57 protein-coding genes (2 of these 57 cut by a window edge) are annotated in these 56,101 nt (G+C 61.2%); 18 read left to right on the forward strand and 39 right to left on the reverse strand.

Annotated elements, in window-relative coordinates; genetic code table 11:
* The 7 genes from fabF to V3W39_RS12180 all read right to left on the reverse strand — a co-directional run.
* On the reverse strand, positions 1–1,128 hold the 5' portion of the coding sequence (gene fabF / locus V3W39_RS12150; RefSeq protein WP_010165889.1) for a beta-ketoacyl-ACP synthase II. It extends 117 nt beyond the left edge of the window; 1,128 of the gene's 1,245 nt are visible here — the first part of the coding sequence; it begins with the start codon at positions 1,126–1,128; the stop codon falls past the left edge of the window.
* A gap of 110 nt (positions 1,129–1,238) precedes the next feature.
* Complete coding sequence (gene acpP / locus V3W39_RS12155) at positions 1,239–1,475, reverse strand: acyl carrier protein (RefSeq protein WP_003175607.1); 237 nt, start codon at positions 1,473–1,475, stop codon at positions 1,239–1,241.
* Between the two features lie 192 nt (positions 1,476–1,667).
* Positions 1,668–2,411, reverse strand: coding sequence for a 3-oxoacyl-ACP reductase FabG (gene fabG, locus V3W39_RS12160; protein WP_004371297.1), 744 nt, complete (start codon positions 2,409–2,411; stop codon positions 1,668–1,670).
* Between the two features lie 27 nt (positions 2,412–2,438).
* Positions 2,439–3,377 carry an ACP S-malonyltransferase gene (fabD, locus tag V3W39_RS12165; RefSeq protein WP_177120738.1) on the reverse strand — a complete coding sequence of 313 codons (939 nt, stop codon included), beginning with the start codon at positions 3,375–3,377 and terminating at the stop codon, positions 2,439–2,441.
* Between the two features lie 126 nt (positions 3,378–3,503).
* A complete protein-coding gene (plsX, locus tag V3W39_RS12170) occupies positions 3,504–4,514 on the reverse strand; it encodes a phosphate acyltransferase PlsX (protein ID WP_177077350.1) in 1,011 nt (336 codons plus the stop codon).
* A 4-nt stretch (positions 4,515–4,518) separates the two neighbouring features.
* The gene (gene rpmF / locus V3W39_RS12175; RefSeq protein WP_004371305.1) at positions 4,519–4,701 is read right to left on the reverse strand and encodes a 50S ribosomal protein L32; all 183 of its coding nucleotides are present in this window, start codon (positions 4,699–4,701) and stop codon (positions 4,519–4,521) included.
* A gap of 13 nt (positions 4,702–4,714) precedes the next feature.
* Positions 4,715–5,242 carry a YceD family protein gene (locus V3W39_RS12180; protein ID WP_076015069.1) on the reverse strand — a complete coding sequence of 176 codons (528 nt, stop codon included), beginning with the start codon at positions 5,240–5,242 and terminating at the stop codon, positions 4,715–4,717.
* A 105-nt stretch (positions 5,243–5,347) separates the two neighbouring features.
* Between V3W39_RS12180 and V3W39_RS12185 the strand changes: the two genes are divergently transcribed.
* A complete protein-coding gene (locus V3W39_RS12185; protein WP_177042961.1) occupies positions 5,348–5,926 on the forward strand; it encodes a Maf family protein in 579 nt (192 codons plus the stop codon).
* A gap of 129 nt (positions 5,927–6,055) precedes the next feature.
* Here V3W39_RS12185 and V3W39_RS12190 read toward each other — a convergent pair whose 3' ends face one another.
* The 3 genes from V3W39_RS12190 to rluC are packed head-to-tail and all read right to left on the reverse strand — an operon-like array spanning position 6,056 to position 8,678.
* The gene (locus V3W39_RS12190; RefSeq protein ID WP_177042960.1) at positions 6,056–7,048 is read right to left on the reverse strand and encodes a S49 family peptidase; all 993 of its coding nucleotides are present in this window, start codon (positions 7,046–7,048) and stop codon (positions 6,056–6,058) included.
* A gap of 21 nt (positions 7,049–7,069) precedes the next feature.
* Entirely contained in the window at positions 7,070–7,732 is a 663-nt protein-coding gene (locus tag V3W39_RS12195; protein ID WP_330212684.1) for an HAD-IA family hydrolase, read from the reverse strand.
* Entirely contained in the window at positions 7,719–8,678 is a 960-nt protein-coding gene (rluC, locus tag V3W39_RS12200) for a 23S rRNA pseudouridine(955/2504/2580) synthase RluC (RefSeq protein WP_004371325.1), read from the reverse strand. The genes V3W39_RS12195 and rluC overlap by 14 nt, the downstream gene beginning before the upstream one ends.
* A gap of 747 nt (positions 8,679–9,425) precedes the next feature.
* Between rluC and rne the strand changes: the two genes are divergently transcribed.
* On the forward strand, positions 9,426–12,671 hold the full coding sequence (gene rne / locus V3W39_RS12205; protein ID WP_330212685.1) for a ribonuclease E: 3,246 nt from the start codon (positions 9,426–9,428) through the stop codon (positions 12,669–12,671).
* A gap of 66 nt (positions 12,672–12,737) precedes the next feature.
* On the opposite strand, the gene V3W39_RS12210 is transcribed toward rne, so the two are convergent.
* From V3W39_RS12210 to V3W39_RS12255, 10 genes are all read right to left on the reverse strand, one after another.
* Positions 12,738–13,325, reverse strand: a complete 588-nt coding sequence (locus V3W39_RS12210) for a nucleotidyltransferase family protein (RefSeq protein ID WP_330212686.1) — start codon at positions 13,323–13,325, stop codon at positions 12,738–12,740.
* Positions 13,322–14,308, reverse strand: coding sequence for an XdhC family protein (locus V3W39_RS12215; RefSeq protein WP_177077356.1), 987 nt, complete (start codon positions 14,306–14,308; stop codon positions 13,322–13,324). Before V3W39_RS12215 ends, V3W39_RS12210 begins: the two co-directional genes overlap by 4 nt.
* Positions 14,309–14,433: 125 nt before the next feature.
* On the reverse strand, positions 14,434–15,453 hold the full coding sequence (gene murB / locus V3W39_RS12220) for a UDP-N-acetylmuramate dehydrogenase (RefSeq protein WP_330212687.1): 1,020 nt from the start codon (positions 15,451–15,453) through the stop codon (positions 14,434–14,436).
* Positions 15,450–15,914, reverse strand: coding sequence for a low molecular weight protein-tyrosine-phosphatase (locus tag V3W39_RS12225; protein ID WP_010165863.1), 465 nt, complete (start codon positions 15,912–15,914; stop codon positions 15,450–15,452). Before V3W39_RS12225 ends, murB begins: the two co-directional genes overlap by 4 nt.
* Positions 15,914–16,678 carry a 3-deoxy-manno-octulosonate cytidylyltransferase gene (gene kdsB, locus V3W39_RS12230; protein WP_177042954.1) on the reverse strand — a complete coding sequence of 255 codons (765 nt, stop codon included), beginning with the start codon at positions 16,676–16,678 and terminating at the stop codon, positions 15,914–15,916. Before kdsB ends, V3W39_RS12225 begins: the two co-directional genes overlap by 1 nt.
* Positions 16,675–16,860 (reverse strand): Trm112 family protein, encoded by a 186-nt coding sequence (locus V3W39_RS12235; RefSeq protein WP_003174668.1) that lies wholly within the window; start codon positions 16,858–16,860, stop codon positions 16,675–16,677. Before V3W39_RS12235 ends, kdsB begins: the two co-directional genes overlap by 4 nt.
* A gap of 24 nt (positions 16,861–16,884) precedes the next feature.
* Entirely contained in the window at positions 16,885–17,895 is a 1,011-nt protein-coding gene (gene lpxK, locus V3W39_RS12240) for a tetraacyldisaccharide 4'-kinase (protein WP_177042953.1), read from the reverse strand.
* The gene (locus V3W39_RS12245; protein WP_177042952.1) at positions 17,895–18,323 is read right to left on the reverse strand and encodes an ExbD/TolR family protein; all 429 of its coding nucleotides are present in this window, start codon (positions 18,321–18,323) and stop codon (positions 17,895–17,897) included. The genes lpxK and V3W39_RS12245 overlap by 1 nt, the downstream gene beginning before the upstream one ends.
* A complete protein-coding gene (locus V3W39_RS12250; protein ID WP_177042951.1) occupies positions 18,320–18,955 on the reverse strand; it encodes a MotA/TolQ/ExbB proton channel family protein in 636 nt (211 codons plus the stop codon). Before V3W39_RS12250 ends, V3W39_RS12245 begins: the two co-directional genes overlap by 4 nt.
* 31 nt (positions 18,956–18,986) lie before the next feature.
* Positions 18,987–21,278, reverse strand: coding sequence for a DNA internalization-related competence protein ComEC/Rec2 (locus V3W39_RS12255; protein ID WP_330212688.1), 2,292 nt, complete (start codon positions 21,276–21,278; stop codon positions 18,987–18,989).
* A 147-nt stretch (positions 21,279–21,425) separates the two neighbouring features.
* Here V3W39_RS12255 and V3W39_RS12260 point away from each other — a divergent pair, with 147 nt between their 5' ends.
* Positions 21,426–21,941 carry a DUF2062 domain-containing protein gene (locus V3W39_RS12260; protein WP_177077363.1) on the forward strand — a complete coding sequence of 172 codons (516 nt, stop codon included), beginning with the start codon at positions 21,426–21,428 and terminating at the stop codon, positions 21,939–21,941.
* A gap of 3 nt (positions 21,942–21,944) precedes the next feature.
* Here the strand turns inward: V3W39_RS12260 and V3W39_RS12265 are convergent, their stop codons facing one another.
* Together V3W39_RS12265 and V3W39_RS12270 are read right to left on the reverse strand one after the other, a co-directional pair.
* Positions 21,945–23,315, reverse strand: a complete 1,371-nt coding sequence (locus V3W39_RS12265) for a sensor histidine kinase (protein ID WP_330212689.1) — start codon at positions 23,313–23,315, stop codon at positions 21,945–21,947.
* Positions 23,302–24,030, reverse strand: coding sequence for a response regulator transcription factor (locus tag V3W39_RS12270; RefSeq protein ID WP_177131026.1), 729 nt, complete (start codon positions 24,028–24,030; stop codon positions 23,302–23,304). The genes V3W39_RS12265 and V3W39_RS12270 overlap by 14 nt, the downstream gene beginning before the upstream one ends.
* A 205-nt stretch (positions 24,031–24,235) precedes the next feature.
* On the opposite strand from V3W39_RS12270, the gene V3W39_RS12275 reads away from it, so the two are divergent.
* From V3W39_RS12275 to V3W39_RS12290, 4 genes are all read left to right on the forward strand, one after another.
* The gene (locus V3W39_RS12275) at positions 24,236–26,989 is read left to right on the forward strand and encodes a response regulator (protein ID WP_330212690.1); all 2,754 of its coding nucleotides are present in this window, start codon (positions 24,236–24,238) and stop codon (positions 26,987–26,989) included.
* Between the two features lie 287 nt (positions 26,990–27,276).
* Positions 27,277–28,266, forward strand: a complete 990-nt coding sequence (locus V3W39_RS12280; protein WP_330212691.1) for a 2-hydroxyacid dehydrogenase — start codon at positions 27,277–27,279, stop codon at positions 28,264–28,266.
* Positions 28,267–28,337: 71 nt separating this feature from the next.
* The gene (locus V3W39_RS12285) at positions 28,338–28,778 is read left to right on the forward strand and encodes a hypothetical protein (protein WP_177042944.1); all 441 of its coding nucleotides are present in this window, start codon (positions 28,338–28,340) and stop codon (positions 28,776–28,778) included.
* Positions 28,775–29,179, forward strand: a complete 405-nt coding sequence (locus V3W39_RS12290; RefSeq protein WP_177042943.1) for an META domain-containing protein — start codon at positions 28,775–28,777, stop codon at positions 29,177–29,179. The genes V3W39_RS12285 and V3W39_RS12290 overlap by 4 nt, the downstream gene beginning before the upstream one ends.
* A gap of 99 nt (positions 29,180–29,278) precedes the next feature.
* On the opposite strand, the gene V3W39_RS12295 is transcribed toward V3W39_RS12290, so the two are convergent.
* Complete coding sequence (locus V3W39_RS12295; protein WP_010165813.1) at positions 29,279–29,740, reverse strand: TlpA disulfide reductase family protein; 462 nt, start codon at positions 29,738–29,740, stop codon at positions 29,279–29,281.
* A gap of 115 nt (positions 29,741–29,855) precedes the next feature.
* Here V3W39_RS12295 and arsC point away from each other — a divergent pair, with 115 nt between their 5' ends.
* From arsC to V3W39_RS12310, 3 genes are read left to right on the forward strand one after another with little or no spacing between them, the layout of a single operon-like run.
* Positions 29,856–30,209: an arsenate reductase (glutaredoxin) gene (gene arsC / locus V3W39_RS12300; protein ID WP_330212692.1), complete on the forward strand. Its 354-nt coding sequence runs from the start codon at positions 29,856–29,858 to the stop codon at positions 30,207–30,209.
* Complete coding sequence (wrbA, locus tag V3W39_RS12305; protein ID WP_017475837.1) at positions 30,206–30,820, forward strand: NAD(P)H:quinone oxidoreductase; 615 nt, start codon at positions 30,206–30,208, stop codon at positions 30,818–30,820. The genes arsC and wrbA overlap by 4 nt, the downstream gene beginning before the upstream one ends.
* Entirely contained in the window at positions 30,804–31,217 is a 414-nt protein-coding gene (locus tag V3W39_RS12310) for a DUF2069 domain-containing protein (protein ID WP_330212693.1), read from the forward strand. Before wrbA ends, V3W39_RS12310 begins: the two co-directional genes overlap by 17 nt.
* Positions 31,218–31,330: 113 nt before the next feature.
* On the opposite strand, the gene V3W39_RS12315 is transcribed toward V3W39_RS12310, so the two are convergent.
* Together V3W39_RS12315 and ttcA are read right to left on the reverse strand one after the other, a co-directional pair.
* Complete coding sequence (locus tag V3W39_RS12315) at positions 31,331–32,002, reverse strand: DNA-3-methyladenine glycosylase I (protein WP_088424607.1); 672 nt, start codon at positions 32,000–32,002, stop codon at positions 31,331–31,333.
* Positions 32,003–32,069: 67 nt separating this feature from the next.
* Positions 32,070–32,894, reverse strand: coding sequence for a tRNA 2-thiocytidine(32) synthetase TtcA (gene ttcA / locus V3W39_RS12320; protein ID WP_177077375.1), 825 nt, complete (start codon positions 32,892–32,894; stop codon positions 32,070–32,072).
* A gap of 386 nt (positions 32,895–33,280) precedes the next feature.
* On the opposite strand from ttcA, the gene V3W39_RS12325 reads away from it, so the two are divergent.
* Positions 33,281–33,883, forward strand: a complete 603-nt coding sequence (locus tag V3W39_RS12325; protein ID WP_177042938.1) for a Yip1 family protein — start codon at positions 33,281–33,283, stop codon at positions 33,881–33,883.
* 129 nt (positions 33,884–34,012) lie between these two features.
* Positions 34,013–34,507 (forward strand): SprT family zinc-dependent metalloprotease, encoded by a 495-nt coding sequence (locus V3W39_RS12330; RefSeq protein WP_026077778.1) that lies wholly within the window; start codon positions 34,013–34,015, stop codon positions 34,505–34,507.
* Positions 34,508–34,630: 123 nt separating this feature from the next.
* Here the strand turns inward: V3W39_RS12330 and V3W39_RS12335 are convergent, their stop codons facing one another.
* Together V3W39_RS12335 and V3W39_RS12340 are read right to left on the reverse strand one after the other, a co-directional pair.
* Entirely contained in the window at positions 34,631–35,812 is a 1,182-nt protein-coding gene (locus V3W39_RS12335; protein ID WP_330212694.1) for a CaiB/BaiF CoA transferase family protein, read from the reverse strand.
* Positions 35,813–35,964: 152 nt separating this feature from the next.
* Positions 35,965–37,299 carry a dicarboxylate/amino acid:cation symporter gene (locus tag V3W39_RS12340; RefSeq protein ID WP_010165794.1) on the reverse strand — a complete coding sequence of 445 codons (1,335 nt, stop codon included), beginning with the start codon at positions 37,297–37,299 and terminating at the stop codon, positions 35,965–35,967.
* Between the two features lie 332 nt (positions 37,300–37,631).
* Here V3W39_RS12340 and V3W39_RS12345 point away from each other — a divergent pair, with 332 nt between their 5' ends.
* The gene (locus tag V3W39_RS12345; protein ID WP_177113694.1) at positions 37,632–38,630 is read left to right on the forward strand and encodes an AraC family transcriptional regulator; all 999 of its coding nucleotides are present in this window, start codon (positions 37,632–37,634) and stop codon (positions 38,628–38,630) included.
* A 173-nt stretch (positions 38,631–38,803) separates the two neighbouring features.
* Here V3W39_RS12345 and V3W39_RS12350 read toward each other — a convergent pair whose 3' ends face one another.
* The 3 genes from V3W39_RS12350 to V3W39_RS12360 are packed head-to-tail and all read right to left on the reverse strand — an operon-like array spanning position 38,804 to position 41,151.
* A complete protein-coding gene (locus tag V3W39_RS12350; RefSeq protein ID WP_177042935.1) occupies positions 38,804–40,150 on the reverse strand; it encodes an ATP-binding protein in 1,347 nt (448 codons plus the stop codon).
* Entirely contained in the window at positions 40,147–40,824 is a 678-nt protein-coding gene (locus V3W39_RS12355) for a response regulator transcription factor (protein ID WP_003214228.1), read from the reverse strand. Before V3W39_RS12355 ends, V3W39_RS12350 begins: the two co-directional genes overlap by 4 nt.
* A gap of 18 nt (positions 40,825–40,842) precedes the next feature.
* Positions 40,843–41,151: a hypothetical protein gene (locus V3W39_RS12360; RefSeq protein ID WP_177042934.1), complete on the reverse strand. Its 309-nt coding sequence runs from the start codon at positions 41,149–41,151 to the stop codon at positions 40,843–40,845.
* A gap of 180 nt (positions 41,152–41,331) precedes the next feature.
* Here V3W39_RS12360 and V3W39_RS12365 point away from each other — a divergent pair, with 180 nt between their 5' ends.
* A complete protein-coding gene (locus tag V3W39_RS12365) occupies positions 41,332–42,048 on the forward strand; it encodes a 4'-phosphopantetheinyl transferase family protein (protein ID WP_177077385.1) in 717 nt (238 codons plus the stop codon).
* Between the two features lie 71 nt (positions 42,049–42,119).
* Here V3W39_RS12365 and V3W39_RS12370 read toward each other — a convergent pair whose 3' ends face one another.
* Both V3W39_RS12370 and V3W39_RS12375 read right to left on the reverse strand, forming a co-directional pair.
* The gene (locus V3W39_RS12370; RefSeq protein WP_177113699.1) at positions 42,120–43,730 is read right to left on the reverse strand and encodes an ATP-binding protein; all 1,611 of its coding nucleotides are present in this window, start codon (positions 43,728–43,730) and stop codon (positions 42,120–42,122) included.
* The gene (locus tag V3W39_RS12375; RefSeq protein WP_177042931.1) at positions 43,727–44,452 is read right to left on the reverse strand and encodes a response regulator; all 726 of its coding nucleotides are present in this window, start codon (positions 44,450–44,452) and stop codon (positions 43,727–43,729) included. Before V3W39_RS12375 ends, V3W39_RS12370 begins: the two co-directional genes overlap by 4 nt.
* A 741-nt stretch (positions 44,453–45,193) precedes the next feature.
* Between V3W39_RS12375 and V3W39_RS12380 the strand changes: the two genes are divergently transcribed.
* Entirely contained in the window at positions 45,194–48,091 is a 2,898-nt protein-coding gene (locus V3W39_RS12380; protein WP_177042930.1) for a ribonucleoside-diphosphate reductase subunit alpha, read from the forward strand.
* 80 nt (positions 48,092–48,171) lie between these two features.
* Here the strand turns inward: V3W39_RS12380 and V3W39_RS12385 are convergent, their stop codons facing one another.
* The 7 genes from V3W39_RS12385 to V3W39_RS12415 all read right to left on the reverse strand — a co-directional run bounded on the left by V3W39_RS12385 (position 48,172) and on the right by V3W39_RS12415 (position 54,399).
* Positions 48,172–49,242 carry a hypothetical protein gene (locus V3W39_RS12385; protein WP_330212695.1) on the reverse strand — a complete coding sequence of 357 codons (1,071 nt, stop codon included), beginning with the start codon at positions 49,240–49,242 and terminating at the stop codon, positions 48,172–48,174.
* A 168-nt stretch (positions 49,243–49,410) separates the two neighbouring features.
* Entirely contained in the window at positions 49,411–50,721 is a 1,311-nt protein-coding gene (gene flgE, locus V3W39_RS12390; protein ID WP_294739171.1) for a flagellar hook protein FlgE, read from the reverse strand.
* Positions 50,722–50,752: 31 nt separating this feature from the next.
* Positions 50,753–51,481, reverse strand: a complete 729-nt coding sequence (gene flgD, locus V3W39_RS12395; RefSeq protein WP_259196022.1) for a flagellar hook assembly protein FlgD — start codon at positions 51,479–51,481, stop codon at positions 50,753–50,755.
* 16 nt (positions 51,482–51,497) lie between these two features.
* Entirely contained in the window at positions 51,498–51,950 is a 453-nt protein-coding gene (gene flgC, locus V3W39_RS12400; protein WP_177042926.1) for a flagellar basal body rod protein FlgC, read from the reverse strand.
* 3 nt (positions 51,951–51,953) lie between these two features.
* A complete protein-coding gene (flgB, locus tag V3W39_RS12405; RefSeq protein ID WP_003214246.1) occupies positions 51,954–52,361 on the reverse strand; it encodes a flagellar basal body rod protein FlgB in 408 nt (135 codons plus the stop codon).
* 234 nt (positions 52,362–52,595) lie between these two features.
* Positions 52,596–53,423 (reverse strand): protein-glutamate O-methyltransferase CheR, encoded by an 828-nt coding sequence (gene cheR / locus V3W39_RS12410; RefSeq protein WP_177008427.1) that lies wholly within the window; start codon positions 53,421–53,423, stop codon positions 52,596–52,598.
* Between the two features lie 43 nt (positions 53,424–53,466).
* Complete coding sequence (locus V3W39_RS12415) at positions 53,467–54,399, reverse strand: chemotaxis protein CheV (protein WP_003214250.1); 933 nt, start codon at positions 54,397–54,399, stop codon at positions 53,467–53,469.
* Between the two features lie 81 nt (positions 54,400–54,480).
* Here V3W39_RS12415 and flgA point away from each other — a divergent pair, with 81 nt between their 5' ends.
* The 3 genes from flgA to V3W39_RS12430 all read left to right on the forward strand — a co-directional run.
* A complete protein-coding gene (gene flgA, locus V3W39_RS12420; RefSeq protein WP_330212696.1) occupies positions 54,481–55,245 on the forward strand; it encodes a flagellar basal body P-ring formation chaperone FlgA in 765 nt (254 codons plus the stop codon).
* 142 nt (positions 55,246–55,387) lie between these two features.
* Positions 55,388–55,711 (forward strand): flagellar biosynthesis anti-sigma factor FlgM, encoded by a 324-nt coding sequence (flgM, locus tag V3W39_RS12425; protein ID WP_177042924.1) that lies wholly within the window; start codon positions 55,388–55,390, stop codon positions 55,709–55,711.
* Positions 55,712–55,759: 48 nt separating this feature from the next.
* Positions 55,760–56,101: the 5' portion of a flagella synthesis protein FlgN gene (locus V3W39_RS12430; protein WP_177042923.1), read on the forward strand. Its footprint extends 126 nt past the window's final position; only the first 342 of its 468 coding nucleotides appear in the window; its start codon is at positions 55,760–55,762; its stop codon lies beyond the right edge, outside the window.

The raw sequence follows: 56,101 nt of genomic DNA on the forward strand, positions 1-56,101 counted from the left end.
GCAGCCTGCATCCGGCTCATCGAGGTTGATGGTCGGCGGAGCGACCTGATCCTTGATGGCCAGCACGCTGAAGATCGCCTCGACCGCGCCCGCCGCGCCCAACAGGTGGCCGGTCATGGACTTGGTGGAGCTGACCGCCAGCTTGTAGGCGTGCTCGCCGAACACCGACTTGATGGCCTCGGCTTCCGCCAGGTCACCTGTCGGCGTAGAAGTGCCGTGGGCGTTGATGTACTGCACCTGGTCGATGTTGACCTTGGCATCACGCAACGCGTTGGTAATGCAACGTGCCGCACCGGCGCCGTCCGACGGCGGCGAGGTCATGTGGTAGGCATCACCGCTCATGCCGAAACCAATCAGCTCGGCGTAGATGGTGGCGCCACGGGCTTTCGCGTGTTCCAGCTCTTCGAGTACCAGCGCACCGGCACCGTCGGCCAGCACAAAGCCGTCACGGCCCTTGTCCCAGGGACGGCTGGCACGGGTCGGCTCGTCATTGCGGGTCGACAGTGCGCGGGACGCGCCGAAGCCGCCCATGCCCAGTCCACAGGCGGCCATCTCGGCGCCGCCGGCGATCATCACGTCGGCTTCGTCATAGGCGATGTTGCGCGCCGCCATGCCGATGCAGTGAGTACCCGTGGTGCACGCCGTGGAAATGGCGTAGTTAGGCCCCTGGGCACCCAAGTGGATGGACAGGAAACCGGAAATCATATTGATGATCGAACCAGGCACGAAGAATGGTGAAATTCGACGAGGGCCGGAATCGTGCAACGTGCGGCTGGTTTCTTCGATATTGGTCAGACCGCCAATACCCGAACCCATGGCCACGCCGATGCGCTCACGGTTGGCGTCGGTAACTTCCAGGCCGGCATTACGCACCGCCTGAAAACCGGCTGCCAGGCCGTATTGAATGAACAGGTCGAGTTTGCGGGACTCTTTGACCGAGAGATATTCCTCGACATTGAAGTCCTTTACCGAGCCGCCAAAACGGGTGGAATAGGCAGAAAGGTCCGTGTGTTCGATCAGACCAATACCACTGCGGCCAGCCAGAATGCCCTGCCAACTGCTCGGCACATCCGTACCCAGTGGCGACAACATACCCATACCGGTGACTACGACGCGTCTACGCGACACAGCACTCTCCTTTTTCTAATGACGACACTTTGCATCAGGCTTAAAGGAAAAAACCGCACGCCATAGGGCAGTGCGGTTTTTCCATCACAGCAAGCGACGATTACAAACTATTACGCCTGGTGGCTAGTAACGTAGTCGATAGCAGCTTGAACGGTAGTGATTTTTTCAGCTTCTTCGTCCGGGATTTCGGTCTCGAATTCCTCTTCCAGAGCCATCACCAGCTCAACGGTGTCAAGGGAGTCGGCACCCAGGTCTTCAACGAAGGAAGCAGTGTTTACCACTTCTTCTTCTTTAACGCCCAGTTGCTCAGCAACGATTTTCTTGACGCGCTCTTCGATGGTGCTCATACCTTGTTTTCACTCCTAATGGACAAATTCAGGCAGCTGGCCAGTGGGTAAGTGTATAGAAAGGCTTTTCAGCTTTTCAACTGAAAGCTTCACCCTCGTACCCTATCGGCCATCTGCCTATAAATAGATTGCAGCTTTATAACGGATTTTAGACAGCTCGTATGACATTTTTTTGAAGCGATCCGTCACAATTTAACTCATGTACATCCCGCCGTTCACCGGGATTGTAGCCCCAGTCACGTATGCCGCACCGTCGGATGCCAGGAAAGCGACCACATTCGCGATCTCTTGAGCCTGGCCCAGACGGCCCAGCGGAATCTGCGTCAGCAACGCTTCACGCTGCGCTTCAGGCAGTTCGCGGGTCATATCGGTGTCGATGAACCCTGGGGCCACCGAGTTGACCGTAATCGACCGCGAGCCCACTTCACGCGCCAGTGCACGGCTGAAACCTTCCAGACCGGCCTTGGCGGCTGCGTAGTTTACTTGGCCTGCGTTGCCCATGGCACCCACTACGGAGCCAATATTGATAATTCGACCCCAACGAGCCTTGGTCATGCCGCGCAAAACACCCTTGGACAGGCGAAACAGACTGTTCAGGTTGGTATCCACGACGTCATGCCACTCGTCGTCTTTCATGCGCATCATCAGGTTATCGCGGGTAATACCGGCGTTGTTCACCAGAATAGCCGGTGCACCGAATTGCGCTGTGATTTCAGCCAACACGGCGGCCACGGACTCATCGCTGGTCACGTTAAGCTCAAGACCGGTGCCCTGAACGCCGTTTTCCTTCAACGTCGCAGCAATGCGCTCAGCGCCGGCGGCGGAGGTGGCGGTACCGATGACCACAGCGCCCAGACGGCCCAGCTCCAGGGCGATCGCCTGGCCAATGCCACGGCTAGCGCCGGTAACCAGTGCAACTTTACCTTGCAGACTCATGCAGGCTTCTCCTAGGTTCGGAAATTATCAGGCCAGGGCTGCGCGAGCGGCAGCGAAGGCATCCGGGGTATTGAGGTTGGAAGTCGCCACGCCTTCGGCGCAACGCTTGTTCAGGCCGGCCAGGACTTTGCCCGGGCCGCACTCTACCAATTGAGTGGCGCCATTGGCGGCCAGGGTCTGCACCGACTCAACCCAGCGAACCGGCTTGTACAGCTGCTCCAGCAGGTCGCGCTTGAGGGTTTCCAGGTCGGGAGCCACGGCGGCGCTGACGTTCTGCACCAGCGGAATCTGCGGCGCCTGCCAGTTGATGGCGGCGACGGACTCGGCGAAACGCTCGGCAGCCGGGCGCATCAGTTCGCAGTGGGACGGCACGCTGACCGGCAGCGGCAATGCACGCTTGGCGCCACGGGCCTTGCAGCCTTCGATGGCGCGCTCTACAGCGGCCTTGGCACCGGCGATCACCACCTGACCAGGGGAGTTGAAGTTCACGGCGCTGACCACTTCACCCTGGGCCGCTTCGGCACAGGCAGCAATCACGTCAGCATCTTCCAGGCCAAGAATAGCAGCCATGCCGCCCTGCCCGGCCGGAACCGCTTCCTGCATCAACTGGCCACGACGCTCGACCAGCCTGACCGCTTCACCGAGGGTCAGGCTGCCAGCGGCCACCAGGGCGCTGTATTCGCCCAGGCTATGACCGGCGACGTAGGCCGGACGCGCACCGCCTTCAGCCAGCCACAGGCGCCACAGGGCGATGGAGGCGGTCAGGATGGCCGGTTGGGTCTTGTCGGTTTGGTTGAGCAGCTCTTCCGGCCCTTGCTGGGTCAGTGCCCACAGGTCGTAACCCAAGGCATCGGAAGCTTCCTTGAAAGTTTCCAGTACAAGCGGATGTTCCGCGCCCAGCTCGGCCAACATGCCGAGGGACTGCGAACCCTGCCCTGGAAAGACGAATGCGAGGGATGTAGACATGTAACAAGCCCCTAATGATCTGGTCGTCAAAAAATGGCGCCCCACAATTGGGAGCACAAGAAACTGACAGATTGGATGGTCAATTGAACTGGCCGGTCACATTTAAGCATTTCCGGCCCGATTCGCCTAAGGCAACAGATCCTCAAGGCGCCCGTGCAAGCGTTGCGGCAGGTTTTCCTGGATCTCGATCAAGGCGCGCTGGATGGCGCTTTGAAAACCCTGCACCCCTGCCGAGCCGTGACTTTTCACCACAATACCCTGCAACCCCAGGAAACTCGCGCCATTATGCCGCGCCGGTGCCAGGTCAGCCTGCAAGCGCCGCATCAAGGGCAACGCCAAAGCGCCCACCAGCCGCGAAGCCAGGTTGCGCTTGAACAAGGCCTCGATGCGCCCGGCAATCATGGTCGCCAGGCCTTCGCTGGATTTGAGCAGGATATTGCCCACAAACCCGTCGCACACCACGACGTCCGCTTCGCCGCGGTACAAACCGTCACCCTCGACAAAACCGATGTAGTTCAAGCCGCGCGCGCTTTGCAACAACGTCGCTGCCAGCTTGACCTGCTGGTTGCCCTTGATGTCTTCGGTGCCGATATTCAGCAAGGCCACCCGTGGCCGGGCCACACCGAGCGCTTCGGCTGCCACCGAGCCCATCAGGGCAAAGTGCAGCAGGTGCTCGGCACTGCAATCGACGTTCGCCCCCAGGTCCAGCAACTGGCAGTAGCCCTGCTGGGTCGGGATCGCCGCAACCATCGCCGGCCGATCAATTCCCGGCAGGGTTTTCAGCACATGCCGGGACAACGCCATCAACGCCCCGGTGTTGCCGGCACTGACACAGGCCTGGGCCTTGCCGTCGCGCACCAGCTCCAGGGCCACCCGCATCGAAGAATCGGGCTTGCCGCGCAAGGCCTGGGCAGGCTTTTCATCCATGGTGATGGCTTCGCTGGCCGGAGTAATCGTCAGGCGCGCGCGATCCACCGCCGGATGGCTGGCAATCAGTTCTTCAAGTAAGGAGGGTTGACCGACGAGGGTCAGGTGCAGCGAGGGCGTGGCAGACAGGCAAGCAATGCAGGCCTGAACAATGCTGCGGGGACCGAAGTCCCCGCCCATTGCGTCAATCGCGATGACTTGAGCAGACAAGTGATTACTCGTCAGCGCCCTTGTCGATCACTTTACGGCCACGGTATACGCCTTCTGGCGATACGTGGTGACGCAGGTGAACTTCACCGGTGGTTTTTTCTACAGACAGAGTGCTTGCCGTCAGGGCGTCGTGGGAACGACGCATGTCACGGGCAGAGCGGGATTTTTTGTTCTGCTGAACAGCCATAATTGATTAACTCCTAAACGTTTGGGTCACGCTTTAACTGCGCCAATACACTGAACGGGTTGGACCGCGTTACCTCGTCCTCGCTCGGTTCGGGCTCATCGAGACCCGCCGGCTGCTGGCATTCTTCCGGATGATGAGCAGGCACAATGGGCAAGGCGAGCAAAAGCTCCTCCTCGATCAGTGACTGCAGATCCAAAGGATCTTCGCCCAGTTCCAGCACGTCATAACCTTTCGGCAACGACTGGGTATTCGCACCCTCTTTCACCACAGCATAACTGCATTCGCTGTGGATCGGCAGGGTGACCAGCTCAAGACAACGCTGGCAAACCATTTTGACTTCGGTGTCGATAAAGCTGTGGATTACCACAGACTTACGTTCATCTCGTTCAAAAATGAATTTAGCCTGCACCGTACCGACAGTGTCGGAAAGCGGGTCGCAGAGTCTCTCCAAATCGGCCAGCAGCACTTCACCTTGAAGGGTAGTGCCACGATCAGCCAATTTGCGCGGGTCAACGTGAGGTGGAATCGGGTCATTCAACATAGGCGCAGCATTATAGGGATGCACCCGCCCATGTCAAAGGAAATTCAGCCCTGTCCGTCGCGGGGCCTCCCCGCTAGAATCCGCGACTGCCTTGAGGAGACGCCCATGCTGCCTTTATTACTCGCTTCCAGCTCGGTTTATCGCCGGGAATTGCTGAATCGTCTGCACCTGCCGTTTATCTGCAGCTCGCCGGATATCGACGAAAGCCGCCGCCCGGACGAGTCCGCCGTGGAACTGGTCAAGCGCCTCGCCGAAGAAAAAGCTCGCGCCCTGGCCGGCAGTCATCCGGGGCACCTGATTATCGGCTCGGACCAGGTCGCCGCGCTCGACGGCCAGATCATCGGCAAGCCCCACACCTTCGAGAAGGCCCGTGAGCAACTGCTGGCGGCGAGTGGCAAGCGCGTCAGCTTCCTCACCGGGCTGGCACTGCTGAACAGTGACACCGGGCACTGCCAGGTCGACTGCATCCCCTTCACCGTACACATGCGCACACTGGACGCAGCGCGCATCGAGCGCTACCTGCGCATCGAGCAGCCCTACGACTGCGCTGGCAGCTTCAAGGCCGAAGGCCTGGGGGTGAGCCTGTTTCAAAGCACCGAAGGCCCGGACGCTACCAGCCTGGTCGGCCTGCCATTGATTCGACTGGTGGACATGCTGCTGGCCGAAGGCGTGCAGATTCCCTGAGAACACCACAAAACAAATGTGGGAGCTGGCTTGCCTGAGATGCAGACACCTCGGTCCATCAGTCGCACCGAGGTGATGCTATCGCAGGCAAGCCAGCTCCCACATTTTGAACCGTGCTGCGTTGAGGTCTCAGCGCAGGGTCGGCCCCTGGAAGCCCATGTACAGCGCCAGCTTTTCAGCCACGCTGGCACCCAGCTTCTTGGAGAAACGGTCAAATGGCGATTCCTGAACCGTGAAGTCCACCAGTTCTTTCTCGCCAATCACATCCCGCGCCACCGAACTGGCACTGCCCAGGCCATCGATCAAGCCCAGCGGCAGCGCCTGCTCGCCAGACCAGACCAGACCGGAGAACAACTCCGGATGCTCTTTATCCTTGAGCCGGTCACCGCGCCCTTGCTTGACGCTGGCAATGAACTGCCGATGAGTGGTATCCAGCACGCCCTGCCAGAACTGGGTTTCATCCGCCTTTTGCGGCTGGAACGGATCCAGGAACGACTTGTGCTCGCCGGACGTATAGGTACGGCGTTCAACCCCCAACTTCTCCATGGTGCCGACAAAGCCGTAACCGGCCGCCGTCACACCAATGGAACCCACCAGGCTGGCCTTGTCGGCGTAGATCTGGTCGGCCGCGCTGGCGATGTAATAGGCACCCGAGGCACCCAGGTCGGAAATCACTGCATACAGCTTGATGTCCGGGTGCAAGGCGCGCAGGCGGCGAATCTCGTCATACACATAACCCGACTGCACCGGACTGCCACCCGGGCTGTTGATGCGCAGGATAACGGCCTTGACCTTGGAGTCTTCGAAAGCGGCCCGCAAACTGCTGACAATATTGTCGGCACTGGCGGACTCCTTGTCGGCAATCACCCCGCGCACTTCGATCAACGCCGTGTAGTTACCGCTACGGGTGGCGCTCTTTTCCATGTCCATCAGCGGACTGAACAACGCCAGCATGCCCAGCAGGTAAATAAAGGTCAGAAGCTTGAAAAAGATCCCCCAACGCCGGGAGCGACGCTGTTCCTGCACACTGGCCAGCAGGGTCTTCTCCAGCAACTTCCAGCTTCTGTCATCGCCATTGTTATCGGCATTGGCCTTCTCAGGCGCTTTCCACTCGTCGGTCATGCCATCTACCCCAGCAAAGACTTAATGGGCCCGGCTCAGCCAGGCCTGCAATTCAGAAAAACGGTCAATCGTCAGTCTCGGCTCGTACGCCTGCAATGCCTCGGCAGACTGGGCGCCGTAGCTGACCGCCACGGAGTCCATGCCAGCATTACGCGCCATCATCAGGTCGAACGACGCATCCCCCACCATCAGCGCCTGCCGAGGCGACACGCCACATTGAGCAAGGATCTGTTCGAGCATCAGAGGATGGGGTTTGCTGGCGGTTTCATCCGCTGCACGGGTCGCGTCGAAATAATCTTCCCAACCATGCGCCTTGAGCACCCGATCCAGGCCGCGACGGGCCTTGCCGGTGGCCACTGCCAGGTGATAGCCGTCGGCGCGAAACGCTTCCATGGCCTGGGCTACGCCTTCAAACAGCGGTGAAGGCTGGGCATCCAGAGCCATGTAGTGATCGGCATAGTGCTGACGAAAGGCTATCAGCTCGTCGTCGCCGATCTCCGGATACAGGGTGCGGATCGCTTCCGGCAGGCCCAGGCCGATAATGCCCTTGACCGCCAGGTCGTCGCACAACGCGTAACCGGAACGGGTCGACGCAGCGTGCATCGACTCGACAATCCGACCAATGGAATTACACAACGTGCCGTCCCAATCAAAGATCAGCAGCTTGTAGTCAAGGTGCGACACTCAGGCGCTCCACGGTCTTGGCCCACATCTCATCGACAGGCGCTTGCAGCTTCAATTCGCCGCCATCGGGCAGCGGCACGGTGAGCATGTAGGCGTGCAGGAACAGGCGCTTGCCACCCAGATCGCGAATTTCCTTGGAGAAATCCTCGTCGCCGTATTTGGTGTCGCCAGCAATGCAGTGGCCCGCGTGCAGGGTGTGCACCCGAATCTGGTGGGTACGGCCGGTGACCGGCTTGGCCTCGACCATGGTGGCGAAGTCACCAAAGCGGCGCAGTACCTTGAACAGGGTCAGCGCCTCCTTGCCCTCCTCGTCTACCTCGACCATGCGTTCGCCGGAACGCAGGTTGCTCTTCTGCAACGGCGCGCGGACGCTCTTGATCGAGGTTGCCCAGTTGCCGCGCACCAGCGCCATGTAGCGCTTGTCCACGCCATCGCCGCGCAGGGCGGCATGCAGGTGGCGCAACATGCTGCGCTTCTTGGCGATCATCAGCAGGCCGGAGGTGTCGCGGTCCAGACGGTGGACCAGCTCCAGCTCCTTGGCATCCGGGCGCAACTGACGAAAGGCTTCGATCACCCCGTAGTTGAGGCCACTGCCGCCGTGAACGGCGATGCCGCAAGGCTTGTTGATCACGATCAGCGCCTTGTCTTCAAAGACAATCGACGCTTCAAGGCGTTGCAACAGGCCCTGGGCCAGAGGGACCGGTTCATCCCGCTCAGGCACCCGCACCGGCGGCACACGGACGATGTCGCCCGCCTGCAGCTTGTACTCGGGCTTGATCCGGCCCTTGTTCACGCGCACTTCGCCTTTACGCAAAATGCGGTAAATCAAGGTCTTGGGCACGCCTTTGAGCCTGGCAAGAAGAAAGTTGTCGATGCGTTGGCCGGCATATTCCGGCGAGACCTCAAGCAGCTGGACGCTGGGGGTCTGGGGGGCGGTAGTCGTCATGGCGGCGATGATAACAATTTTTTATGGAATTGAAGCACTTAATCATTGCTGCTATAGTCGCGAACGCCGCCAAAAGCGGCCTGGACAGAGGACTAGCGGCAAACTGCCGGCCCTGACCATCGCAATTCATCAGGACGCGAGGCCGTCCTACGGGGCTTTCGCCACCCTGGAAGGCTCGAGATTGTAACAAGCGCAGGTGACATGAGGCCTGAAGCGAGTGCAAGAAGCAGAGTGATTACTCGCCTTTTGCGCCGATATTTACGGCCAGTTCACAAAGTGCAGTCAGTCTTGAGCCAGACCACGGCGAATGCTTCGGAAACAACGCCTGTTACGAGCTGAGTGAGAGCACAGTCGCCCACACCCGGTCTTGTTTAGCCATGAGCGTGTTCTCCCCATTGGAGAACACGGTAAATGCCAACCCGCTGCGGATTCTGCGCGCGGCAGCACCCGAATTATCAGGGATACGTGTAGGGTGGAGATGCACAACCGTCGGACCGTGTAGCACTAGGCTTATATTTAGACGCTTCATCTCGTCCACAGTCGCCGGTTGATTCCTCCTCCTGACTGAGTGCTTAAGTCACCACAGCAAGCAGGAAGCGTACGTCGCGATATCGCCCATTTTGGCGGGTATTGCTGGACACTGGAGTGGCCAACCACTCTTGACGCACCTGACACCGACCGTGAGAAGTCGTGTGTGCCGAACGCCGTTTCCGGCAGCCCGGAAACCGACGGTACGACATGAAAAGAATGCTGATTAACGCAACTCAACCCGAAGAGTTGCGTGTTGCACTGGTAGATGGCCAACGCCTCTACGACCTGGACATCGAGTCCGGTGCACGCGAGCAAAAGAAGGCCAACATCTATAAAGGCCGGATTACTCGCATCGAACCAAGCCTTGAGGCTGCCTTTGTCGATTTCGGCTCCGAGCGCCATGGCTTCCTGCCCCTCAAAGAAATCTCCCGCGAATACTTCAAGAAAGCTCCTGAAGGCCGCGTGAACATCAAGGACGTCCTGAGCGAAGGCCAGGAAGTCATCGTCCAGGTGGAAAAAGAAGAACGTGGCAACAAGGGCGCCGCCCTGACCACCTTCATCAGCCTGGCTGGCCGCTACCTGGTCCTGATGCCGAACAACCCGCGTGCCGGCGGCATCTCCCGTCGCATCGAAGGCGAAGAGCGCAACGAACTGCGTGAAGCGCTGAACGGTTTGATCGCTCCGGCCGACATGGGCCTGATCGTGCGCACTGCCGGCCTTGGCCGCAGCAGCGAAGAAATGCAGTGGGACCTCGACTACCTGCTGCAACTCTGGACCGCTATCAAAGAAGCTTCGCTGGATCGTTCCGCGCCGTTCCTGATCTACCAGGAAAGCAACGTGATCATCCGCGCCATCCGCGATTACCTGCGCCAGGACATCGGCGAAGTGCTGATCGACAGCGTTGAAGCCCAGGACGAAGCCCTGACCTTCATCCGCCAGGTGATGCCGCAGTACGCCAGCAAGATCAAGCTGTACGAAGACAGCGTTCCGCTGTTCAACCGTTTCCAGATCGAAAGCCAGATCGAGACCGCTTTCCAGCGCGTGGTCGAACTGCCTTCCGGCGGCTCCATCGTGATCGACCCGACCGAAGCCCTGGTGTCCATCGACATCAACTCGGCGCGTGCCACGAAGGGTAGCGACATCGAAGAAACCGCCCTGCAGACCAACCTGGAAGCGGCTGAAGAAATCGCCCGCCAGCTGCGCCTGCGTGACATCGGCGGCCTGATCGTGATCGACTTCATCGACATGACCCCGGCCAAGAACCAGCGCGCCGTGGAAGAGAAAGTCCGCGAATGCCTGGAAGCTGACCGTGCCCGCGTACAGGTCGGCCGTATCTCGCGCTTCGGCCTGCTGGAAATGTCCCGTCAGCGCCTGCGTCCATCCCTGGGCGAAAGCAGCGGCATCGTCTGCCCGCGTTGCAACGGCACCGGCATCATCCGTGACGTTGAATCGCTGTCCCTGGCGATCCTGCGCCTGATCGAAGAAGAAGCCCTGAAAGACCGCACTGCCGAAGTGCGCGCCCAGGTGCCGATCCCGGTCGCTGCGTTCCTGCTCAACGAAAAACGCAACTCGATCACCAAGATCGAACTGCGCACTCGTGCCCGCATCGTCATCCTGCCGAACGATCACCTCGAGACGCCGCACTTCGAAGTGCAGCGCCTGCGTGATGACAGCCCGGAAGCCCACGTCAACCAGTCCAGCTACGAAATCGCTGCTGCCGCTGCCGAAGTGGAAGAAGTCCAGCCAGCGGCTGCGACCCGCACCCTGGTTCGCCAGGAAGCTGCCGTCAAGACCGCACCAGCCCGTGCCAACGCACCGGTTCCGGTTGAAGCTGCCGCTCCGGTTGCCGCGCCAGTTACCCTGCCTGAACCAAGCCTGTTCAAAGGCCTGGTGAAGTCGCTGGTCAGCCTGTTCGCCACCAAGGAAGAGCCGGTTGCGCCGGTTGTGGTCGAGAAGCCTGTGACTGAACGCCCTGCGCGCAATGAAGAGCGTCGCAACGGTCGCCAGCAGAGCCGCAATCGCAACGGTCGCCGTGACGAAGAGCGCAAGCCTCGTGAAGAACGTGCACCTCGCGAAGATCGCGCCCCACGTGAAGAGCGCCAACCGCGCGAAGCCCGTGAAGAAACCCCAGCCGTAGCCCGTGAAGAGCGCGCACCGCGCGAAGAACGTGCACCGCGCACTCCACGCGCCCCTCGTGAAGACCGCAAGCCACGTGGCGAGCGCGAAGAACGCGTGCGTGAACTGCGTGAGCCGCTGGATGCCACTCCGGCCGTAGCCGCCGCTGCTGCAACCGTTGCCACCGCTGAAGAACGTCCAGCTCGCCAGCCCCGTGAAGAACGTGCGCCACGCCCTCCTCGTGAAGAGCGTCAACCACGTGCCGAGCAAGCGGCTCCAGCCGGTGAAGAAGAAGAGCTGCTGTCCAACGAAGACCAGCAACAGGAAGACGGCCAGGACAACGCCGAAGGCGATCGTCCACGCCGCCGCTCCCGTGGTCAGCGTCGTCGCAGCAACCGTCGTGAGCGTCAACGTGATGCCAACGGCAATGAAATCGAAGGCTCGGAAGAGACCGGCGAAGCTACCGCTACTGGCGAACCGACTGGCGCCGAACTGGCTGCCGGCCTGGCCGTTACCGCCGCTGTTGCCAGCTCGGTCATCAGCGCACCTGCTGAAGCCCAAGCCAACGAGCAAGCTGAAGCCGCCACCGCCGCCATCCAGGAAAACACCGTTGTAGAGACGCCAGTCGTCGAAGCACCGGTAGTTGAAGCAACGACTCCGGTCGAAGCGCCAGCTGTTCCGGAAGTGGAAGTGGAAGTAGCGCCGGTTCGTCACGTTCGTGAAGTTCGCGAGCCTCAGCCTGTAGCTGAAGTGGTTGCCGAGCCTGAGGCTGTTGTTGAACAACAGCCAGTGGTTGAAGCCGCTGTTGAAGCACCGGTTGCCGAGCCAACCCCTGAAGTGCGTGAAGTTCGCGAAGAACAGACCGCGTTCCAGTGGACCGCCGAGCCAGCCGCAGTGGTTGAAGCAGTCGAAGCACCAGCACCGGCTCCAGTCGTCGAAGAAGCTCCAGCGCCAGTCGCTGAAGTGGTTGTCGCCGCGGAACCTGTTGCCGTGGTTGCCGAGCCTGAGCCAGTGGTTGAAGTGCCAGTGGTTGCCGAAGTCGCCGCTCCGGTGGTTGAAGCCACTCCAGTCAGCGCCCTGACCGAAAACGGCCGTGCGCCGAATGACCCGCGTGAAGTGCGTCGTCGTCGCAAGGAAGCTGAAGCAGCCGCCGCTGCTGCCAAGGCCGCTGCCGAAGCAGCTCCAGCCGTTGCTGAAGTGGTCGAAGCAGCCCCTGCTCCGGTCACCGAAGCCGTGGTTGAGCACACTGCCCCTGTCATCGACGAGAACGTGCGTTCCGTTGAAGAAGTGGTAGAGCACCAGCCTAAAGCCCTGGAAGAAGAGCACGAGCCTAAACCCCTCGTCTGATTCCATCGGCTACTAAAAAGCCCCGCCTGAGTGATCAGGCGGGGCTTTTTTATGTCTGCCTATCAGCTAGCGGTAGTTCAGCAAAGCCGGCACGTCCACATCCCACAACACACCGGGATCATCGACTGCCACTTCCTGTAGCGAGGCATGGGCAAACAGTGGCTTTGCTCCGCGATCACCGGTCAGTGCCATTAATGCCGGGCCGAACGAACGGCCAAATCCTACAGGATGACCATACTGGCCTGCGTGCACCGGGACACTGATACCGTCCTCTCCAACGCCTGCCATCACCTGCCCGATACTCGCAGGCAGGATAAACGGCATATCCCCCAGCACCACCAGCCAACCGGCAGACGGCCCACTGGCAGCCACTGCGGCGGCGATGCTGTCGCCCATGCCCGGCGAGCGCAACAGCAGCACTTCGCAACCGTGCACCTTTGCCAACCGGATGACTTCCGCGCGATCCGGCGACGTCACCAACCAACGTTTTGCAACGGCAGATGGCAAACTCACCAGCACCTGTTCGATTACCGGCCGCGTGACGCCGTCCCGGCCCACACAGGGCGCCAGCAACTTGTCCTGATCGGCACCCGCCTCAACCCGAAAACGACTGCCCTGCCCCGCCGCCAGGATGATCGCGGTGATGCCCGTCAACTGACGGCTGCCTGCAACGGCTTTTTTTGCAACAGATCAATCCCGTTCTTGATGGCGACGATTTCCGCCATCAACGACAAGGCGATCTCCGCCGGTGTATGGCTGCCGATATGCAGGCCGATAGGCCCATGCAGCCGCGCAATGGCGTCCACACTCAACCCGAGCGCCGCGAGATTTTCCCGGCGCTTCTGGCTGTTGACCCGCGAACCCAGGGCACCAATGTAGAACGCCCTGGAATTGAGGGCCGTCAACAACGCCATGTCATCCAGGCGCGGGTCATGGGTGAGCGCGACAATGGCGGTGCGTTCATCGGTCTGGATATTCAGCACCGCTTCATCCGGCATGCCCGGCACAAAACGCCCGTGCTGTTCTTCCCAGCCATAGACAAACTCCTGGCGCGGGTCGCAGATCAGCACTTCGAAATCCAGCAACCGCGCCATTTCCGCCACATACCGCGACAGCTGGCCCGCACCGATCAACAGCAGGCGCCAGCGCGGGCCATAAATTGCCCGTAATCGCTCGCCGTCAAAGCTGACCACATCGGTCTTGCTCGCACCGCTCAGCACCACCTCACCGGTGGCCAAGTCCAACTCGCGGGCGACAATCTCGTGCGCCTCACAGCGCGCCAGCAGTTCAGCGACCCAACCCGGATCGCCCACCCGCTCTTCGGTCAGGCGCAGGGTGCCACCGCAAGGCAGGCCAAAACGCGCGGCCTCGTCGCGGGTGACGCCATAGGTCACCAACTGCACAGGCGGCCCGTCGTCAGGCAGCCGGCCATCCTGCAAACGGGCGATCAAGTCATCCTCGATGCACCCGCCTGACACCGAGCCAATCACCACCCCGTCACCGCGCAGGGCCAGCATGGCCCCCGGCGGACGTGGCGCGCTGCCCCAGGTCTGGACCACGCTGTACAGCACCACCCGCTGCCCGGCGCGGCGCCATTCCAGTACGCTGCGCAATACATTCAGATCGACGCTGTCCATCAGGCGTTCGCCTCCTGCCAATCTTCCGTGAGCGGATAAAAATATGAGTAGTCAGCTAAGTTAACTCAGCGCAAATAAAAAAGCCCTGCAATGCAGGGCTTGGTGCGTCAAAAAACAAGCTTAGTTCAATAGCGATTGGGCTCCATTTCCAGCACCACCTGGAAACGCTTTTCGATGTCCTGCTGGATACGCAGCGCCAGGCCGGCAATGTCCTGGCCGGTGGCCGCGCCGTAGTTCACCAGCACCAGTGCCTGCAAGCGATGCACGCCGGCATCACCGTCGCGAAAGCCCTTCCAGCCGGCCTTGTCGATCAGCCAGCCAGCGGCCAGTTTCATCTGCCCGTCGGCCTGGGGGTAAGCCACCATGTCCGGATATTGAAGCTGCAACTCGGCGGCCAGCGCCTGGGACACCAGCGGGTTCTTGAAGAAGCTGCCGGCATTGCCGAGCACCGCCGGGTCCGGCAGTTTCTCGCTGCGAATACTGCAAATGGCGCGGCTGACGTCGCTCGGGCTGGCCTGCGTAATGCCTTGTCCGGTCAGGCGCTGTTGCACCGGCCCGTACTCCAGCTTCAGGTGCGCGGCGCGACTCAAGGCAAAACGCACCCGCAGGATCAGCCAGCGGCCGGTTTCGTGCTTGAACAGGCTGTCGCGGTAGGCAAAGTTGCACTCGGCCAGGCTGAAATCCCGCAGCTCGCCGGTGTGGCGATCGAGGGCGGTCAGGCCGGCGAACACGTCCTTGATCTCCACACCATAGGCGCCGATGTTCTGCATGGGAGCGGCGCCAACGGTGCCGGGGATCAGGCTGAGATTTTCCAGGCCGGAAAAACCCTGGGCCAAGGTCCACAGCACAAACGGATGCCAGGCTTCGCCAGCTTCGGCCTCAACCACCACCTGGATGCCATCATCCTGCACGACCCGGATGCCCTGGCTGGCCATGCGCAGCACCAGCGCGTCGATATCCTGGGTCAGCAACAGATTGCTGCCGCCGCCAATCACCAGCAATGGCAGTTGATGCCCGGCGGCATAGGCCAAGGCTTCACGCACGTCGCTATCGTTATGGGCCTCGGCAAACAGCCGGGCGCGCACGTCGATGCCAAAGCTGTTGAACGGTTTGAGCGAAACCTGGGCTTGCACCTGCAACGTCATAACCGGCCCTTCAATTCAATCACCAACAAGTCACACGCGCGCTCGATCAGGTCGAGGACGGTTTCGAAGCCTTGGTCGCCTTCGTAGTAAGGGTCCGGTACTTCATCCACCACCGAGTCGTAACGGCGCAGGAACAGATCCAGGTCCGCCTTGCCTTGGGCCGGCTGCATCGCCTTGAGGTTACGCAGGTTGCTCTGGTCCATGGCCAGGATCAGGTCGTAGCGGGAAAAGTCGGCCCGGGAGACCTGCTGGGCCCGCTGGGCCGACAAGTCGTAGCCACGCTGCAGCGCTGCCCGCTGACTGCGCTTGTCCGGCGGATTGCCCACGTGCCATTCACCGGTGCCGGCGGAGGCCACTTCAACCTGATCAGCCAGGCCGGCTTCCCGCAGTTTGTGGCGCAACACGCCTTCTGCCGTCGGTGAACGGCAGATGTTGCCCAGGCAGACGAACAGAACCTGCATCAGGCCCCCAGCAGGCGACGAACGCGCTCGAGGTCTTCAGGGGTGTCGACACCGGCCGGTGGCGCTTCCAGGGCATCGCCCACGTGGATGCGCACGCCGTGCCACAGAGCCCGCAGTTGTTCCAGGGATTCGGTATTTTCCAGCCAGCACGGGCCCCAGCTGACGAAGTCATGCAGGAAACCGGCGCGGTAGGCGTAGATGCCGATGTGGCGGCGGTAAGGCACGCCCGCCGGCAGCACGTCAGGCTGCTTGGCAAACGCATCCCGCGCCCATGGCAAGGTGGAGCGGCTGAAGGTCAGCGCCAGGCCATTGATGTCACTGACCACTTTCACCACGTTGGGGTTGAACAGGGTCTCGATGTCTTCAATCGGCTCGGCCAGGGTCGCCATGCGGGCTTCGCCATGGGCTGCCAGGTTGGCGGCCACCTGGTCGATCACGCAGGGCGGAATCAACGGCTCGTCGCCTTGCACGTTGACCACGATGGCGTCCGCCGCCAGCCCCAGCTTGGTGGCCACTTCGGCCAAGCGGTCGGTGCCGGAATTGTGGTCTTCACGGGTCAGCACCGCTTCGGCACCAAAGCCTTTGCAGGCCTCGATGATGCGCGGATCGTCGGTCGCGACCACCACCCGTTCGGCGCTGCTTTTGCAGGCCTGTTCCCACACCAGCTGGATCATCGGCTTATCGCCGATCAGTTGCAGTGGTTTGCCGGGCAGGCGGGTGGAGGCGTAGCGGGACGGGATGACAACAGTGAAGGCGGTGGTCATTTATCCAGGCGCTCGTCGGTGGTCAGGGTACGGGCTTCGCTTTCGAGCATTACCGGAATCCCATCACGGATCGGGTACGCCAGGCCGGCGCCCTTGCTGATCAGCTCGGTTTTGTCGGCGCTGAGCTTGAGCGGGCCTTTGCAGATCGGGCAAGCGAGGATATCGAGCAGTTTGGTGTCCATGAGTGTGTCCTGGAAAGCAGCGTTTTAAGGCAAAAGGCGAGCGGGCAGCAAGCGCATCAACTGCGTGTCGAACCAGGCGACAAACGCCGGTGACGGTGCCGCGTCCACCGCAAGGTACCACCAGTCGGGCCTGGCAAAGGCGCGGCACTTCACCGCGTCCTTTTCCGTCATGACCAACGGCAGTGCCGGTGTGAAATTCAAGACCTCGGCGCTATACGGCGCGTGGTCGGCAAAAGCATGGGGTATTGGGCGCCAGTGTAGCGTTTCAAGGGTGTTGAAGAAACGTTGCGGGTTACCGATGCCGGCCACCGCGTGCACCTGCTGCCCCGCCGGGAAGTGATCGACGGGTTTGCGTTCGCCGGTGTGCAGGTTGACCAGCGTGGTGGGCAGCAGGCGAAAGGCAAAACCGTCGTCACGGTCAGAACCCGCGCCGTTGTAAAGCAGCGCATCGACGCTCTGCAAACGCTCGACCGGCTCGCGCAACGGGCCCGCCGGCAGGCAGCGACGGTTACCGAGCCCACGAGCGGCATCAATCAATACCAGTTCCAGGTCACGGGCCAGGCGGTAATGTTGCAGGCCGTCGTCGGAGAGAATCAGGTCGAGGGTTTCGCTGGCCAGCAGCGCCTTTACCGCGCGGCTGCGGTCGGGGTCGATCATCAGCGGCACGCCGCTGCGCTGCACGATCAGCAGCGGTTCATCCCCCGCCTGCGCGGCGGTGTGACTGGCTTCGACCCGCCATGGAAACGCTGGCGGCTTGGCGCCATAGCCGCGGCTCACCACACCGACGCGCAAGCCGCTGCGCTGGCAATGGTCGATCAGCCAGAGAATCAACGGGGTCTTGCCGGTGCCGCCGACGGTGATATTGCCCACCACCACGACCGGCACCGGCGACTGATAGATCTCGCCCTCGCCCGCCAGGAACCGTGCGCGTTTGCGCTGTACCACCCGGCGATAGAGGGATTCCAGCGGCTGCAACAACGCCAGCGCCGGATGGCCTTCGTACCAGGCCTTGAGCAAACGATCGGTGATGGCCATCAGGGTTGGCTCGCCGCCTCGACGGTGGTCATGCGCAAATGGCTGAAGCCGAGCTTGCCGGCAGCGTCCATTGCCGTGATTACGGCCTGATGCTTGGTATTGCCATCGGCGCTGATGGAAAGTGGCAGGTTGGTATCACCGCCCGACTCTTTTTGCAGCGCATCCATCAGGCTGGCCAGGTCATTTTTCTCCAGCAACTGGTTATTCACCGAGAACACGCCATCGGCGCTGATGGCGATGTCCAGTTGCTTGGCCTGCTGGTCTTCCGCCGGGGAGCCGCTGACGGCTTCCGGCAGGTCGACCCGCAGTTGGGTTTCCCGGGTAAAGGTGGTGGTGACGACAAAAAACAGCAGCAGGATAAACACCACGTCGATCAACGACGCCAGGTTGATATCGACGTTTTCCCGTTGCTTGCGGCGAAATTTCACGCGTTGCCCTCAACGAAGTCCACGTCACGGTCGCCCTGCACCACTTCCACCAGCTTGATGGCCTCCTGCTCCATGCCCACCACCAGCTCATCGATGCGCCGTTGCAGGAAACGGTGGAAGAACACCGAAGGAATACCGACCATCAGGCCCGCCGCCGTGGTGATCAAGGCCTTGGAAATACCACCGGCCAGCACTGCAGCGTTGGTGGTCATGCCCGAGCCCATGAAGGAGCTGAAAATATCGATCATGCCCAGCACGGTGCCGAGCAGCCCGAGCAATGGCGCCATGGCCGCAATGGTGCCCAGGGCATTGATATAGCGCTCCAGCTCATGGATGACCCGGGCGGCAGCCTCTTCAATGCACTCCTTCATGATCTCGCGACCATGCTTGGAGTTGGCAAGGCCGGCGGCGAGGATTTCACCCAGGGGCGAGTTGGCGCGCAGTTCCTTGAGCTTGGCCTTGTCGAGCTGCTTGTTCTTGATCCAGCCCCAGACCTGGCCCAGCAGGTGGTCAGGTGTTACACGGCTGGCACGCAGGGTCCACAGGCGTTCGGCGATGATGCCGAGTGCGGCGATGGAACTCAAAATGATCGGCAACATCATCCAGCCGCCGGATTTGACCAATTCCCACACAGTGAATGTCCCCTCGAAAAAGTGCGCCACTTTACCATAAGGGTCCGGTGGAAGGGCTGGCCTGCCCCAGAGCATCCTGTCGCAGGGGCCGGTCTTTGGTAACGCTGTTTTGCGGCGGGCGCTCGCGCCAGAAACGCCGCTGGCTGCGCGCGGCCACCGGCGGCTGGAAGCTGCCCAGTTGCAGGCGCAGCGCGCCCTGTTCGGCACTGTCATAAATCGCGCTGCCCACGGCCTGGTAACGCTCCAGCACTTGCGGATGCGGATGGCCAAACCCATTGCTGCGGCCACGGGAAATCAATACGGCCTTGGGCGCCAGGCGCAGCAGGAATGGCCATGAAGACGAGCTGCGACTGCCATGATGCGGCGCTTGCAGCCAATCGACCGGGGCGCCCAAGGGCGTGGCGAGCAACGCTCGCTCGGCCTCGCGGTCAATATCCCCGGTCAGCAACAACCGTTCGCCATTGGCCTGCACGAGCAATACGCAGGACATCTGGTTACCGTCCGTCGCATCAGGCCATTGCCATAGCTCGAACGTCACGCCGTCCCACGCCCACTGCTCGCCGCTGACACAGGGTTGAGTACCGAGCGAGACTGGCAGCCGCTCTGTTTCACCGCCTATCACTCGCTTGATCGGCATTCCTTGGGCGACAGCCAATGCACCACCGGCATGATCAGCGTCGGCATGGCTGAGCAGCATCACGTCCAGCTCCGCTACCCCCAGCTTGCGCAACGCGGGCAACACGACACGAGCGCCCAGGTCGAACTCGCCGGAACGCGGCCCGGCGTCATACAGCAGCACATGGTTGCGGGTACGCAGGATGATCGACAACCCTTGGCCAACATCCAGTTGCACCACCTCGACCCGCCCATGGGGCACCAACTCCCGAGGTGGAAACACCGCCAGCAGCAACATCGGCCAGCCCAGCAGCCGAAACGGGATGCCCTTGGGCATCAATAACAGCACCGCGCCCAACGCACTCACCAGCCAATAGCCTGCCGGTACTTGCGCCGGGACCCAGGCCGGCACGTACTGCGCCAGCAGCGCCAGGGCCTTGAACAGCCAGCCCAGCGTGCCACCCGCCAGCCACAACAACCCCTCACCTATATAAGGCAGCGGCAATAACGCCGTACCCAGCAACGCCAGGGGCAATACCACCAGGCTGATCCACGGCACCGCCACCAGGTTGGCCAGCGGCCCGCTCAGGCTGATGGGCAGGCCGAGCACCAGCAGCAACGGAAACAGGCCGATGGCAATCAACCATTGGGCCCGGGTCCAGGCCTGCCAGGCACTCCAGGGCCCCAGCCGACCACTGAACGCCAAAATCAGCACGGCCACCGCCGCAAACGACAGCCAGAATCCCGGTTGCAGGCTGGCCAGCGGTTCGAGGATCAGTACGGCATTCAGCGCCAGCAACAGCGGCCACCAGATGCCCAGGTGACGAAAGCGCAGGCGCCACAGCAGGACCAATCCCACCATTACGCAGGCCCGCTGCACCGGCACCTCGAAACCCGCCAGCAGGCCGTAGCCCAGCGCCGCAGCGAATGCCAAGCCACAGGCCCAGGGCAACCACGGCAAGGGTTTCGGCCAACATCCATAGCGCGCCAGACCGGCCACCAGGCCATAGATCAACCCTGCGAGCAGGCCAATGTGCTGGCCGGAAATCACCAATAAATGCACGGTGCCGGTCGCTTGCAGAACCTGCCAATCCTCAGCGGCCAACCCGGAGCCATCCCCGAGCACCAACGCCGCCAGGCCCGCCTCGCGCCCTTGGGCATCCACCGCCAACAACCGCTGGCGAATCCCGTCACGCCAGGCTTGCCGCGCAGGCGCCAGCCGCTGGCCATCCTTGACCGAGCCGGTGGCGCCGATCCGCTGGGCCAGCAACCAGGCCTCATAGTCAAAACCCTCGGCATTCAGCAAACCGGCGGGACGCTTGAGCGTAACCGCCAACCGCCAGCGCTCACCACTTTGAACCGGCGGGCCGCCACGCCAGGACACACGGATGTGCTTGGGCAGCAGCGCCTTGCGTGACCGGCTGTCGGTCAGTTCAAAGCGCACGCCGTCGCCCGTCTGCTGCGGTAACCCGGTAACACGCCCTTCCACCCAGCGGGTCTGGCCATCCAGACTCGGGGCTAAACGATCATCCAGTGCCCACTGTGCACTGAGGCACGCCCAGCTCAATCCGAGCAGGAAAAACGCCAGCGGATACGTACGAAAAGGCAACAACATCAGGGCCAGCACCGGCATCAACAGCAGCCAGCCGCTGGACGGCAACACGGGTAAAAAGCGCAAGGCGAGCAGCCCCAGCGCGAGTGCGAACATCCCTGTTCTCATGGATCTTTCCTTGAAAGTGACCCATTGAGTCTTAGCCGGCCTGTAAATGCGGCCTATTATTATTTGTCACAAAGTCTGAATTTCCCGTTCATGGAATGCGGGCATACTTGCCCCTCGAACTGACCTGGACCCCTTATGCCACGGCGCTTATTCAAACGGTACATGCCCGATCCGACCAGCATTCGGGAACACAAGTCCTTACGCTTTCTCGGCAAATTGCTGCATGACCCGAACCTCTGGCACCTCAATCGGCACTCGGTCGCCCGCGCCATGGCGGTGGGCCTGTTCGCGGCGTTTATCCCTATTCCCTTGCAGATGCTGCTGGCCGCGGTCCTCGCCATCAGCGTGCGCGGCAACATGCCGATTGCCGTCAGCCTGGTGTGGCTGACCAACCCGATCACCATGCCGCCGGTGTTCTTCTGCACCTACATGACGGGCGCCTGGCTGATGAACGTGCCGCCCCGCAGCATGCCCGACGAGTTGACCTGGGAGTGGATCAGCGGGCAGCTGTCGACGCTGTGGCAACCCTTCCTGCTGGGCTCGGTGGTATTGGGGCTGGTGATGGCGGCGCTGGGGTATTGCCTGACCATGGGTTACTGGCGCTGGTGGGTTGCCCGCCAGTGGAAAAAACGCAAACAGCGCAGGAGGTAAGGGTTAGCGAGCCAGCAAGCGCATATGCACGCGCAACCCCTGGCCGCTGTTTTCCGCCCACAGGCTGCCGTCCTGGCGCTGCACGGCGTTGCGCGCAATGCTCAACCCCAGGCCGAAGCCGCCGTCGCCAGGGCGTGAACCGTCCAGCCGGGTGAACGGCGCAAAGATCCGCTCCAGTTCCAATTCATCGATCCCGCCGCCCTGGTCTTCCAGCCACAAGTGCCAATGATCACCCTCGCGTTGCCCGCCCAATTGCACCGTCCCGTTTTGCGGAGAATGGCGGATGGCATTGCGCAGGATGTTTTCCAGCGCCTGGGCCAGCAGGTTCAGATTGCCGCGCACCCAGCAGTCCGCCTCAAGTTCGCACTGTAAACGTGACGGCGGCCAACCACTTTCAAAACAGGCGTTTTCCCGGAGCATGTCCCACAGCGCCTGCACCTGTATGTCCTCCTTGGGCAGCGGCGCACGTTCGGTGTCGAGCCAGGCCAGTTGCAAGGTGTCTTCCACCAGGCGTTGCATGCCGTCGACTTCCCTGCCCAGGCGTTCGCGCATCTGGGTCAGGTCCTGCTCGCTGTCGCAGGCGACGCGCAAGCGGCTCAGCGGCGTGCGCAACTCATGGGACAAATCCCGCAGCATTTGCTGTTGCAGGGCCACGGTGCCTTGCAAGCGTTCAGACATCTGGTCAAACGCGCGGCCCAATTCCCCCAGCTCATCCTGGCGGCTGGTGGTGTCGCGGGACAGCCGGGTGCTCAACTGGTCGGCACGCCAGGCATTGGCCTGCTCCCGCAGATGGTTCAGGGGCATGATCAGCAACCGGTAAAGGCCGATGCACAACAGCAGGGTGAACAGGCCGGGAATCACGCCATTGGTCACAATCCGCCAGAACAATTGGTTTTGCCCGGGCATAAAGCGCCGTGGCAATTCAATCACCAGGGATCCCGCACCCGGGTCACCCGAAAACGGGATTTTCAACCACGGCAGGCCTTTGGCATGCCGGCTGACGGGCCAGTCCAGGCCACGCAGGAAGGTCAGGCGCTGGCTCTCCTTGTCTGTCAGCGGGTAGCTGCTCAGGGATTGCAGATCGTTACCGATAACGCCCAGCCACGTGCGCTCGTGCTTGCCCATGGTGCTCAACCACGCATCTACACCGGCGTTGCCGCCTTTGTTCCAGGCCAGTTCCGCGCCGGCCGCATAACCGCTCAAAGTGGCGCGGGCCTCACTGGACAGAAAGGCATTCTGCTCTTCCATGTACCGGCCCCAGGACCAACTGAGCCAGATCATCAGCAGGCAGAAGGCTATCAGCAGGCAGGCCAGTTTCCAGAATAACGAATGCTTGCCCGGCAGCCGTTTGAGGGTGGCCTTAAAGCCCGTCATCGTGACCGCTCAACACATAGCCCTTGCCCCACACCGTGCGCACTTCCCGCTCGCTGTAGCCTATGGCCTTGAGCTTGCGACGAATCTGGCTGATGTGCATGTCCAGGCTGCGATCATGGGGCGCATAGCCGCGCTGAAAGACATGCTGGTAAAGGAAGGCTTTGCTTAGGACTTCCTCGCCGTTGCGGTGCAGGGTTTCCAGCAGGCGATATTCGCTGCGAGTCAGCCCGGCCCAGTGCTCCCGATGAAAGACGTCGCACAATTCATCATCGAACCGCAGGCCGAGGGCATCGTCGCGCACCGTCGCCAGGGCCGGCAACGGCCGCCGATCCAGGGCAACCCGGCGCAGTATGGCTTCGATGCGCACCCGCAGCTCGGCCATGCTGAATGGCTTGGGCAGGTAATCATCCGCTCCCAGGCGAAAGCCGCTGATGCGGTCGGCTTCGGCGCCCAGTGCCGACATCAGGATCACCGGGATCGAATGGCTCTGGCGCAAATGTGTGAGCACCGACAAGCCGTCCATGCCCGGCAACAGGATGTCCATCAACACCACGTCGAAGCTTTGATCGCGGGCCATTTGCAGACCCTGCTGGCCGTCCTGGCACCAGGTCACCTGGAAGCCACAGCGGCCCAACTGCTCATGGACATAGGCGCCAAGCACAGGATCATCTTCAATCGCCAGGATACTGGGTAAGCCAAGTGCTACGGGATTCATTAGCGTCTGCAAGTCATTCTCAATGACTGATTATTCAAGATTGCCCCCCCATGAGCAACCGCCGCCGGGCGTCCGATGGTCCAAGGTTTGCCTCAGGTCATTAATTTGCAAGATTCCAGACCGCGCAAATGGCTACACTGCGCAGGTGGCGCGGGCCGGATGCCTGCGTGGAATTTCGACAACAGTGTGGTAGCAGGAGAGTGGCGTGCTTAGAAGAATGGGGATAAAAGGCCGCGTACTGTTGCTGACCTTATTGCCTACCAGCCTGATGGCGTTGCTGCTGGGCGGCTATTTCACCTGGATGCAACTGTCGGAACTGCAGTCGCAGTTGCTGCAACGGGGCGAGATGATCGCCGAGCAACTGGCACCGCTGGTCGCACCAGCAATGGGCACCAAAAACACCGACCTGCTGGAACGCATCGCCACCCAGTCCCTGGAACAAACCGACGTGCGCGCCGTGTCGTTCCTCGGCCCCGACCGCACGCCCCTGGCCCACGCCGGCCCGACCATGCTCAACCAGCCGCCCATCGGCAACAGTTCGCACCTGTTGCAGCGCACCGGCAATGACGCAACCCGCTATCTGCTGCCGGTGTTCGGCCGCCATCGCAACCTCGCCGGTGAGCTGATCCCGGATGAGTCCGACCGCCTGCTGGGCTGGGTCGAGCTGGAGCTTTCCCACAATGGCATGTTGCTGCGCGGCTATCGCAGCCTGTTCGCCAGCCTGCTGCTGATTGCCATCGGCCTGATCTGCACCGCAGCCCTGGCGTTGCGCATCAGCCGTACGATCAACTCGCCGATTGGCCTGATCAAGCAGGCCGTGGCGCAGCTCAAGGACGGCAATCTGGAAACCCGCTTGCCGCCACTGGGCAGCCAGGAACTCGATCACCTCGCCTCGGGCATCAACCGCATGGCCGAGACCCTGCAAAATGCCCAGGAAGAATTGCAACACAGCATCGACCAGGCCACCGAAGACGTGCGGCAGAACCTGGAAACCATCGAGATCCAGAACATCGAGCTGGACCTGGCCCGCAAGGAAGCGCTGGAAGCCAGCCGCATCAAGTCGGAGTTTTTGGCCAACATGAGCCATGAAATCCGCACACCGCTGAACGGCATCCTCGGTTTCACCCACTTGTTGCAGAAAAGCGAGCTGTCGCCCCGCCAGCTGGATTACCTGGGCACCATCGAAAAGTCCGCCGACAACCTGTTGGGCATCATCAACGAAATCCTCGACTTCTCGAAAATCGAAGCCGGCAAGCTGGTGCTCGACAGCATCCCGTTCAACCTGCGGGACCTGTTGCAAGACACCCTGACCATCCTCGCCCCGGCCGCCCACGCCAAACAGCTGGAGCTGGTGAGCCTGGTCTACCGCGACACGCCGCTGTCGCTGGTGGGTGACCCGCTGCGGCTCAAGCAGATCCTCACGAACCTGGTGAGCAACGCGATCAAGTTCACCCGCGAAGGCACCATCGTTGCCCGCGCGATGCTTGAAGACGAACAGGAAGACAGCGTGCAACTGCGCATCAGCGTGCAGGACACCGGCATCGGCCTGTCGAACCAGGACGTGCGCGCGCTGTTCCAGGCATTCAGCCAGGCGGACAATTCGCTGTCACGCCAACCCGGCGGCACCGGCCTGGGCCTGGTGATTTCCAAGCGCCTGATCGAACAGATGGGCGGTGAGATTGGCGTCGACAGCACACCGGGGGAAGGCTCGGAATTCTGGATCAGCCTGAATCTGCCGAAAACCCGCGACGACGTCGAAGACCTGCCCTGCGCGCCACTGCTGGGCCGGCGCGTGGCGGTGCTGGAAAACCACGAGCTGGCGCGCCAGGCCCTGCAACATCAGTTGGAAGACTGCGGCCTGGAAGTCACCCCGTTCAACAGCCTGGAGAGCCTGACCAACGGCATCACCAGCGCCCACCAGACCGAACAGGCGATTGACCTGGCGGTACTGGGCATCACCGCCAACGACATTCCACCGGAGCGTTTGAACCAACACCTGTGGGACCTCGAGCACCTGGGCTGCAAGGTGCTGGTGCTGTGCCCCACCACCGAACAGCTGCTGTTCAACCCGTCGGTGCCCAACCCCAACAGTCAGTTGCAGGCCAAACCCGCCTGCACCCGCAAGCTGCGCCGCGCCCTGGCCGACCTGATCAGCCCGCGCCCGCTGCGCAGCGAACCCGGCGAGCCGCTGTCGAGTCGCGCACCACGGGTACTGTGTGTCGACGACAACCCGGCCAACCTGCTGCTGGTGCAAACCCTGCTGGAAGACATGGGCGCCAAGGTCCAGGCGGTGGAAAGCGGTTACTCGGCCATCGAAGCGGTGAAGCAGGAAGCCTTCGACCTGGTGCTGATGGACGTGCAAATGCCCGGCATGGACGGTCGCCAGAGCACCGAGGCGATCCGCACATGGGAAAGCGAACGCCATGGCACACCGCTGCCCATCGTCGCGCTGACTGCCCATGCGATGGCCAACGAAAAACGCGCCCTGCTGCAAAGCGGCATGGATGACTACCTGACCAAGCCCATCAGCGAACGGCAACTGGCCCAGGTGGTGTTGAAATGGACCGGGCTGGCCCTGCGCAACCAAGGCCCAGAGCGCGGCGCCGAAAGTTTCGGGCAGGCCACGCAACTGCCGGTACTGGACCATGAAGAAGGCTTGCGACTGGCTGCCGGCAAGGCGGATCTGGCAGCGGACATGCTGGCGATGCTCCTGGCTTCGCTGGAGGCTGACCGGGAAGCGATCCGCGTGGCCCGTGACGCCAACGACCGTAACGCCCTGATCGAGCGGGTTCATCGCCTGCACGGCGCCACCCGGTATTGCGGCGTGCCGCAACTGCGCGCGGCCTGCCAACGGGCCGAAACCCTGCTCAAACAGGACGATGCCAAGGCCATGCCGGCCCTGGATGAACTGGACATGGCGATAGCGCGGCTGGCCAGTGAGGCGCGGGTGAGCGCGTAAACTTTCGGGGCAATGTGGAGAGGGAGCTTGTCTTTGGCTAGGGAGCTTGCTGTGGCGAGGGAGCTTGCTGTGGCGAGGGAGCTTGCTCCCGCTGGGCTGCGCAGCGGCCCCAAAATCATGGGAGCGCTTCGCACTCCAGCGGGAGCAAGCTCCCTCGCCACAGCAAGCTCCCTCGCCACAGCAAGCTCCCTCGCCACAGCAAGCTCCCTCACCACAACAAGCTCACTCACCACAGACAAGCCCCCTCGCCACAAAAGCAGCTTTCAATCATCAAGAAGGAATATTTGATGCGCATCATCCTCTTCAGCAGCCAAACCTACGACCGCGACAGTTTTCTCGCCCAACCGTTGCCCGCAGGCATGCAACTGCAATTCCAACCGGCCCGGCTGAACCTCGACACCGTGGCCCTGGCCGAACACCACGAAGTGGTCTGCGCCTTTATCAATGACGACCTCAGCGCCCCGGTGCTGGAGCAACTGGCCAACGGTGGCACCCGCCTGATCGCCCTGCGCTCGGCCGGTTACAACCATGTCGACCTGGCCGCCGCCAAGCGCCTGGGCCTGACCATCGTGCGGGTGCCGGCCTACTCGCCCCATGCAGTGGCCGAACATGCAGTCGCGCTGATCCTGGCCCTCAACCGCCGCCTGCACCGCGCCTACAACCGCACCCGCGACGGCGACTTCAGCCTGCATGGCCTGACCGGTTTTGACCTGGTGGGCAAGACCGTCGGCGTGGTGGGTACCGGGCAGATTGGCGCCACATTCGCCAAGATCATGGCCGGGTTCGGCTGCCAGTTGCTGGCGTACGACCCCTACCCCAACCCGCAGGTCGAAGCCCTTGGCGCGCACTATGTGAGCCTGGCGCAGTTGCTCGGCGAGTCACAGATCATCAGCCTGCATTGCCCGCTGACGGCAGACAGCAAACATCTGATCAACGCCCAGAGCCTGGCCCATATGCAACCCGGCGCGATGCTGATCAATACCGGGCGCGGCGGCCTGGTGGACACCCCGGCGCTGATCGACGCACTCAAGGACGGCCAACTCGGCTACCTGGGGCTGGATGTGTATGAAGAAGAGGCCCAGCTATTTTTCGAAGACCGCTCGGACCTGCCCCTGCAAGACGACGTGCTGGCGCGCCTGCTGACCTTCCCCAACGTGATCATCACCGCGCACCAGGCCTTCCTGACGCGCGAGGCGCTGGGGGCGATTGCCGGCACCACCCTGGCCAACATCACGGCGTGGGCTGATGGGCGGGCGCAAAACCTCGTCGAAGGATGATCAGCGGTCACATAGCCGCGCCATGATGGGTGGCGGCCCGTGATAGGATGCCGCGCCTATTTGGAGGATCCATGGCCGAACACGATTTCCGCTTCAGCTTGCTGAGCCCGCAACACACCCTGATCGAATGCCGCGCCCTGGTGCCGGGCCGTTATCAAGTCACCGGCAACGGTGGCTCGATCAAGAACGGCGACGTTCTGATCGTCACCCTGCGCGGCAGTAAAACCCTGTCGATGCGCCTGACCGTCGAAGGCGATGCGCGCTACTCCATCCGCCCGGCAGGCCAGTGGGTCGCCATGGCCCAGGGGCCAAAGTTCGGCGAACTGGAGATTCACACCTGGAAGGTCAACTGCGACAGCTGCGACAACGTGCTGGAGTTTGAATTCGCGGTGGAAACCAAGCTGAGCAAAGAGCCGCTGCAACCGGCCGCCACGGCGCGGGTCAGCGAGCTGGGCTGGGCCACCCTGGGCGACAAGCACCGCTGCCCGAAATGCCAGAAGGCCGCGCAATGAAAGCCGTGCTGATGCTGGCCGTGCTGGGTGCAGGCCTTGCGGGCTGCGCCAGCGACGAGGTCAAGCTCAAGCAGGATCACAGCTACGTGGTGGAGTGGATCGGTGAACGGCCGCTGATGGATTACGCGCACCTGACCGTGACCCTCGGCGCCGATGGCCGGGCCTACGGCAATGGTGGCTGCAACCATTGGTTCGCGCCCTACACCCTGGACGGCGACAAGCTGACCTTCGGCAAGGTCGGCAGCACCCGCAAACTCTGCGCCGAAGCGCTGATGGAGCAGGAGCACCGTTTCTTCCAGGCCCTGCAAGGGGTGCAACGCTGGGACATCTCGCCGATCGAGCAGACGCGTTTCTGGCCGGCGGATGGCCTGCCATTGCGGTTGTGGCTGGAAGAAGGCTGATTCCGCTCTTCTGTGGGAGCTGGCTTGCCTGCGATGGCATCGCCTCGGTCTGGCTGACAGACCGAGTTGCCTGCATCGTTGGCAAGCCAGCTCCTACATTTAACCGCGCAACGCCTTGAGCTTGGCCAACACACCCTCGGCCGTCTGCTCACCCATCAGTTGCTCGCGCACCTTGCCCTTGTCATCGATGATGTAGGTCACCGGCAACGCTTCGCTGCGGGGAATATCGAAGATTTCATCCGGGTTCTGCGCCAATACGGTGAACTTGATGCCCAGCTTCTCGCTGGCGCTCTTGAGTTCTTCACCCTGGGCGTTGTCGAAGTTCACGCCAAATACGCCCACCGACTGGCCCTTGAGCTGTTCGGCCAAGGCATTCAGCTCCGGGATTTCGGTACGGCACGGGCCACACCACTCGGCCCAGTAGTTGACCACCAGCCATTGCTTGTCCAGGCGTTCGGCGGCCACTTTCTGACCGTATTGGTCAACGCCATAGTCATTGCCACAGCCGCTGAGCAGCAGTGTGCCGATGATTGCCAATGCGCCTAACAGTCGCCTCGTCATGGGGTAATCCTTCGTAAAAATGAACATTGGCTGCGGCCGATCGCCTCTCATGGTTTAAGGACGTGACGCAGCGCGGGTAGAATACCCGCCACCTTACGCAAGATGCGACCCGCACATGACCGATCTGACGCTTTATCACAACCCGCGCTGCTCGAAATCCCGCGGTGCGCTCGAACTGCTGGAGGCCCGTGGCCTGACACCAACCGTGGTGCGCTACCTGGAAACCCCGCTCGACGCCGCGCAATTGCAGGCCTTGCTGGGCAAGCTTGGGATCAGCGCGCGGCAACTGCTGCGTACCGGCGAAGACGAATACAAAACCCTCAACCTGGCCGACGCGAGCCTCAGCGAAGCGCAGTTGATTGCCGCCATCACCGCTCATCCGAAACTGATGGAACGCCCGATCCTCGAAACCGCCGACAAGGCCGTGATTGGCCGTCCTCCGGAAAATGTCCTGGAGCTGGTTTCGTGAGTGCGCCGTATGTGCTGGTGTTGTATTACAGCCGCAACGGCTCGGTCAGCGAAATGGCCCGGCAGATTGCCCGGGGCGTCGAGCAAGCCGGGCTGGAGGCGCGGTTGCGCACCGTGCCGGCCATCTCCAGCGAATGCGAAGCCGTAGCGCCGGACATTCCGGTGGACGGCCCGCTGTACTGCAGCCTCGACGACCTGAAGAACTGCGCCGGCCTGGCCCTGGGCAGCCCGACCCGTTTCGGCAACATGGCCGCGCCGCTCAAGTACTTCCTCGACGGCACCAGCAACCTGTGGCTGACCGGCGCCCTGGTGGGCAAGCCGGCGGGTGTGTTCACTTCCACCGCCAGCCTGCACGGCGGCCAGGAAACCACGCTGATGTCGATGCTGCTGCCGCTGCTGCACCACGGCATGCTGATCACCGGCCTGCCCTACAGCGAACAGGCGCTGCTCGACACCAAAGGCGGCGGTACGCCGTATGGCGCCAGCCACCATTCCGGTGCCGACGGCAAGCGCGCGCTGGATCAGCACGAGATCGCCCTGTGCCGCGCCCTCGGCCTGCGCCTGGCGAAGACCGCCGCGCTACTGGAGAACGGCCGTGGCCAGGAAGCCTAAGGTACTGCCGTCCCAGGCGTGGCTGGAGCCACGGGTCAAGGCGATGCGGGCGTTGAGCCTGCTGGCATTCCTGGGTCTGGTGGGGTTGTTGTGTGTTTACTATCTGGTGTTTGCCGACCTGCATGGCGCACGGCCGTGGGTGATTCTGCTGATCGAGCTGGTGCCGCTGCTATTGCTGGCACCGGGGATGATTTTGGGCAGCGCGCGTGGACATTCGTGGATGTGCTTTGTGGTGAATCTTTACTTCATCAAGGGCGCGCTGGCCGCGTATGACCCGAACCGGCAATGGTTTGGGATGCTGGAGATGCTGGCGAGCCTGGCGGTGTTCTGCACCGCGTTGATGTATGTGCGGTACCGGCATCAGTTGAATCGGCGGTTGGCGGGGGAAGGCCTGTAGCGTCTGACAGTCAGTCATCGCGGGCAAGCCCGGCTCCCACAGTGATCATTGTCATCCATGACAACTCGGTCAAATGTGGGAGCTGGCTTGCCTGCGATAGCGTCAACGCGATCTCAATGGTTGACGGTGTAGGCCAACATCATCGACAGCTGGCACATCGGCCGCCCGCTCTCGGCATGCCACTGGTTGAACGCACCCTGCACCGTGGCCAGGTCCCGAAGACTGGTGGGCACCTTGTCGACAATCTTCTGCGCGTTCAGCGCCGCCACTACGTCATAGCTCGGCACGAACGTGTCCTTGCCCACCATCCGCAAAAAACGCGGCGCCGACAGCCCGCCCAACTGGTGGCCGTGCTTGCTCAGGTACTTCCACAGGCCGACGATATCGGTCACCGGCCAGTCGGCGATCAACGCACCGAAACTGCCCTTTTCCTTCTCGATATCCAGAATCATCTGCGCATTGCGCGGCACGCTCTTGAGCTTGCCCAAATGGCGGATGATGCGCGTGTCCTGCATCAGCCGCTCCAGGTGCTCGGCGCCCATCAGCACGACTTTTTCCGGGTCAAACCCAAAGAATACCTGCTCGAACGCCGGCCACTTGGCGTCCACCACGCTGTGCTTGAGCCCGGCGCGAAACACCCGCAGCGAGAGGGTCGACAGGTAGCGGTCATCACTGATCTTGCGCAATTGCGCCGGGGTCAGGGGCACAGGCAGATGGGCTTCCAGCTCGGCCGCCGAACCAAAACGGTTCAGACAATATTCGTGCAGCCACTTGTAATCGCGCATGCCCTCTCCTAAGGATTGAAATGAAAACGGCGCCCAGGAGCGCCGTCTGTCAGAGCGGTGAAAACGCTCAGAGGTTCACTACGCTGACGAAGCGCGATGCGGCACTTTCGTCGATACGCAGGCTGGTGAAGTCGAACAGGTTACGGTCGGCCAACTGCGACGGCTGCACGTTCTGCAAGCTGCGGAAGATGCTGTCGACGCGGCCCGGGGTCTTGCGGTCCCACTCCTGGAGCATGTCCTTGACCACCTGGCGTTGCAGGTTTTCCTGGGAGCCGCAGAGGTTGCACGGGATGATCGGGAATTGCTTGAGGTCGGAGTACGCCTGGATGTCTTTCTCATGGCAGTACGCCAGAGGGCGAATCACCACGTTGCGCCCGTCGTCGGCCCGCAGCTTGGGCGGCATGGCCTTGAGGCTGCCGTTGAAGAACATATTGAGAAAGAAGGTTTCGACGATGTCATCGCGGTGATGACCCAGGGCCATCTTGGTCGCACCGATTTCGTCGGCAAAGGTGTAGAGCGTGCCACGGCGCAGGCGCGAGCACAGCGAGCAGGTGGTCTTGCCTTCCGGGACCAGTTCCTTGACCACCGAATAGGTGTCTTTCTCGACGATGTGGTACTCGATCCCCAATTCCTTGAGGTAGGCCGGCAGCACATGCTCGGGAAACCCCGGCTGCTTCTGGTCCATGTTCACGGCGACGATGTCGAACTTGATCGGCGCGACCTTTTGCAGGTGCATCAGCACGTCGAGCAGGGTGTAGCTGTCTTTGCCGCCGGACAGGCAGACCATGACCTTGTCGCCCTCTTCGATCATGTTGAAATCGGCGACTGCCTCACCAGCCTGGCGACGCAGGCGTTTTTGCAGTTTGTTCTGGTTGACCGTAAGAGTGCCCATGGCGCTTGGATCCGCGAAAGGTGTGTGACGAAAAGCCGGGTATTTTACGCAAAAAATCCACTATGAGCGACGCCGTTCCAGTGGGGAGCCGGACTGGGTGGGAGCCGGGCTTGCCCGCGATGGGATCAACTCGGTTTGTCTGAAGCACCGAGGTGCCTGCATCGCAGGCAAGCCAGCTCCCACAGTTGCCGGGGTTACCCCTGACAGACCTCCGCGCGATTAAGCCCAATGTTTACAGCGCAATTTGCTCTAAAGCCTTACAGTTTTTCCGGTCATCAGTTCCTATACTGCGACATAAGGTCGCACATATATCCAGACCTTTCAGGCCAATTGGCCCGTGGGCGCTCCACTGGGGGGCGATGGTAATAACGACAGGAGTGACTGGCATGATCCATCACGTCGTGGGACTTTTCACCCACCCCGATCAGGAATGGCGGGAAATTCGTGGCGATAAAGAAGAAAGCATCGGCCACATGTACCTCACCCACACGCTGATTCTGGCGGCGATCCCCGCGGTATCAGCGTTTATCGGTACCACTCAGGTGGGCTGGGTCATTGGCAGCCGTGCGCCGGTGATGCTGACGGTGGAAAGCGCGCTGTGGATGACCATCATGTCCTACGCAGCCATGCTCGGCGGCGTGGCGGTGATGGGCGCGTTTATCCACTGGATGGCGCGCACCTATGACGCCAACCCCAGCATGGCCCGTTGCGTGGCGTTTGCCACCTACACCGCGACGCCCCTGTTTATCGGCGGGCTGGCGGCGCTATACCCACATATGTGGCTGGGCATGGTGGTTGGCACTGCGGCCATTTGCTACACCGTGTACCTGCTGTACGTCGGGCTGCCGACCTTCATGAACATCCACCCGGACGAGGGCTTCCTGTTTTCGAGTTCGGTACTGGCGGTAGGCCTGGTGGTACTGGTGGCGATCATGGCCTTTACCGTGATCGTCTGGGGGCTGGGCGTAGGCCCGATCTACACCAACTGACGCGGTTCAACCCGCAGGAAAAGCCACCGCAAGGTGGCTTTGTGCGTTATGCATGACCATTCGGCGCCTGACAGATTCGGATACACCGTTGTTTGCGGCATACTGGACATCTCTGGAGATATGTACAGCATGCCCGAGCAACTCAATACCCGCGTCGAAGATTGTTTCCTGCAAGCCGAATCCTTTTTCAAACGAAGCTTCAAGCGCCCCCAGGTCAGCCTCAAGCTGCGGGGCCAGAAGGCCGGTGTCGCGCATTTGCACGAGAACCTGCTGCGCTTCAACCCGCAGCTGTACCGTGAAAACAGCCAGCACTTCCTTAAACAGACGGTCGCCCATGAAGTGGCGCACCTGATTGCCCACCAATTGTTCGGCGAGCGCATCCAGCCCCATGGCGAGGAATGGCAGTTGATCATGCGCGGGGTGTACGAACTGCCGCCGGATCGCTGCCACACCTATGAAATCCAGCGGCGGCGCGTGACGCGGTATATCTACCGCTGCCCGTGTGCCGACAGCGACTTTCCGTTTTCGCCCCAGCGTCACGGGTTGGTGAGCCAGGGGCGACGGTATTTGTGCCGCCGGTGTCGGCAGACTTTGGTGTTTACCGGGGAAACCCGGGTGGAGTGAGTTTTGTGGTGCCTGTAAGGGCCTCATCGCAGGCAAGCCAGCTCCCACATTAGACCGGGTTCCACCTTTGGAATGCAGTCAAATGTGGGAGCTGGCTTGCCTGCGATGGCGTCAGCCCAAGCACTACTGAATCACTTTGGCACGCCGCAGATCGTCTATCCGCTGAACACTGAATCCCAACTCAGCCAGCACTTCATCGCTGTGAGCGCCCACCGCCGCGCCAATGTGCCTGGCCGCCGGCAAACCCTCGGAAAACTTCAGCGGGCAGGCCATTTGCGCCTGGCTGGAACCATCGCCCCGCGGCACCTGGCTGACCAACTCCCGGGCTTTCAACTGTGGGTGCTCGACGGCCTCGCTCAAACTCAACACCGGCTCGACACACGCATCAATCCCGGCAAACAACGCACACAGCTCGTCAAAGCTGCGTTTCTCGAACTCGACCTGCAACGCCAGCTTGAGGGCTTTCTGCTGCTCAGGCTTGGGCGACAACCCCTGCGCCGCCAACTCTGGGCGCCCAAGCGCTGTACACAACTGCTGCATAAAGGCCGGTTCCAGGCTGCCCACCGACAACCAGCGCCCCTCACGCGAGCGGTAATAGTCATAGAAGCTGCCGCCATTGAGCACCTGGTTCTCCCACGCCGGTTCCACACCGCAGGCCAGGTAACCCGCACCCGCCATGGCATTCAGGCTGAAGGCGCAATCGGTCATGCTCACGTCCAGGTACTGCCCCACTCCACTCTGCTGCCGGGCGATCACCGCCGCCAGCAAGCCGATCACCGCGTGCAACGAGCCGCCGCCCACGTCTGCCAGCTGCACGCCAAGGGGCAACGGCCCGCTGTCCTGGCGCCCGGTGTAGCTGGCGATACCGGCCAGGGCCAGGTAGTTGATGTCATGGCCGGCGCGGTCCTTGTAGGGGCCGGTCTGGCCGTAGCCGGTGATGGAGACATAGATCAGCTTCGGGTTGATCGCCTTCAACGCTTCGTAGCCCAGGCCCAGGCGCTCCATGACCCCGGGGCGAAACTGCTCCAGGACGATGTCGTAGTCCGCCACCAGTTGTCGCACGATCGCCACGGCCTCGGCCTGCTTGAGGTCCAGGGCCAGGCTGCGCTTGTTGCGGTTCAGGTAGGCATGGCTGGCGGACACGCCCTGATCGTGTGGCGGCAATACCCGCAGCAGGTCCATGCGGGTGGGGGATTCGATGCGCAGCACCTCGGCGCCCATGTCGGCCAGCAGCAACGAGGCGAACGGCCCCGGCAGCAAGGTGGAGAAATCCAGTACTTTGAGGGACGCCAAGGGACCTGACATGAAGACTCCGATTCCGGTTCGATAGCTCACAGAGTAGGCAAACCTGAGCCCAAGCGGCAATCACATAAACCATCATCGGAAGTGACCGTTGTGGTTTTGCACAGGCATAAAAAAACCCATCCGAAGATGGGTTTTTCACAAACGGTGCAGCCTTACTTGACGGCGGTTGGGGTCGGGCCTTCGGCCACGCCCAGGTCGTCTTCTTCACGGGTCTCGGAGATACCGCGACCACCGGAAGCCAGTTCGACTTGCAGCTTGTCTTCGTCCAGTTCCTTCACCCACTTGGCCACAACCAGGGTCGCAACGGCGTTGCCGACCAGGTTGGTCAGTGCGCGGGCTTCGGACATGAAGCGGTCGATACCCAGGATCAGCGCCAGGCCGGCAACCGGCAGGTGGCCAACAGCCGACAGCGTCGCGGCCAGTACGATGAAGCCCGAACCGGTGACGCCAGCCGCGCCCTTGGAGGACAGCAGCAGAACCAGCAACAGGGTGATCTGGTGGGTGATGTCCATGTGGGTGTCAGTCGCCTGGGCGATGAACACGGCAGCCATGGTCAGGTAGATCGAAGTACCGTCCAGGTTGAAGGAGTAGCCAGTCGGGATAACCAGGCCCACTACCGACTTCTTGGCGCCCAGGCGTTCCATCTTGATCAGCATGCGTGGCAGTGCGGATTCGGACGAGGAAGTACCCAGTACGATCAACAGTTCTTCACGGATGTAGCGGATCAGTTTCAGGACGCTGAAGCCGTGAGCGCGGCAGATGCCACCCAGCACGATCAACACGAACAGGATGCAGGTGATGTAGAAGCAGATCATCAGCTGACCCAGCTGCACCAGCGAACCTACGCCGTAGGCACCGATGGTGAACGCCATGGCGCCCAGGGCACCCAGTGGCGCGAGCTTCATGATCATGTTGATGATGTTGAACATCACGTGGGCGAAGCGATCGATGAAGTCCAGCACCGGCTTGCCGTAGGCACCCAGGCGATGCAGGGCGAAACCGAAGATCACCGAGAACATCAGCACTTGCAGGATGTCACCGGTGGCGAATGCGCCGACGATGGTGTTCGGGATCACGTTCAGCAGGAAGCCAACGATGCTCTGGTCGGCACCGGCAGTCACGTAGGCAGCGACTTTAGAGGCGTCCAGGGTAGCCACGTCGATGTGCATGCCGGCGCCCGGTTGCACAACGTTGACCACGACCAGGCCGATCAGCAGGGCGATGGTGGAAACGATTTCGAAGTACAGCAGCGCGTAGCCGCCGGTTTTGCCGACCGATTTCATGCTTTGCATGCCAGCGATGCCGCTGACAACGGTGCAGAAGATGATCGGGGCGATGACCATTTTGATCAGCTTGATAAAGCCGTCACCCAGTGGCTTGAGGGCCACGCCGGTCTGCGGGTAGAAGTGACCGAGCAAAATACCGATAACGATTGCAACGATCACCTGGAAATACAGGGATTTGTACAGTGGCTGACGAGTCGTCATTGCAAAGTTCCTCAATCGTCCCGTGTGGCAAATATCCGCCATTGCCCACGACACTTGAATTGCGAACCCTCCTGCACTGGAGGGATTTGTTTTTTGCGAGCTGCGCACGGCAGATCTGCGTCTCCTATCGCAAGCGTCGTGCCACTTTCCTTGAAAACCGCTGAAGGCCTTTAGACATCAGCGCTCGGGGTATTTTCAGCTTCAGGCTCCACCTGCAGGCAGTGGCGGATTTCCGCCTGGCTGCCCAATCCCGTCCTACAATTTGGCGGATATCCGCCTTGTTGCACTCACCCGGTGTGGCTAACATCCGCCACTCAATGGACGAGGCCTCTATGCGTGAACGTACCATCGCCAGTCACTACGCCCGGGCCGCGCTCGGCGGTGCACGCCGGGCCGGCTATGACTATTCGGGCCTGCTGCAGCAAGTGGGCATTACCCCGGAACTGCTGAGCGAACCCCGCGCCCGCATCGCCCCGGAGCAATTCACGCGTTTGCTGCAGATGCTGTGGCTGGCGCTGGATGACGAATACCTGGGTTTCGCCGAAGGCCCGAGCAAGCGCGGCACCTTCGCCATGATGTGCCACGCGCTGATCCATTGCCGCACCCTGGAGAAGGCTCTGGAACGCGGCTTATTATTTTATAGCCTATTCCCGCAGGGTCCGCGCTGGCGCCTGACGCGTGAAGGGGAAATGGCCCGCTTGAGCCTGGATGATTCGCAGCTCTGGGACCCGGATCACTTCCTCAGCGAATGCCTGCTGGTGATCTGGCATCGCCTCGGCAGTTGGCTGATTGGCCAGCGCATCCGCCTGGACCAGGCCACGTTCAGCTACCCGATGCCGCCCCACGCCACCGAATACGACCTGCTGTTCCCCTGCCCGCAGATATTTGCAGCGCCCACCAGCAGCCTGGTGTTTCCCAGCCGCTACCTGAGCCTGCCGCTGTTGCAGGACGAGCGCACCCTCAAGCACTTCCTTGAGCGTTCACCGGCCGACCTGCTGTCGCGGCCGGATGAAGGCGACAGCTTGAGCAGCCAATTGCGGCGTCTATTGAGCCGCGACCGCACGCCCTGGCCCGACCTGGAAGCTGTCGCCCAGCACCTGCATATCAGCCCGCAGACCTTGCGTCGGCACTTGCGGGAGGAAGGCACCAGCTTTCAGGCACTCAAGGATGAGTTGCGCCGGGACATTGCGATTTATCATTTGGGACGGGCGGATTTGTCGTTGCAGGAAATCGCCGAGCAGTTGGGGTTTTCCGAACCGTCGGCGTTTCATCGGGCGTTCAAGAAGTGGACCGGGCTGACGCCGGGGGCCTATAGAGCACAGGAAAACTGAAGGCGAATGCAAAATGTGTGGCGAGGGAGCTTGCTCCCGTTGGTCTGCGCAGCAGACCCAAAGCAGCCAACGGTGTATTCCTGTGAGAACTGGGTGGTAGGTTTGAGGGCCGCTTCGCGCCCCAACGGGAGCAAGCTCCCTCGCCACAGGAAGCTCACTGAGCCTGGATGCATTCAAGCAGCCGGAAAGTGAATCTTGAACGCCGCGCCCCCCAAGGGAGAATCCCCAAGGGTCAGCCGTGCGCTGTAGCTTTCAATGATGTCCTTGACCACCGCCAGGCCAATCCCCTGCCCCGGATGCTGGCGGTCGAGCCGCTCGCCCCTTTGCAGGATTCGCGCACGCTGGTCCGGTGGCACGCCGGGGCCGTCGTCTTCGATGCACAGCTCGGTGCCTTCCAGGCTTTCCTGCAAGCTGATGCGCACTTCGCTCAGGCACAGGCGGTAGGCGTTTTCCAGCAGGTTGCCGAGCAGTTCCAGCAAGGCGCCCTTCTCGATCGGCACGTCGCATTCTTCCGGCAAATCAAAAGCCACCTTCACGCCTTTGTCGCGGTAGACCTTGTCCAGGGTGTCGCACAGGCTTTGCAGCACCGGCTCCAGCCGCACCTGGTGGCGCACCAGGCCGCTTTTACGCAGGCTGGCACGTTGCAACTGGTAGCTGATCTGCTGACTCATGCGCTCGATCTGCGATTGCAGCACCCAGGCCTGGTCCCGGTCTTCGGGGCGCTGAGCCATGTCTTCGCTCACGCCCTGCAGCACCGCCAACGGGGTTTTCAGGCTGTGGGCCAGGTCGTCCAGGGAGTCGCGGTAACGGGTGCGTTGCTCACGCTCGCTGTGGAGCAAGCGGTTGAGGGAACCGGTCAGGCGCAGCAGTTCGCGGGGGTGTTGCTCGCTGAGGCTTTCCCGGGTGCCGCCTTCGATCTCATCCAGTTCCTGGCTCAGCCGGCGCAGCGCTTGCAGGCCCCAGGTCAGGCCCAGCCACAACAGGGTGAGCAGCACCAGCAGGGCGGCGCCGAAACCCAGGTAGAGGTTTTCCCGCAGGCCTTCGAGGGTCAGTTGGTATTCGCGCACCGGTTGCAGGGCCACGATACTGAACGCCGCGCTCTTGCCGCCCAGCAGCTTGACCTCGACGTCATAGACAAAAAACTCCTGGCCGTTGGCCTCGCGAATCCGTGCGAACTCGTTGCCGCGCCCGTCATAGCGCGGTTTGTAGTTGATGTTTTCTTCCTGGGTGGCACGAGAACGCCAGACCAGATGGCCTTCGCGGTCATAGATGTAGCCCAGCAGGCGGCTGTCGGTGAGGTTGAAGCGCTCATCCGGCAGTTGTGCGGGCATCAGCAGGCGATTGTTTTCAACCCGGGCAGCCGAAATCAGCGTCGTGACATCCGACGCCAGGCGCTGCTCGATGGAGTCCTGCAGGGCCAGGCTGAAGGCGCCCTGCATGGCCGGCAACAAGGCCAGCATAAACAGCACGGCCAGGGTGGTGGCCGCGAGCATCAACCGTACACGTAACGAGCGAATCAACGGCAGCGCTCATTAAACAGGTAGCCCAGGCCACGCACGGTGTCGATCGGCTTGAACCCGGCCGGGCCTTCCAGCTTGCGGCGCAGGCGGCCCACCAGCACTTCGATGACGTTCGGATCACGCTCGTCGTCATCGGGGTAGAGCTGTTCCATCAGGCGGTCCTTGGCGACCACTTGCTGATGGTGACGCATCAGGTATTCGAGGATGCGGTATTCGTACGCCGTGAGCGCCAGAGGTTGTTCGTCGAGGGACGCCTGCTTGCGATTGAGGTCCAGCAGCAACGGCCCGGCGACGATGGTCGACTGGGTAAACCCGCTGGAGCGGCGCAGCAATGCGTTCATCCGTGCTTCCAGCTCTTCGAACTGGAACGGCTTGACCACGTAGTCGTCGGCACCGGCGGCCAGGCCTTCGACCTTGTCCTGCCAGTTGCCGCGGGCGGTCAGGATCAGGATCGGAAACGTTTTGGCCTGGGCGCGCAGTTGGCGGATCAGGTCCAGGCCGCCCATGCCGGGCAGGCCGAGGTCGATGATCGCCAGGTCGTGGTTGAATTGCCCGGTCTGGTACAGCGCCTCTTCGGCGTTGGCAACGGCCTCGACCACGTGACCGCTGTCGGTAAGGCGGGTCAACAGGTGATGACGCAGCAACGCCTCATCTTCGACAACCAGCAATTTCATAAAGCTCTCCAAGGCAAATCAACTTTCCGACTGGGGTATATCATAGCGGCCTTGCAGGTCTTGCTGGCGCAGTTTACTGCCGTTGAAGTGACCTGACAGGTTTTGATTGCCCACGCGATAGTCCGAATGCGGGGTGTACTGGCCCAGGGACTGGCCCCAAGGCGCAGCCTGTTCGCCGGCATCTTCGAAGCTCACCCGCTGAAGCAGGCTGTAGGGCTTTTTGCTCTTCTCTTTGGAGAAACCCGCGAAACTCGCGTCAGAGGCCTGCACGCCAGCAGTGGCACTGAGCATGGTTAACGCCAACATCAGCTTCTTGATCGCAGTCATGGTGCTACCTCACACGCTTTGGCTTTGGGTACAGGGCCAGACTACGCAGCCCCCCCTGAACTCCCCCTGAACACTCTCTGAACCTGGGCTGAACCGAGGCCGGCTACTGTGTAAAGAGTTATTTACGTATCCCCGGGCGCAGGCTATCCAGCGGGCCTCCAACTCGGCAAAATACCCGGCATGAATTCCCTACCCGCTTGCTGCACCCCACTTGATGCCCATTGGCCGCTGCCCATTGCCCTCCCTGGTACGGTATTGCTGAGCACCCGGTTTGACCCGGCCCTGCTGGCCATCGGCGACTTCCAGCGCAGCGCCGTGCCACCGCCCGCGAGCATCCAGCGTTCGGTGGCCAAGCGGCAGGCGGAGTTTCTTGCCGGTCGCGTGTGTGCCCGTGCCGCGCTGCAACAGCTCGATGGGCTGGATTGCGTGCCGGCGATTGGCGAGGACCGCGCGCCGGTCTGGCCGGCCCACATCAGTGGGTCGATCACCCACAGTACCGGCCATGCGGCGGCCATCGTCGCCCACAAGGCCCAATGGCGCGGGCTGGGCATGGACCTGGAAAACTTGCTGAGCCTGGAGCGGGCGGAACGCCTGGCCGGGGAAATCCTGACACCGGATGAATTGCAGCGCATGGCCGCCGGGCCGCGGGAGCAGATTGCGCAGGTGGTGACGTTGACGTTTTCAGCGAAAGAGAGCTTGTTCAAGGCGCTTTACCCGATCGTGCAGAAGCGCTTTTATTTTGAACATGCCGAGTTGCTGGAATGGTCGGATACCGGCCATGCGCGGCTGCGGTTGCTGACGGACTTGTCCGCCGAGTGGTGCCATGGCAAGGAGCTGGAGGCGCAGTTTGCGGTGGATGGGGGGCAGTTGTTGAGTTTGGTGGCCGTCAGCGCCTGATTTTGGGGCTGCTGCGCAGCCCAACGGGAGCAAGCTCCCTCGCCACAAAAAAGCATGTTTGACACAGGGCTTCAGGCTTTCTCTTGGTCTCGCGGCCAACTCAGGCTGAAACACGCGCCACCCAGGTTGTTGCTCTTGCTGATCAACGCCCGACCGCCGTGCCAATAGATGATCCGCCGCACAATCGACAATCCCAACCCGTGCCCGCCCGACGCACGGGTGCGGCTGTCGTCCAGGCGCAGGAACGGTGTGAAGATCCGCTCCCAGGCACTTTCCGGCACGCCCGGCCCGTCGTCTTCCACGTCGATGCGGCAACGCACCTGACCCACCTGGTAACTGATCAGCACCTGCCCCTGGGCATGGCGCATGGCGTTGCTCACCAGGTTTTGCAGCGCACGGTGCAGGTAGCGCGGCTCAGCGTCCACCCAGGCATCGTCCCAATGGGCCGATGACAGGCAGATGCCCCGCGCCACGTTGATCTCCGGGCGCAACGGCGACAGCTCGTCAATCACCTGATCGAGCAAAGCGCTAAGGTCGACCCGCTGAAAATTCAGCGCCGGCGAACCCTGCTCCAGCCGCGCGTAGGTGAGCATTTCGTCCACCAGGCCATCGAGGTCCTGGATGTCACTGTCCATGCCTTCCATGTACTTGCGCCGCGCTTCAGGGGTGGCCGCGTCACCGATCATCTCCAGGCCGAACCGCAGGCGCGCCACCGGCGTGCGCAGCTCGTGGGACACCGCACGCACCAGTTCGCGCTGGATTGCCAGCAGGCGTTGCAGGTGTTCGGCCATGCCATTAAACGCTGCGGCCAGGCGGCCGACCGAATCGGCGCCCCGGGCCGGCACGCGCACTTCCAGGCTGCCTTTGGCGATGCGTGTGGCGGCGGCTTCCAGGCCGCTCAAGCGCCGCTCCAATTGGCGCACCAATAAATAGACGATCAAGCCAATCAGGGTCAGGCTGATCAGCGCGATCAGGATCAGCCATTGCGCCGGGTACGGGTTCATCTGGTACAGCGGGCCGATTTCCAGGACCCACGGCGTACCGACCATCCCGGCAAACACCCGGATCGAATCACCGCCCTTGCCCAGGGCCATCACCGTATCGCCCTCCGACACGCGCCGGCGCTGGTCGTCATCCATGTCCGCCTGATCGAGCATCATCAGGTGCATCTCGAAACCAAAGCCCTTGGCCTCTTTCAAGTCCGCGAGTTTTTGCGGTTGCTCGGCCACCGGGAAGCGCACCAGTTCATCGGCCAGCAGGTAAATAGTCGCACGGGCCAGTTGTTCGCTGATTTGCTGCACTTCGCCGGTGAGCAACAGTTGCTCCTGGTCGCTGACCAGCCGCAGCACCCTGGCCGCGTGAGGCCCGGTTTGCTCCACCAATACTTGCCCGCGTTGCAGGCGGGTGCGCTGGCTCAGGTCCAGGTGCGCCTCGGCCACCGTCTGCAATTCCAGCGGGATGCCCAGCAAGCGCTCCCACACCGCCAGGGCGCGGCGGCGCTCGATGGCGCTCATGGGTTGCAGGTTGTCGCCCATCAGCGCGAAAGTGCCGTGGGCCAGGCGCTCGCGGTACTGGCCGCTGCGCACTTCATTGAGCAGGTGCAAGGCCAGCACGCCGAGCAACGCCACCAGAATCAGCGCCGCGCACATGCCGCCGTAGATGCGCAGGAAGATCGAGTTCACGGGCGCAGGTCAGCGGCAGCTTCGGGGACGAACAGGTAGCCTTTGCTGCGAATGGTCTTGATCAGGCGCGGGTGGATCGGGTCGTCGCCGATTTTCGGGCGGATCCGCGAGATGCGCACGTCGATGGAGCGGTCCTGGCCGTCATAGCCAATGCCACGCAAGGCGGTAAAGATTTCTTCCCGGGACAGGATCCGCCCGGCATTCGCCACCAGCAGCCACAGCAGGTCGAACTCGGCGCTGGTCAGTTCGATGCCGCCTTCGTGCAGCCAGGCTTCACGCAGGGCGTTGTCCACCACCAGCGGGCCGAATTGCAGGCGCCGCTGTTTTTCGGGGGTGGCTGGTTCGACGCTTTCACTGCGCCGCAGCAGGGCCTGGATCCGCGCCAGCAACAGGCGTGGGCGCACGGGTTTGCACACGTAGTCGTCGGCGCCCATGTCCAGGCCGAGCACCTGGTCCATGTCGTCGGTGCGCGCGGTCAGCATCAGGATCACGCCATCGTAGCGCTCGCGCACCTTGCGGCAGATGCTCAGGCCGTCTTCGCCGGGCAGCATCAGGTCGAGGATCACCAGGTCTGGTTGTTCGGCGATGATCCGCGCCGCCGCGAGGGCGCCGTTGCCTTCCACTGACACCCGCAGGCCGTTGCCCTCCAGGTAGTCACGGGTCAACTCAGCCAGTCGTTCGTCGTCCTCGACAATCAAGACCTGCCAGGCTTCTTGCTCCATGCTTTACCTCGGTTCTCATTATTGTTGGCGTCCTTCGCGCGCAAGATCGCTCCTACAGTTGTCATGTGGAGTGAACAAGATATCGCGTGAATAAGGGACGATTGTAGCCATGGGTCAGCCCTGTAGCACAAGCACGCAAATGGGTTCGGAGATGGTGTTTTTTTGTGATAGGGTTCGCGCCCGCAAAAATTCAACCGGATGTTTTTACCTCGGAATATCCGGTGACAAACGGTGCAATGCAGCAGTACTGCGGCCTACACGCCTGTTCCACGTTTCATACACATTTTACCCACAGCGTTATCCACAGGTAGTGCGTTGCCATACCCCCCAAAACGCATTATCTTGTAGGTCGTCGCCAAAAAAACCCTACATGTAGGGTTTTCAGCGAAAAGACCAAACACAAATCAGACAAGAAACTCAAGTCCTTTCTTGCTCCTGTTTGGTTGAACTTAAGCCTTTTTCGCAAGACCAAACCGCGCACGCGGATGGCAGCCGTTTTCAGCCCCGATCAGGCGAAAACGGTACGGGTGTTGCAGTACGAAACTGTCACCCACCAGGAATACGGTAAAGAGCCCCCAGGCTTGTAACCGAAGACTTCGGCATGGAAGCGGCGCGAACAGCTCCCTTCCTCCTGTCCCGAAGTTGTTATGCCAGGCCCAGGCCTGTTGTAAGTGCTTCAGGACGGAACGGTGGGCACCGTGATGGTGCCCAAATAAATATAGAATGTGGAGACAACCCCCCATGCAAACCGACACAACTCGCGAGAACCCGCAAGGCTCCGTGCCGCAGGCCGCTGATTCGAACCTGGATCTGTCCGCCACCGCGCCCGGCCAACTGCGTGTGATCAAGCGTAACGGCACTGTCGTTCCTTACACCGATGACAAAATCACCGTCGCCATCACCAAAGCGTTTCTTGCAGTTGAAGGCGGCACCGCTGCTGCCTCGTCGCGCATCCACGACACTGTTGCGCGCCTGACCGAACAGGTCACCGCCACCTTCAAGCGTCGCATGCCATCGGGCGGCACCATCCACATCGAAGAAATCCAGGACCAGGTCGAACTGGCCCTGATGCGTGCCGGCGAGCAGAAAGTTGCCCGCGACTACGTGATCTACCGTGACTCGCGCGCCAAGGAACGTGCCGTACGCTCCCCGGCCGAAGAAGCTGCCGTACAAGCGCACCCGTCGATCCGCATCACCCTGGCCGACGGTACCTTTGCACCGCTGGACCTGGGCCGCCTGAACACCATCATCACCGAGGCCTGCGAAGGCCTGGAAGAAGTCGATGGTGACCTGATCCAGCGCGAAACCCTGAAGAACCTGTACGACGGCGTGGCCCTGACCGACGTCAACACCGCCCTGGTGATGACCGCCCGTACCCTGGTTGAACGTGAGCCGAACTACTCGTTCGTGACCGCGCGCCTGCTGATGGACACCCTGCGTGCCGAAGGCCTGGGCTTCCTGAACGTCGCCGACAGCGCCACTCACCACGAGATGGCCGACCTGTACGCCAAGGCCCTGCCGGCCTACATCGCCAAGGGTATCGAATTCGAATTGCTGAACCCGGTCCTGGCCACCTTCGACCTGGAAAAACTCGGCAAGGCGATCAACCACGAGCGCGACCAGCAGTTCACCTACCTGGGCCTGCAAACCCTGTACGACCGTTACTTCATCCACAAGGACGGTATCCGCTTCGAACTGCCGCAGGTGTTCTTCATGCGCGTGGCCATGGGCCTGGCGATCGAAGAGAAGCAGAAAGAAGACCGTGCCATCGAGTTCTACAACCTGTTGTCGTCCTTCGACTACATGTCGTCGACCCCGACCCTGTTCAACGCCGGTACCCTGCGTCCACAGCTGTCCAGCTGCTACCTGACCACCGTACCGGATGACCTGTCGGGCATCTACCACGCGATCCACGACAACGCCATGTTGTCCAAATTCGCCGGCGGCCTGGGTAACGACTGGACGCCGGTGCGTGCACTGGGTTCGTACATCAAGGGCACCAACGGCAAGTCCCAGGGCGTTGTACCGTTCCTGAAAGTAGTGAACGACACCGCCGTTGCAGTTAACCAGGGTGGCAAGCGCAAAGGCGCTGTGTGTGCCTACCTGGAAACCTGGCACATGGACATTGAAGAGTTCATCGAGCTGCGCAAGAACACCGGTGATGACCGTCGTCGTACCCACGACATGAACACCGCCAACTGGATCCCTGACCTGTTCATGAAGCGTGTCTTCGATGACGGCCCGTGGACCCTGTTCTCGCCATCCGAAGTACCGGACCTGCACGACCTGACCGGCAAGGCCTTCGAAGAGCGTTACGAGTACTACGAAGCCCTGTCCCAGTACCCGGGCAAGATCAAGCTGTTCAAGACCATCCAGGCCAAAGACCTGTGGCGCAAAATGCTCTCCATGCTGTTTGAAACCGGCCACCCATGGCTGACCTTCAAAGACCCGTGCAACCTGCGCAGCCCGCAGCAGCACGTGGGCGTGGTCCACAGCTCGAACCTGTGCACCGAGATCACCTTGAACACCAACAAGGACGAGATCGCCGTTTGCAACCTGGGCTCGATCAACCTGCCGAACCACATCGTCAACGGCAAGCTGGACACCGTAAAGCTTGCACGCACCGTGAACACCGCCGTTCGCATGCTCGATAACGTTATCGACATCAACTACTACTCGGTGCCACAAGCGCAGAACTCCAACTTCAAGCACCGTCCGGTTGGCCTGGGCATCATGGGCTTCCAGGACGCTTTGTACCTGCAGCACATTCCTTACGGTTCGGACGCTGCGGTCGAGTTCGCCGACAAGTCCATGGAAGCGGTCAGCTACTACGCGATCCAGGCTTCCTGCGACCTGGCCGACGAGCGCGGTGCCTACGAGACGTTCCAGGGTTCGCTGTGGTCCAAAGGCATCCTGCCGCTGGATTCGCAACAGATCCTGATCGAGCAACGTGGCCAGAAGTACATCGACGTTGACCTGAACGAATCCCTGGACTGGGCGCCGGTACGTGCCCGTGTGCAGAAAGGCATTCGTAACTCCAACATCATGGCCATCGCACCGACCGCCACCATCGCCAACATCACCGGCGTGTCGCAGTCGATCGAACCGACCTACCAGAACCTGTATGTGAAATCGAACCTGTCGGGCGAATTCACCGTGATCAACCCGTACCTGGTTCGCGACCTGAAAGCCCGCGGCCTGTGGGACTCGGTCATGATCAACGACCTGAAGTACTACGACGGTTCGGTGCAGCAGATCGAGCGCATCCCGCAAGAACTCAAAGAGCTCTACGCGACTGCCTTCGAAGTGGACACCAAGTGGATCGTCGACGCCGCCAGCCGTCGCCAGAAGTGGATCGACCAGGCTCAGTCGCTGAACCTGTACATCGCCGGCGCATCGGGCAAGAAACTCGACGTGACCTACCGCATGGCTTGGTACCGTGGCCTGAAAACCACTTACTACCTCCGTGCCCTGGCCGCCACCAGCACCGAGAAATCGACTATCAACACCGGTAAGCTGAACGCTGTTTCCAGCGGCGGCAACCACGGTGATGATTCGGTTCTCGCCGCACCTGCCGGTCCAGCGCCAGTGCCTAAAGCCTGCGCGATCGACGAGCCGGATTGCGAAGCTTGCCAGTAAGCTGAGCCCACCCTGAGCTTAACCACCCAGGGTTGAAAAACCCCCGATAGGCCCATGGCGTATCGGGGGTTTTCTTTTGCCTAGAACAACACGGTCGCCGTACCCGACTGAGGTACACCGCCGCGCCTGCCCCACAACTCGATCTGGCCATTGATCACGGCCATCGAATGGCCGTTGTATTCCACAGTCCCCACCTTGCTGCTTCTCAAGTCGGCATCAGTCGCCGGCCTGTAGCGCCCCTTAAGGCCCAAGCGATCCAGGCCTTCCCGCGCAAACTCGCCATTGTTAAGGCTGTTCATTGCAGCCATGAAACTGCCTCCGGCCGTACCGTCGTTATTTTCAATCTGCGCCCGCTTTGCGCTTGCCGCATACATAAAGTTGGCATCGGTCATCATGGCCGGATCATCACCCTTGAAACGAGCCTGCTTAGCGGCCTGCTGCAATTCGTTCTGCGACACGAACAGCTTGAATCCATCGCGCATGGTGACGTCGAAACCATTGCCGTTCTCCTTCACCTCCTTGAACACGTCTGTAGGCTTCTGGCCGTACTGCATCATGGCGGCCTTTATCGCTGATACCGTGATGCAATTGCCGTCCGGCCCCTGACTGAATCCGCTCCAGATATTGCCCGGCTGGTTTTTCTCGGTACTGGGCTTTTTCCCGGGATTGCTGTTGTCGGGCTTGTAGTTGAAATGGTTAGCCCCTTCGGTGGTGGGTTTGTTGCTCATCGACTCGCCGGGAGGAAAATCATTCCTGTCCACCCTGCCGCTGCCGCGACCGCCTGGCGATGGTGAAGGTGGCTGAGCAGGGGACGGCGGCGTGTCATCTGCGTCCGGGAACAACATCTTCAGCAGTTGCTTGAGAAACTCAAGCCACTGTCCGGAAGCCTCTTCAATCAGCTTATTGAGGATTTCCTTGAATTTCTCATCACCCATCTCCTTTCGCACTTCATTGAGCTTGTCTCGCAGGTCTTGAGCGGTCTGGCTCTTGGAAGTTTTCTCGGCGTCGTCCAGCTCCCTGAGCAGTTTTTTGACTGACTCTTCGTTAGATACATCATTATTTTTCAAATCGCCCGGCCGCTCCGACCGCGCCCCCAGACCTGAGTGACTCACCCCACCAATAGCACCGCCTGAAACCAACACTCGCGCCATGCCCTGCCCCCCCCATTAACGTCGCCCTTCTTGGCTTCGTGGGTGGCAAAACAGGCGTAGGGCGTTCCACCAAAAACATGTGCTCCAGTGAAAGCCTGGCCAATCGACAGGCAAAAAAAAGCCCCTCGACGAGGGGCTTTTCCAGTGTTGCGGGTTAAAGCGACAGCATCAGGTCATCTGAATGATGGTCTGCATGATGGTGCTTTGGGTGGAGATGGTCTTGGCGTTCGCCTGGTAGTTGCTCTGGGCCTTGATCAGGTCCACCAGCTCGTTGGTCAGGTTGACGTTGGAGTTCTCCAGGGAGTTGGCCACGATCGAACCCAGGGTGCCGACTTGCGGGGTATCAAAACCCGGCTGGCCCGACGCGAAGGTTTCTTTCCAGGTAGTACCGCCGGCTGGCTGCAGGCCCTGCTCGTTGTTGAAGCTGGCCAGGGAGATCTGGCCGATGGCCTTGCTCTGCTGGTTGCTGAAGGTGGCGAAGAGTACACCGCTGCCGTCGATTTTCAGCCCGGTGATCTGGCCGGTGGCGTAGCCATCAGTGGTCGGCGGGTTGCGGTAGGTAGCCGAGTTGTACTGGGTAATGTTCGCCATGTTGACGGCAATGCCCGTCGGGTTGGCTGCCGCGCCATTGGCCTTCCATACGCCATCGGTCACGGTACCCGGCACCCAACCGGCAATGGTCAGGGTTGTGCCAGACACACCACCGGTAACAATGCTCGAGAGCTTGCCGGAGGAGTCAAAGGTCAGTGTCGACGCAACGGGTGGAGTGGAAGGCGTGCCGGTAGGCGAGGAGCCGTCCGGGTTGCGACCGTCGATCAGCGTGTAGGATTTCCAGGTATTGTCGTCGGTCTTGACCAGGTACTGCACCATCGGGTGCGCGTTACCCTGAGTGTCATACAACGTGGTGCTGTACTGGGTGGTGAACGTGCTGGTATCGGTCGGATCGAACGGCTTGGCGGTCTGATCGATCTTGGTTTCCGAAGAGTTCAAGTTACTGGTGGAGTCAACCTTGGTGGACGCCTTCGGCGGCAGGTACGACAGGTTGAGTTGCAGGTCGGTCAAGCCACCCTTCTGGATGTTGCCGTCTGCATCCGCCGCGTAGCCTTGCAGGCGCGAGGTACCGGTATTGTTGGTGATGTAGCCGTCCTTGTCGGCACGGAAGGCACCGTTACGGGTGTATTCCAGAGAACCGTCGCTGCCCTTCTGCACGAAGAAGCCGCCGCCCTGGATCGCCATGTCCAGCGTGCCGCCGCTGTTGTTGACGTCACCCTGGGTGAATTGCTGGGACACTGCCGCCAGGTTCACACCGTTACCGATGCTGTTCTGGCCGGTGCCCAGCTTGGACGCCGCGTAGATATCCGAGAATTCCGCGCGGGACGACTTGAAGCCAGTGGTCGCGACGTTGGCGATGTTGTTGCCGGTCACGTCCAGTTGTTTGTTGGCCGCATAGAGACCGCTAAGGCCGATATTAAAAGACATTGTTCTCTCCTTTTGCCGTAGTTAGCCGGCTCTATGTACCGATAGTCTGAATTTGCGACAGCTTGATACTGCCCATGCCGCCTGCCAGGTTGAGCACCATTTCGGCGCCGTTTGTGCCCAGGGTCACGCTGGTCACCGTTGCTGGCAGCGAGGTGGCCAGGGCAACCGAGTCACCCGTGTCGCTCTTGGTGGTGGCATTGAAGGTGTAAGTACCGGCCGGTGCCGTTTCGCCCGCATCGTTCTTGCCGTCCCAGACGAAGCTGGAATTGCCGGCGCTCTGGGCGCCCATGTCGATGGTGCGAACCACGTTGCCGTCCTTGTCGGTGATCTTGACGGAGACGTTGCCCGTCGCCGCCGTCACCGCCACGGAGCCGGTCATGCTCTTGCTGGTATCAACCATGGCCTTGTCGGTTTGAGTGATCACCGAGCGACCCACCAGCGACGAAGCCTGCAGCGCCTGAGAGGAGCTGAAGTTGCCGGAAATCGCGTTCACCGTGTCATTCAGGTTGTTGATGCCTTCCAGGCTGCTGAACTGCGCCAGCTGTGCCACGAACGCGCCATTGTCCTGGGGCGACAGCGGGTCCTGGTTTTTCAGCTGGGTCACCAGCAATTGCAGGAACGCATCCTTGCCCATCGCCTGGTTGCCCGTCGCCGAGCTGACGGCGCTGTCAACACTGGTGTTATCTGTCGCCGTCTTGACCTTGGAATTGAAAAGGTCCTGGACCGCCGTGTTGGTCGAACTGGTATCAACAATGGCCATTATTTGGCGCCCCTTATCACTGACCCAGGGTCAGGACTTTCTGCATCATGGTTTTGGCGGTGTTCATCATTTCCGCGTTGGTCTGGAACGAGCGGCTGGCGGAAATCATGTCAGCCATTTCCTCGACCACATTGACGTTGGGGTAGTACACGTACCCTTTGGCGTCGGCGGCGGGGTGATTCGGCTCGTAACGGGCTTCGAGGTTGCTCTGGTCTTCGACTACACCGAGCACCTGCACGCCCTGGCCTGCGGCATCCTGGTTCTGGAACAGCGAATCGCCGCTGCCGCTCTGGCCGCCTTGGCCGCCCTGAAACATGGTGGCGAACACCGGGTGCCGGGCGCGATAGGTCTGGTCAATGCTCGAGGACACGGTCTCGGCGTTGGCGATGTTACTGGCGACGGTGTTGAGGCGCGTGGTCTGGGCGCTCATGCCACTACCGGCAATATTGAAAACACTGGCGAGGGACATGGCTTACTCTCCACGCAGGGCTGACATCAGCCCTTTGAATTTGCTGTTGAGCAGGGTGAAGCTGGCCTGGAAGTTCACCGAGTTCTCGGCGTAGGCCGATTGCTCCAGCTGGGCGTCCACGGTGTTCTGGTCGATCGACGGTTGCATCGGCGTGCGATACAGCAGTGACTCGTCACCATTGCCCAGGCCCTGCGCTTCGATATGACGGCTGTTGGTCATGTTCAAGGCGAAGGTGCCGTTCTTGGTCTTGTCTTGCTGGGCGGCGAGCACAGCAGAGAAGTCCAGGTCCCGAGCCTTGTAGTTCGGGGTGTCGGCGTTGGCAATGTTGTTGGCCAGGACTTCGGCACGCTGGGCGCGGAAGCCCAGGGCTTGTTCGTGGATACCGAGCGCTTTATCGAAGCTGATGCTCATGGCGGAAACCTTTAGGGGCTGACCTGCTTTTCGTAACAGGGTTATAGCAATCGGCATGCCAATTCTCTCGAGGCCCGTATTACAAGGGTTTGCGAGGAAATTGCCGGCGGCAATGCCAGAAAAGCGGCAAAGGGTTTCCGCGAAACGCCAGTAAAGCGGCAATGAAGGCTTGCCGCTTTGCGGCCATAAAAAAAGGGAGGCCTGTGCAGGCCTCCCTTTTTGCTCAAGCATTCATCACTTGGCCTGGTAGATGATCCCAGGGCTGCACTGCACCATCTGGTAATGATCCGGCAAACCGTTCAGTGCCTCGGAAGCGCCAAGGAACAGGTAACCGCCGCGCTTGAGGGTGCCATGGATGCGCAACAGAATGTCTTTCTTCACCTCGGCCGAGAAGTAGATCAGCACGTTGCGGCAAAACACCATGTCGAACTTGCCCAGGCTGGCGTAACTGTCCAGCAGGTTGAACGAGCGAAACTCCACCCGGCTCTTGATCGGCGCCTTCACCGCCCAACGCCCCGCACCCTTGGGATCGAAGAAGCGCTGCAAGCGCTCCTGGGACAACCCGCGCCCCAGCGCCAGGCTGTCGTATTCGCCGGTCTTGCAGTTGGTGAGCATGGTGCCGGACAAGTCAGTGGCAACGATTTGCGCCCCGGCCTTCAACTGGCCCATGTTGGTCCGCTCGAACTCGTCGATGGACATCGAAATCGAATACGGTTCCTGCCCCGACGAACAGGCCGCCGACCAGATACGCAGGCGCTGGCCCGGAGCGGCCTTGATCGCCTCCGGCAGTACCTTGTTCTTGAGCACTTCAAACGGATAGGTGTCACGAAACCATAAGGTTTCGTTGGTGGTCATGGCATCGACCACCATCTCCTTGAGCCCGCTGCGTGGCTGGCCCTGGATCCGCTGCACCAGTTCCCCGAGGGACTTGATGCCTTGCTGCTCCATCAGTTTGTTGAGACGGCTGGATACCAGGTACTGCTTGTTTTCACCGAGCAATATGCCACAGGCTTTTTCCAGGAAGACCCGGAACTGTTCGAAATCCAAATTACCCGTAGACAATGATACCGCCTCTTAAATCGTGTGACCGCCAGGGAAAAAGCCCCTAGCCGTGATCTGCTGCCTTGATCCGGTCGACTACCCGGGATGCCAGGTCATCAGGACGGAATTTGGCCAGGAAGTCATCGGCACCGACCTTCTTGACCATCGCCTGATTGAATACACCGGACAACGAAGTATGCAGGATGATATGTAGTTTTTGCATGCGTGGGTCGTTGCGTATCTCGGCCGTGAGGGTGTAGCCGTCCATTTCCGGCATCTCGATGTCGGAGATCATCATCAGGAATTCTTCTTCCGGCTTCTTGCCCTCATCCACCAGCTTGCGCAGGTAATCCAGGGCCTGGCGACCGTCATTGAGCGCCACCACTTCAACGCCGACCGTCTGCAGGCAACGGGACACCTGCTTGCGCGCCACCGAGGAGTCATCCACCGTCAGCACCCGCAGCGAGATCGCCTTGTGCGCGGTCTCGGCGTCTACTACGCCGACCGAAATCGCCTCCGAGGTCGGGGCCACTTCGGCGAGGATTTTCTCCACGTCGATGATTTCCACCAACTGGTTGTCGACCCGCGTCACGGCCGTGAGGTAGTGATCGCGGCCGGTGCCCTTGGGCGGCGGATGAATCTCTTCCCAGTTCATGTTGACGATGCGCTCTACCGAGCGCACCAGGAACCCCTGGGTCTTGGTGTTGTACTCGGTGATGATCACGAATGGACTTTCGCGGTCCTGCAAACCCGCCGAACCGGTGGCCATGGCCAGGTCAAGAATCGGGATGGTCGCGCCACGGATGTTGGCCACACCACACACCACGGGACTGGACTTGGGCATTATTGTCAGCTTGGGACACTGCAGCACTTCCCGAACCTTGAAGACGTTAATCCCGTAAAGCTGCTTGCCGTCCAGACGGAACAGCAGCAACTCCAGGCGATTCTGCCCCACCAGCTGTGTGCGCTGGTTTACTGAATCCATTACACCGGCCATGCCCAGACTCCTACGCTAAAACTTTAGGGGTACGACGCGTACCCAACACTAAACGGCACGAGCTTTGCTTTTTTATTGGCCATGGACATCAAAACGACAGTTTCCCGACGCCTCCGATCCCCACAGTACCGCAGATTGCTCTGCGTCTCGATGGCGTTGCTTGCCTTGGCGGCGGGCCAACCGGCCCGTGCCGATAACGTCACCTTGCCTGATCTGCTTATCGGCGTCACTCAAGGCTTTCTTGAGTTCACTGTAGAAGATTATCTGGCCACCACACAGACGCCCGGGCGCTATGAAATCCAGGTCAACCAACTGGATCCGCGCCTGCGCATGCCCATGTGCGACAGGGAATTGACGGCCTCCCTGGAAAGTCCGGCCCAACCCATCGGGCGCGTGACCGTGAAGGTGCGCTGTGAAGGCGCCTCGCCCTGGACGGTGTATGTGCCGGCCCAGGTCAAACTGTTCCGCGACGTAGTCGTAGTTACCCGGCCACTGAAACGCACTGGAATCATTGGTTATGAGGACGTTGCGATGCGTGAACGGGACATCAGCCTGATCACCCAGAGCTACCTCACGTCCGTCGACCAGGCGATCGGGCAGAAACTTACCCGACCAATGGTCACCGATCAGGTGATTACCCTGGTCAATCTTGAGCAGGCCCAGGTGGTGCGCAAAGGTGACCAGGTGGTGATTTCCGCCAGCAGCGGCGGCCTGAACGTAAAAATGCCGGGGGAAGCCTTGTCCAATGGCGGCATGAGTGAACAGATTCGCGTCAAGAACCTCAATTCCAACCGCGTGATCAAGGCCCGGGTGACTGCACCGGGGCAGGTTGAGGTGGCTTTATAGATCGCTGGCATAGGACGCCAGCTTTTCCTACACTGTGCCCACAGCAGCATCGTGCCTAGGTTTATTGTCAATCGAGCCTAAAGTTTGTCCGGGTATGGCCGAAAACATGGCAAGCGTCCAAATACCCAGAGGTTTTTTTAACATGGTCATCGATTTCAGTCGTTTGAATAACGCCCTGCCAACGCCCGGCTCTTCGCGCACCAGCGGTGCCAAAGACGGCGTTGAAGCCAAGTCCCAGCCTCTGCCTGCCAAGACAGAACAGGCCGGTGCCAGCCAAAGCGGGGAATCGGTACACCTGAGCAATGAGGCTCAACAGTTGCAGAAGGTCACTGACTCGCTGAGCGATCAGCCGGTTGTCAATAAAGCCCGCGTGGCCGAATTGAAGCAGGCGATTGCCGATGGCAGCTATAAGGTCGACAGCAACCGTGTAGCCAGCAAGCTGCTTAACTTCGAAGCCGAGCGCTAGGCAAAGGCCTGCGCCAGGCTTTTGGACGCTTAAACCCCAAGGCCAGCCATGCACGACGAAAACTTGCTACAACTGATCATTGAAGATTTGGCTCCCGCACAGCAGTTGCTGGAGTTACTTCGGGAAGAATCCCTGGCCCTGTTCGGCCGCGACATGCGCATGCTGGAAGAAATTCTGGCGCGCAAGCAATCGCTGATCGTCCTGCTGGAACAACACGGCAAGAAACGCAGCCAGATTCTCGTCAGCCTGGGCCTGCCTGCCGACCACAAAGGCCTGGAGCAACTCGCCAGCCACTCCACGGTCGGCGACCAGTTGCTGGCCCAGAGCAAAGAACTCAACCAGTTGCTGACCCTGTGCCAGGAGACCAATACCGTCAACGGCCAGGCGATC

The organism is Pseudomonas sp. Z18(2022) (assembly GCF_036346535.1).
GTDB classification, from domain to species: Bacteria; Pseudomonadota; Gammaproteobacteria; order Pseudomonadales; family Pseudomonadaceae; genus Aquipseudomonas; species Aquipseudomonas yamanorum_A.

Bases quoted from the DNA above. Each gene is read 5' to 3' on its own strand.
- acpP (WP_003175607.1), bottom strand. From the start codon at position 1,475: ATGAGCACCATCGAAGAGCGCGTCAAGAAAATCGTTGCTGAGCAACTG.
- fabG (WP_004371297.1), bottom strand. From the start codon at position 2,411: ATGAGTCTGCAAGGTAAAGTTGCACTGGTTACCGGCGCTAGCCGTGGC.
- fabD (WP_177120738.1), bottom strand. From the start codon at position 3,377: ATGTCTACATCCCTCGCATTCGTCTTTCCAGGGCAGGGTTCGCAGTCC.
- rpmF (WP_004371305.1), bottom strand. From the start codon at position 4,701: ATGGCTGTTCAGCAGAACAAAAAATCCCGCTCTGCCCGTGACATGCGT.
- V3W39_RS12180 (WP_076015069.1), bottom strand. From the start codon at position 5,242: ATGTTGAATGACCCGATTCCACCTCACGTTGACCCGCGCAAATTGGCT.
- V3W39_RS12185 (WP_177042961.1), top strand. From the start codon at position 5,348: ATGCTGCCTTTATTACTCGCTTCCAGCTCGGTTTATCGCCGGGAATTG.
- V3W39_RS12190 (WP_177042960.1), bottom strand. From the start codon at position 7,048: ATGACCGACGAGTGGAAAGCGCCTGAGAAGGCCAATGCCGATAACAAT.
- rluC (WP_004371325.1), bottom strand. From the start codon at position 8,678: ATGACGACTACCGCCCCCCAGACCCCCAGCGTCCAGCTGCTTGAGGTC.
- rne (WP_330212685.1), top strand. From the start codon at position 9,426: ATGCTGATTAACGCAACTCAACCCGAAGAGTTGCGTGTTGCACTGGTA.
- V3W39_RS12215 (WP_177077356.1), bottom strand. From the start codon at position 14,308: ATGGACAGCGTCGATCTGAATGTATTGCGCAGCGTACTGGAATGGCGC.
- murB (WP_330212687.1), bottom strand. From the start codon at position 15,453: ATGACGTTGCAGGTGCAAGCCCAGGTTTCGCTCAAACCGTTCAACAGC.
- V3W39_RS12225 (WP_010165863.1), bottom strand. From the start codon at position 15,914: ATGCAGGTTCTGTTCGTCTGCCTGGGCAACATCTGCCGTTCACCGACG.
- kdsB (WP_177042954.1), bottom strand. From the start codon at position 16,678: ATGACCACCGCCTTCACTGTTGTCATCCCGTCCCGCTACGCCTCCACC.
- V3W39_RS12235 (WP_003174668.1), bottom strand. From the start codon at position 16,860: ATGGACACCAAACTGCTCGATATCCTCGCTTGCCCGATCTGCAAAGGC.
- lpxK (WP_177042953.1), bottom strand. From the start codon at position 17,895: ATGGCCATCACCGATCGTTTGCTCAAGGCCTGGTACGAAGGCCATCCG.
- V3W39_RS12255 (WP_330212688.1), bottom strand. From the start codon at position 21,278: ATGTTCGCACTCGCGCTGGGGCTGCTCGCCTTGCGCTTTTTACCCGTG.
- V3W39_RS12260 (WP_177077363.1), top strand. From the start codon at position 21,426: ATGCCACGGCGCTTATTCAAACGGTACATGCCCGATCCGACCAGCATT.
- V3W39_RS12265 (WP_330212689.1), bottom strand. From the start codon at position 23,315: ATGACGGGCTTTAAGGCCACCCTCAAACGGCTGCCGGGCAAGCATTCG.
- V3W39_RS12270 (WP_177131026.1), bottom strand. From the start codon at position 24,030: ATGAATCCCGTAGCACTTGGCTTACCCAGTATCCTGGCGATTGAAGAT.
- V3W39_RS12280 (WP_330212691.1), top strand. From the start codon at position 27,277: ATGCGCATCATCCTCTTCAGCAGCCAAACCTACGACCGCGACAGTTTT.
- V3W39_RS12285 (WP_177042944.1), top strand. From the start codon at position 28,338: ATGGCCGAACACGATTTCCGCTTCAGCTTGCTGAGCCCGCAACACACC.
- V3W39_RS12290 (WP_177042943.1), top strand. From the start codon at position 28,775: ATGAAAGCCGTGCTGATGCTGGCCGTGCTGGGTGCAGGCCTTGCGGGC.
- V3W39_RS12295 (WP_010165813.1), bottom strand. From the start codon at position 29,740: ATGACGAGGCGACTGTTAGGCGCATTGGCAATCATCGGCACACTGCTG.
- arsC (WP_330212692.1), top strand. From the start codon at position 29,856: ATGACCGATCTGACGCTTTATCACAACCCGCGCTGCTCGAAATCCCGC.
- V3W39_RS12315 (WP_088424607.1), bottom strand. From the start codon at position 32,002: ATGCGCGATTACAAGTGGCTGCACGAATATTGTCTGAACCGTTTTGGT.
- ttcA (WP_177077375.1), bottom strand. From the start codon at position 32,894: ATGGGCACTCTTACGGTCAACCAGAACAAACTGCAAAAACGCCTGCGT.
- V3W39_RS12325 (WP_177042938.1), top strand. From the start codon at position 33,281: ATGATCCATCACGTCGTGGGACTTTTCACCCACCCCGATCAGGAATGG.
- V3W39_RS12330 (WP_026077778.1), top strand. From the start codon at position 34,013: ATGCCCGAGCAACTCAATACCCGCGTCGAAGATTGTTTCCTGCAAGCC.
- V3W39_RS12335 (WP_330212694.1), bottom strand. From the start codon at position 35,812: ATGTCAGGTCCCTTGGCGTCCCTCAAAGTACTGGATTTCTCCACCTTG.
- V3W39_RS12340 (WP_010165794.1), bottom strand. From the start codon at position 37,299: ATGACGACTCGTCAGCCACTGTACAAATCCCTGTATTTCCAGGTGATC.
- V3W39_RS12345 (WP_177113694.1), top strand. From the start codon at position 37,632: ATGCGTGAACGTACCATCGCCAGTCACTACGCCCGGGCCGCGCTCGGC.
- V3W39_RS12355 (WP_003214228.1), bottom strand. From the start codon at position 40,824: ATGAAATTGCTGGTTGTCGAAGATGAGGCGTTGCTGCGTCATCACCTG.
- V3W39_RS12360 (WP_177042934.1), bottom strand. From the start codon at position 41,151: ATGACTGCGATCAAGAAGCTGATGTTGGCGTTAACCATGCTCAGTGCC.
- V3W39_RS12365 (WP_177077385.1), top strand. From the start codon at position 41,332: ATGAATTCCCTACCCGCTTGCTGCACCCCACTTGATGCCCATTGGCCG.
- V3W39_RS12375 (WP_177042931.1), bottom strand. From the start codon at position 44,452: ATGGAGCAAGAAGCCTGGCAGGTCTTGATTGTCGAGGACGACGAACGA.
- V3W39_RS12380 (WP_177042930.1), top strand. From the start codon at position 45,194: ATGCAAACCGACACAACTCGCGAGAACCCGCAAGGCTCCGTGCCGCAG.
- V3W39_RS12385 (WP_330212695.1), bottom strand. From the start codon at position 49,242: ATGGCGCGAGTGTTGGTTTCAGGCGGTGCTATTGGTGGGGTGAGTCAC.
- flgE (WP_294739171.1), bottom strand. From the start codon at position 50,721: ATGTCTTTTAATATCGGCCTTAGCGGTCTCTATGCGGCCAACAAACAA.
- flgD (WP_259196022.1), bottom strand. From the start codon at position 51,481: ATGGCCATTGTTGATACCAGTTCGACCAACACGGCGGTCCAGGACCTT.
- flgC (WP_177042926.1), bottom strand. From the start codon at position 51,950: ATGTCCCTCGCCAGTGTTTTCAATATTGCCGGTAGTGGCATGAGCGCC.
- flgB (WP_003214246.1), bottom strand. From the start codon at position 52,361: ATGAGCATCAGCTTCGATAAAGCGCTCGGTATCCACGAACAAGCCCTG.
- V3W39_RS12415 (WP_003214250.1), bottom strand. From the start codon at position 54,399: ATGGCCGGTGTAATGGATTCAGTAAACCAGCGCACACAGCTGGTGGGG.
- flgA (WP_330212696.1), top strand. From the start codon at position 54,481: ATGGACATCAAAACGACAGTTTCCCGACGCCTCCGATCCCCACAGTAC.
- flgM (WP_177042924.1), top strand. From the start codon at position 55,388: ATGGTCATCGATTTCAGTCGTTTGAATAACGCCCTGCCAACGCCCGGC.